We start from the raw sequence: 52,385 nt of genomic DNA, 5'->3' as shown, positions 1-52,385 counted from the left end.
TATCTCAAAGCCCATCGCATGGCGTCCAGCCTTGCGGCCAAAAAAGGGGACGTGGACGCCTGATTCACTGCCCGGCAGGCGCATCCGAAGGATGCTGCCGAGAGGGGTCGGACCAAGGGCGGCATGAACACGAAGCTACACGCTATCTGCGACAGCAAGGGACGCCCACTCAACTTGTTTGTGACGGCTGGGCAGGTCAGTGACTACATAGGCGCACGTGCGTTGATGAGCAGCCTGCCAGATGTCGACTGCAACGCAAGGCGACCGTGCAATATGACAAGCGCCGATACAAACGCCGCAACCGCATCGAAATTATGTTCGGAAGGCTCAAGGATTGGCAGCGTGTTGCAACCCGTTATGACAGTTGCCCAAAGGTCTTCCTCTCGGCAATCTCATTGGCTGCCCTCGTGATTTACTGGCTATGAGTCCTGAGCCTAGCATAAGCCCCAGAACAAAGTTCCTACTCGAACATGTCCGCAGAGATGGCAGAGTACCAACTTTCGGATTCTTCGTATGTTGTCTTTCGCAAAATAGCGGATTCACCAACCTGACTGATAAAGCCGTCAACGCGTGCTATTTTTTCTTCGGTCGCTTCATAAGTTGCCCCAACTTTGACGCCGTCATTCACGGCGATCAGTGACCAGCATGTGTTTGCGTATCTTGGCGGGAATATCCGGGATCCGGTCAGTGCTCCTCGGACGGCATTGGCGCAGACCTTGGCTTGCGAGTTGGCCGAGAACCCGGATTTTGGCATGTCACCCTGCTCACTGGCGTCGCCCAACACATAAACATCCGGGTCGGTTTTTGAGGACATGTCGATCGAGTTCACCGGGGCCCAGCGGCCATCCGTGACACCCGCAAGCTCTGCAATGCGCCCTGCTTTCATCGCGGGTATGACATTGCAGACATCGACGGCCATTTCTTCGCCTTCAATCGTAAGCGTCATTTTTTCCGGGTCTACAGAGACCTCCCCGCCTCCGAAATCTTCTCCGATCCAGTCGATCATGCCGGGATAGTGTGTGGCCCATCCGTCCTCGAATAGCGCCATCTTGGAGAATTTGGCCTTAGGGTCGGCGATGATGATTTTGGCGGTTGGATTGGTGGTTTTCAAAACGTGCGCCACCATTGAGATACGTTCATAGGGGCCGGGGGGACAGCGATAGGGGTTTGGCGGGGCGACCATCGCAAACACCCCGCCTTCAGGCATGTTTTCAATTTGCGCGCGCAGAATCTGAGACTGTGACCCGGCCTCGTACGCGTGCGGCATTCTCGACTGCGCCGACAAAGACCAGCCCGGAACAGACCCGTCCACGAAATCGATACCCGGTGCAAGGATCAGCTTGTCATACGGCAGGACCTGACCGCCCGCTAACGTTACGGTCTTGCCTGCACGGTCAACTGCAACGGCCCAGTCATGGATGACATTGATCCCATACTTTGTAGCAAGCGCACCATAAGTGTGTCCGATATCGTCGATTGATTTCAGTCCACCGATGTAGAGATTGGAGAAAAAACAGCTGAAATACACCTGCGATGGCTCGACAAGAGTCACATCAATTGCGCCTTCGCTATCCTTGGCGATGTATCTTGCGGCCGTGGCCCCACCTGCACCGCCGCCAATGGCAACGACCCGAGGGTTTCCACTGCCCTCTGCCAGAACCGCCGGGGCCGACAAGGCACCAGTGGCGGCACCCAGAAACTTGCGTCTGTTCCAACTCATCTACATCCCTCCCAGCAGCCCAGTTAGTTCAGCGTGGCAAAATAAGCCGCCAGCGCCGAGATTTCTTCTTCGTTCAGACGTCCGGCCATCATCTGCATGATCGGATGCTCACGCTGTTTGGTCTTGTAGGCCAGCATCGCTTCTACAAAGGCATCCGGATCAAGTCCGACGATCTGCGGAATACTTTCCGCCTGGGTATTTGCCTGATGGCAAGCCACGCATTCTGCAGACAGGTAAGCGCCCAGTTCGATATCTCCTTCCGCTGTGCCTGCCTGTGCCGAAGCAACATGCGCGAAACCGAAACAGGCACAAACGGCCAAAGACGTCCAACGTTTGCAAATTCCAAGCCCCACCAGAACCGCAACTTTCGTCGGCATCTTCATGCGACCTTGATCGCGCGACTGTCAGTATAGATCGCGCCGTCATCGTCAAACCAACTGAAGGTAAAAACACCCGGCCCCGGGACAACTGCCTGAAACTCGAAGAAAGGGTTTGTCGAAATGCCAGGGCCAATGTCTAGGTCGATGACCACCTCTCCTTCGAATTCACACAGGAAACGATGAATGATGGACCGGGGGATCCGATCACCTTCGGAATCAAGGCGCTGCCCGGATTCCATGCGGTGGGTGATCAACGTCTTGATCGTGATCACCTCGCCAACGCGGGCCTGTTTGGGCAGTTTGACGCGGGTTTTGACACCTGAGGCCATGTCAAAGATCCTCCATCACGCACACCCACTGACGACCACCGAAACAGCCCGTGTACCACGGTTGACACTGCCGTCCGGCAAACGTGCGAGGGCCAAAACCTCTTGAGACTGACCCAGACGCATGCGCGTTGCGATGGAGTGCGCACCAGCCAAAGGACCGAACCGAGCCCTGAGAACCGGCAGAACCGGGTTGCCCGGTGCGATCAACAGGACCTCCTGCGCCTTAGGCGCATCAACGGTCACCGGCACGCGATAGCCATCTTCAGCGATGTCATCCATGTCGATGGACACACCGGTGTCCTCAATCCGCGTATTTCCGGCAAAACCGGCGATCAATTCGTCCAGTGTTGCGACATTTGGCAAAGCGATCAAATCCTGCGCGCGCACGGGCGTGGCAAGTCAAATCAACGCCCAAAGGCTCACTTGCAATGCGTCGCGCCGATTTACGGACATTTCGGCCCTTTCCCGTTAAACTGACGCCGATGTTACGTGCGGCACCTTTGTTCGGATACATAACATATCCGTGAACCTTCACGTACTTAAGTCGCAGTCGGGTCCCGGACAGGAAGGTTGAGAAACGCGACCCGACATTGCAAGCTGCGAGAAAGCCCCACAGCTCGGGACGGAGGAAGAATGTCAGACGCGCGGTCCCAGACGGCAGCCAATACCGGTCTCGCCGTACGCGAGCTGAGCTTTCACTATGGGAAAAAAACAGCTTTAGATGCCGTGTCTTTCGAGGTTTCTGCGGGGACTTTCTGCGGACTGCTCGGCCCCAACGGGGCTGGAAAATCGACTTTGGTGTCCCTGCTGACGCGACTGCTTGTAGCGCCCGACGGTGACATCAGTGTTGCGGGTCACGACCTGCGCCAAGCCCCGCGCAAAGCGCTGGCAAAACTCGGCGTGGTCTTTCAGCAACCAACCCTGGATCTTGGTCTGACAGTGCGCCAGAACATGACTTATTTCGCCGCCTTGCACGGGTTGCCGCGGTCAGAGGTTCCTGCCCGGATCGACGCTGCATTGGATCGGTTGAACATGCGAGAGCGTGCCGGGGAACGGGTGCGCGATCTGAATGGAGGACATCGTCGCCGCATGGAGTTGGCGCGTGCTTTGCTGCACGACCCCTCGGTGCTGCTGTTGGATGAGCCAACCGTCGGGCTTGATGCTGCCGCGCGGCAAGCGATCACCGACCATGTTCACGAACTGGCGGTACAGGGATTGTGCGTTTTGTGGGCCACTCACCTCACCGACGAAATTCGCGACGATGACCAGTTGCTGGTGCTGCATCGCGGACAAATACTCGCCCGTGGGCAGGCAGGCGACCTGCGCGGAGATCAAGCACTGTCTGATTGGTTCCTGGCCCAGACCGAGGTCCCAGCATGAACAGGTTCTGGGGGGTTGCAAGGGCCATAATCGGGCGCGAGTTCCTGCGGTTCATCCACCAACGCGAACGGTTTCTTGCCGCTTTGGTCCGGCCAATGGTGTGGCTTTTGATCTTCGCGGCAGGGTTTCGCGCCGCCCTCGGCCTGTCAATCATCCCGCCCTATCAGACCTACATTACATATGAGATCTACATCGTACCCGGCCTGTGCGCGATGGTCCTGCTGTTCAACGGAATGCAAAGCTCGCTGAGCCTGGTCTATGACCGCGAGATGGGATCGATGCGCCTATTGCTTACCAGTTCGTTCCCGCGCTGGTGGCTATTATTCTGCCGCCTGCTGGGATCGACAGCCATTTCCATCCTTCAGGTTTATACATTTCTGGCGCTCGCGGCGCTGTTCGGAATTGTCCTGCCTGTTCCTGGCTATTTCGCTGTGCTGCCGGGTTTGGTTCTGGGCGGCTTGATGCTGGGCGCGCTGGGATTGGTGCTATCCAGTTTCATCAAACAACTTGAGAATTTCGCTGGGGTCATGAATTTCGTCATCTTCCCGATGTTCTTCCTGTCCTCGGCCCTCTATCCCTTGTGGAAAATGGCGGAAAGCTCACCCTTGCTGCGAGACATATGCGCGTTCAACCCATTCACGCATGTTGTCGAGTTGATCCGATTCCTGCTGTACATGCAGATCAATTGGGGGGCCTTAGCCTGGGTTCTGGGGTCTACCGCCGTTTTGTGCACAATTGCCGTTTGGGGATACGATCCGGCCCGTGGGTTGATGAAGCGAAAGTCATGACGAGCCAGCCCCAAGCCACGAAACGCAGCCTACTTCTGAAAACCCGTCTTGGGCTTGGTGCAATTGTGCTTGGATCAGGCTCCTTGTTGACGTCGGTTATCCTCTAGTTCGGGATGCAAACCGTCGCCGACCGTCTGGAGACCGCACTGGCCTCGGAGACCCGGATGGCGCGCTATGCTGCCTTGTCGACCCAGGCCGCGACGTTTCTTGTGATCGCCACCGAGTCGATCCAGACCGGTCAATCCGTCGAAACCCGACTGGATCGCCTCTCCCCGATCCGGGACCAGATCGGGACAACCTTTCTGCAACTTCGATCCGATGTGGAAGACGCAGTCAGCGCTGTTCAGTCCCTCGGTCTGGACGAGCAATCCCGATACGGAACCCAATCCCTGGGCCTGGCCAGGATGGAAGCGCTTCTGGCCAATACGCTGGAGGGGCTTGCGGATACCGAGGCCGATCAGGCAAGGTTGCGCGCTTATATCGTCTCGTTTGCGTCAGCATTTGATCCCTTGCTCAGTCAGGCCGTGAATACAGAGGTTCTGTTTCGAAACGCGATACTGACCGGAATCGAAAGGACCCGCCTGATGCTGACGTGGGTCGCCTTGGCGCTTGCGCTCTTTGCTTTGCTCAGCACGGCATGGTTTTACTTTGGTCTGGTACGGCCGCAGTTCTCTCGTCTGGACCGTCTGCGGAACGCAGCAGTTCAGGTTGGCAAATCAGAGTTCGCGGTTTCCCTGCCGGAAACCCGCAACGATGAGATCGGTCAACTGTATGGCGAAACCAATCGAATGGCGGCGGCATTAAAGCAGCGTCAGGATGAGGTTGATGCAGAATGGGCCCGATTGAATGAAACGATTGCTCAGCGGACACGGGAACTCAGCGCTGCGAATGAAACGCTGTCCCGAATTGACGAAAACCGTCGCCGTTTTTTTGCGGATATCAGCCACGAATTACGCACACCGCTGACAGTCATCATGATGGAGTCGCAGATTGGCCAACGGGACAGCCAGACCGCGCCAGAGGCTTTGGCGACGATCGAAACCAGTGCGGCAAAACTGAATCAGCGAATTGACGATTTGCTGCGTGTTGCAAGGTCTGAAACCGGTGAACTGGCTCTGGACCCGCGTGATGTTGCGCTGCGCGCGATGATGCAAACCGTTATCCGTGACATTCAACCGGAAATCGACAGCGCTAATATGCAGTTTAAGGTCGGAGAATTCCCGGATTGTGAGTTGAATTGCGATCCGAACTGGTTGCGTCAGGTCCTGCTTAGCCTTTTGCGCAATGCGATCCGGCACGCGCGTGAGGGCATAGCATTGTCACTTTTGGGTCGAACAGCAGGTGGAATTGTTCAGATTCAGATAACCGATAACGGTCCGGGCATTCCCGAAAGCGCGCAAAGTCAGATATTTGAACGGTTTGTTCAGGGCGGTGCCGCGAACAGTCAGGGATTTGGCGTCGGACTGGCCCTGGCCAGATGGGTCGTCGAGGCCCACGAAGGATCGATCTCGATCACCAGCCCGGTTCCGCGTGACTGCGCCTTGGGAGCAAATGCCGGTACAAATGTCTGCATTCGATTGCCACTGGCTAAGGCGTAGAGTGACCCCATGGCTTCGAAGCTTTTGATCATAGACGACGACCCGAAAATAACCTCGGCCCTTGTCCGGGGCCTGTCACTGCACGGCTACTCAGCCGAAGCGGAGAACCGTGCCGATCAAGGGCTGGAGCGGTTGAAAAGCGGCGCTTTCTCGGGCGCAATTGTTGATGTCATGCTGGGCGCAGACAGTGGTATCGAGCTGGTCCAGGCTGCGCGCACGGCTGGTGTTGCGATTCCTATTCTGATGTTGTCGGCCCTCTCGGACGTCGATCATCGCGCTGCCGGGCTTGAAGCAGGGGCTGATGACTATGTGGTAAAGCCTTTCAGCTTTGATGAACTTGTGGCCCGATTGCAGGTGCAGGAACACCGGGTGCTGTCACAGCGACCCGACCCGGCGCGTTTTTCAGCCAAGAACAGAACCCTCACCGTCCGGGACATACATGTTGCATTGACCGAGCGTGAGTTCGATCTGCTCATGTTGCTCACCAGCAAAGCCGGATCACCTGTCCCGCGAGGTGAGCTGTTTGACACGCTCTGGTCGCAGGACGGGTCCAGTAACGAAAATGTGGTCGATGTCTATATCGGGTATCTGAGAAAGAAACTGGGGTCCGACGATTTCGGATTTGAAATCAAAACCATACGCAACCAAGGCTTCTGCATTCAAGGGCTTGCTCCGATACCGGATGACGACTGACTACCGACGAAAGTCTAACGCTCTCTTATGAATTAAGAGTGGCCCGTTCGCATGACACCTGCCACATTGTGTGAAAGCAAATGTTAGGAGGAGGACCCAGATATGGCTTGGAATAAACCTGTTATCCGCGAAATCGAGTGCGGCATGGAAATCAACATGTACGGCCCCGATCATGATGATGAGCGCGGTGGCGGCCTGATCTGATCAGCCGCAAGCGCCAACACCCAATGACGTTGCGCGCAATAATACTTGGGGCCGCTGCTGGCGGCGGCCTTCCGCAATGGAACTGCGGGTGCGAGAACTGTAATCTTGCACGTCGCGGAGAGATTCCTGCGCAAACGCAGTCCTCTCTCGCCGTGTCCCCCGATGGTCAGAACTGGGCCATTTTGAACGCATCGCCCGATATTCGCGTGCAACTGGCTGAGACGCCCCTTTTGTTTCCCACAGGGTTGCGGGATATGCTGGTTCAGTCGGTTCTGGTGACAAACGGGGATATCGACCATGTGGCGGGCTTGCTTACGTTGCGCGAGATGCAACCCTTTACCCTGTTTGCGACCAACAGCATCCACGACGTTATTGGGGCAAACCCGATCTTTGATGCCTTGAACGCCTCTGTCGTGCGGCGCGCACCTATTTCGTTGAATGAGCCCTTCGAACTGGTTCCAAACCTGACGGCGACCCTGTTTCCCGTGCCCGGCAAAGTCCCCCTGTATCTGGAAGGGGAGAATGTCCAAACCGATCTGGTCGGCGAACAAACGGTCGGGGTGGCGCTGAACACACAGGGAAAGACGGCCTACTACATCCCAGGCTGCGCAGCACTGACCCCTGAGTTGCGCGCCCGTCTTGAAGGGGCCGACCTTTTGTTTTTCGACGGCACGCTTTGGCAGGATGACGAAATGGTGCGCGCGGGACTGGGTCAGAAAACGGGCAAACGCATGGGCCATATGTCGATGGACGGGCCTGATGGTTCGATCGCCAGTTTTGCCGACATGCACATCGGACAGAAAATCTTTGTCCACATGAACAACACCAATCCGGTTTTGCGGCCCGACAGCACCGAAAATGCTCTGGCCCAAGCCAAAGGCTGGACGATAGGTCAGGATGGAATGGAGATCACGCTATGACCCAAAGCCCTGAAGAATTCGAGGCCCGGCTGCGCCAGATCGGGGCCGAACGCTATCATGATCTGCATCCCTTTCACCATCGCCTGCATGGCGGTCAATGCACTCCTGACGAAGTCCGCGCCTGGGTGATAAACCGGTATTATTACCAGCATTCCATCCCGATGAAGGACGCGGCCTTCATGTCCCGGGTTGAAGACCCGGCCTTGCGGCGTGCCTGGCGGTCGCGGATCGAAGATCATGACGGCACGAATGAGAACGAAGGTGGCATCCGACGCTGGTTAAGGCTGGCCGAGGCAGTTGGGCTTGATCCGGACTACGTCTCCACATGCGACGGCGTGTTGCCCGCCACCAAATTCGCGGTGGACGCCTATGTTCGATTTGTCCGCGAAAAGACGCTGCTTGAAGCGGTTGCGGCTTCGCTTACGGAACTCTTCGCACCCCAAATTCACGCCAACAGGATCGAAGGCCTGCTCCAACACTACGATTTTGCGGATGACAGCTCATTGTCCTATTTCCGCAATCGGCTGAAAGAGGCCCCTAAAGATGTGGCCTTTGGTTTGGCGTGGGTGCTGGATCACGCCGACACCGCTGAAAAGCAGGATGCGGCGGCGCAAGCGCTCATTTTCAAGACAGATGTTCTTTGGTCGCAGTTGGATGCCCTGTGGGGAGCCTATGTCGAGCCAGCGCGCATTCCTCCGGGCGCATGGAAACCGGAGGTCGGCTTGCTAATGCGGCAGGCATCATGATGTTGGCGCAGGAAATTCCCACGCTTCCGCGCGGTGTGCGCATCCATTTCGATTCCGTGCGGGATAAATGGGTTCTATTGGCGCCGGAACGAGCCGTTACGCTGGATCAGATCGGGCATGCAATTTTGACCGAAGTTGACGGCCAGCGCAGCTTTGGTCAGATCACGGCTATATTGTCCGAAAAATACAACGCTCCGAAAGAACAGATTGCCGAAGACAGTTCAGGCTTTCTGGACGCCCTGAGGGCCCGGCGCTTTTTGGACGTGATGTGATGCAGACAAAGGCCCCACCCCCAATTGCCATGCTGGCCGAGTTGACCCATCGTTGCCCGCTATCCTGTCCCTATTGCTCCAACCCGGTCGAAATGGCGAAGCTCGACAGCGAGTTGGATACCGAGACCTGGGCACGCGTTTTCCAGGAGGCCGCCGCCCTTGGCGTCTTGCAACTGCACCTGTCGGGCGGCGAACCCGCATCGCGTCGTGATCTGGTTTCTTTGGTCAAGTCCGCGCGCGAGGCAGGGCTGTATACGAACCTGATCACATCAGCGATAGGCTTGTCTGAGCGTCGTCTGAATGAGTTGGATGAGGCCGGTCTGGACCATATCCAGCTGTCCCTTCAAGGCACCGACGCAGGGATGGCAGATAAGGTGGGTGGCTATCGGGGCGGGTTCGACCGCAAGATGAAGACCGTCGAATGGATCAAACAGATCGGATTCCCGTTGACCCTGAACTTTGTTCTGCACCGTCACAACGCGCACCAACTGCCACGCGCGCTGGAATTGGCACAAGAGATGGGTGCGCGGCGGATCGAGGTTGCAACGGTGCAATTCCATGGCTGGGCCCTGAAGAACCGGGACGCTTTGATGCCGACACGCGAACAGGCGCAGCAGGTGACGCAACAGGTGACTAAGGCGCGGAAAGACCTGAAAGGGCAATTGGTCATCGACTATGTCCCGGCGGACTATCACGATGATTATCCTAAGCGATGTATGGGGGGATGGGGTACGACCGGGCTGAACGTGGCACCGGATGGTCAGGTCCTGCCCTGTCACGCGGCGCAATCCATTCCGCATCTGTCTTTTGATCGGGTACAGGACAAACCGCTTGCGGATATCTGGTACGATAGCTCGGCATTCAATGCATATCGCGGTACGGACTGGATGGCAGACCCTTGCAAGTCTTGCGACCGAAAAACCATCGATTTTGGAGGCTGCCGCTGTCAGGCCATGGCCGTTATCGGAGATGCAAGCGCCACCGATCCGGTGTGCATCAAATCCCCCCATCATCAGGCTTTGCAGGATCAGGCAAACGAACATGCAGCCCAAGCAGACGCGCCTTTTGTCTATCGCGTCACACCCGGAAAAGCGACAAAGCCTGCGGAATAAACCCTATCCTAAAACGGCCCCGTTTGGTCCGGATTTCAGGTTCAGTATCCGGTCGTGTGAAAACCGGCCACCACGGCAAAGAAGCCGGAGGCGCTAATGTTTGCTTTTTATCTGAGGGTTCCTGTGGCGTAACCGTACCATACGCGATGCGTTGAGGAGAGATCACAACCTCTCGGGCTTCGCGCGCAAAAGTGTCGAAATAACTGAAGTGCAACGGCCTGACCCGCAGACTCTCGTTATGAATGAGGGAGCCTCGGAGGGCAGGTCATGTTCCTCCTTCTCGCCCAAAGCAGTGGCCTAACTTTGGGGGACAAAGACACATTCCGGCGCCTGCGCAATCAGACTCAATAAGACCACAAACACGGCTTGCACGATCTTGACCCACGGATCGCTGCCGCGAAAGCATTCGCTAAAGTGCTCGTTCGTGAAATTCTCTATCCTTAGAGTAACGCTCTAAGAGCGCGCTCCAATACGGAGCAGATTCTGGGAAAGCACAATTCGGTTTCGTTAGTTCCGAATAATTGAGCACTGGTCTATTGAGAAATGGTGTGTCGGCGAATTTTTCATCTAAATAAGAGAAAACGTCGTCCAAATTTTCGTAAGCCCACACTCGGCAGTTAGGTAGCTGGTCCAACCAAGTGACTAGTGTTTGCGGAGCCCAATGGTGATTAAGAGTGCGCAAATCGCTCTCAGCACAAAACCAGAGAAAATCATAAAAACTAGGGTGAACGTCACCGTTAGGTTGATAGTGCCTGCTGTCATCTGGCCGACGGGCGTCACACCAATCCGCTATGTTTCGTCTCTGACGTGCGAAACCTGCGGCGCTCGGTTCGGAGGTAGTGCGCGCTATCTTGTCTTTGTAAGCCGAGCGCAACCTATCAAATGGATCTCGAAACACGATCAAAGCTTCTACATTTGGCCTTGCCGCCCAACGAAAGAACTTATCATACCCCATGTCACGAGGGCAGTTTAGTTTCTCATTCGCAAATTGGTGGATGGATTGATCAGCTTTGTCATAGCTAAAACTCAAAGCGTTCAGAAAATATGATTTGATTGATGTACAAGCAACCTTTGGTGTTTCGACGAAAAAAAGCTTTTGCTCTTCGAACACTTTTATTCCGTGATTAAAGCGCGCTTCAAGACCTGGCTTGCTTTCAATCTCGCGAATGAACTCTATGTGCTTTCGATTCTTCTTACGCCAGAAGTTCATTGAACAGCCCATCCAGTTCTATAGGTGCAAAGTAGTTAGGAGACATATACGATGAGTATTTAACATATGTGGCATAAAACAGCTCTTCGAGGCTCCTTGTATCGCCCAAGTAGTTGCTGCGCCGCGGAAACGGAAGCTCGTCTTTCGTCAAACCCCAACCAGCATAGAATGGCCCGCCAAACGTATGCACATCGCATCCATGTATCAGAGCTTCCATCCCCGCACCTGACGTCATTGTACATACTATAGGTTTGTAACTCAGAGCTTGGGTGATTGTCCCGTCTTCCGGGAGCAACGTGATATCGGCAATTTCCGAGGGCTGAGTGAGGTGCGTATCCGCAATAGCCTCTCGAAACATGACCTCTGGGTGTGGTTTGTAAACCACGACCCGCTCCGGATAGGCCTTCCGCACCGCAGACACCAGTTGAGCATTTGTTTTGATTTGCGGACTACCGAACTGAATACTCTGATCCAATTCTAGTTGTCCAACAACCAAACAAAAGTCGCCAATGCCATCAAGCTTTGAGATTTTTCTGTTTGGATCATCCCGCCCATATTTAGTTACGCCTTCTAGTCTCATCTTTTCGATAAGCTCTTTCGCCCTTTTGAATTCGCCTGAATCAGATTGCAGACGGGTTTCCAAAATGATTTTTTCCAAAACACTTGCCTTCGAATAATCAAAGTACAAGGCGTCTTCATCCGTGACGAGAGAATACCCTTGTTGGGAAACCTGATGCGGGCCAATAGATCTAACAAAGCCATCTTCGTGTCTGGAAACTTTGACAAAGTTGAACTGAGATGCAAGACGGGTCAACATTCCAGCGTCCCGATAACCCCAGGTCATCAGCGTTATAGGTTTACAATTTGGATCAAAACTCTTTCTAGAGATCACCTCTTCAATATCCTTCAAAATCGCTATGAGGTGTTTTTCTAGAACTTCGTCGTGCTGGGGCTTCAGATACGACATGAAGTGTATCCAGTCATTTGTATTCGTTGCAGAAATCAGCTTCTGCTCATGCTGCCAAAGCTTGAAGCCAATTCTGACTTTTTCATTTTTTGACAAAGCCAACATAAGCGATGCTTTAAGCTCATCACATTCTTGCTCTAAGCGTTTGGCATCCCTTTTCTCCATGCGCAGTGTCCGAAAGTCCACGGCGCGCAACGGTATGACATTTGGGTCATTGCGTGGCGGGATTGTCGAATAGGAGGTGTCGAGAATTGGATTGGGACCACCATATCTGATATCAGGAAGTGCTTTATTTGCGATGATACGCATAAAGTGCGGGTCTTTGGACCAATCTTTTGGCCAAGCCTTTATGATTGAGGCTAATGGTTTTACCCATTTAAAGTGAAGAATTCTCGGCGGCTGTATCGTGTTTCGATCAGTGTTCTTGTTCAACAAATCAGCGCCGGGTTTTACCCCGCCCGGCTGGTTCGTGAACATCTCACACTTTGCACCATTAACGTAACGCGTATGCTCAGTTACACGGAAATGACGGACTTCGAGTCCGGTCAAAGGTGCAGTAGCTAGGTACATTGAGCCAGAACCTGTCATCTCATAAGCTTGTTCAATTACTACATCGTACCCGTCGAGGTCGTTTTTAAGTGACCCAAACCGCGGGAGAGCAACCATATCCCCATCCCACTTTGAAACCCATTGGTAACGCGTGTGTGCGAGACACCAGTTGTAAAAGTAAGTCCTGCTGTTAGGGTCATTTGGGTTTTGCTTGTCATACCCGTCACCGTTTGGCCAGCTTCTATGGGGATAAAAGATGATGCGCAGGTGAGGTAGATTTAACCTCTGCAGGCGCTCGATGGTATCATCCAGTGTTGGCTGAACAAAACAATCAATCTCGTCATATACACCTGCCACTGATAGAATACTGTCTTCTATCCAATCGGCTTCGTCTTGCAGCCGGACCATTGCGCTAATACCAGGCCGTCTAGAAGAAATATCAGTTTTTGGAATCGAAGTGGGAAACCGTAAAATTGTCATTATTTTCAACCTATTGTGCGGGCGCTCTGTCGATCGGAGTGTGAGATATCACATTCATTACTACAAACCACGAAAAAATGTTTATTATGCTCGGGACCAGGGCGCCAGAGGTTTCCGCTGTGCGGTAAAGCGAATAACAGGAATAGACGCTCCCTTTCCACAATTATTGAAAGGACAGAGGCGAGGTGGTTCGGTCTGTCTGAACGGCGCTGTCAGACGAATTCGAACCAGTTTCAGTTTGCTGCCGAAACCGCGAACCTATCCGGAACTAAAGTTGACGCCATTCGCTAAGAGCGGCGGTGCGTGTCAGCTTGAAGGTGTCCCGGTTGATGAGCGATCTTTCTTGGTTGAATCGGTTGTAGACCGAAGAATGGAAGGAGGCGAACTTCTGCAAACTTCGCATGCACCTGAAAGGCTGCATCGCGCGATCACCTCGTCGAAATGGCAGGTGCGAGTTCTCGACTCGGTTGTTGAACCACTTGCCTGTTTGCTGTTTTTCGAATGCTCCCAATTCTCTGAGCGCGGCTCTGTATTAGGCGAAACAATCGGTGACGACGGTTTCCGCTTTGCCGCGTCACTTCATCAATTTCTTGAGGAATTTCAGTACTGCAGCTTTGTTTCGGCGTTTGGAGACAGCGGCGTCCACCACCTCGCCTTCATGATCTACGGCCCGCCAGAGGTAGTGCCGCTCGCCATTCACCTTCACGAAAACTTCATCCACTTGCCATTTCCATTTGGAGAACGCGCGCAGCTACTGAACACGCTTCCGTTTGATCTCAGCAGCAATCATCGGGCCAAACCTGTTCCCCCAATATCGGACAGTTTCGTGGCTTACGTCGATACCTCGCCCGTGCAGCAGATCTTCAACGTTCCGAAGCGAGGGCGTGACCTGAGCCCCAAGTTTCCTCTAGCCTTCGGAGAGTCCTTGGGTTTGGTTTGATGACCTTACGCGGCCAGTTTGTCCATGTTCATTCTCTCTGCAAATTCCATCGGCGTCAGGTTGCTCAACGCCGAATGTGGTCTTTGATAGTTGTAGTCCACCTGCAATTCTTCCAGCGTTTCACGGGCCTCGACCAGTGAGTTGAAGAGTGTTGCATTGAAGCATTCGTCGCGCAGCTTGCCGTTGAAGCTTTCGATGAACGCGTTCTGTGTTGGTTTTCCTGGCGCGATGCAATGCCAGTCGATACGGGTGTCCTGAAAACGCGGTCATTGAAGTCATCGTCAGACATCTGCAAGACGCCGCCGCGCACCAGGTACTGGCGCAGCCGGAGGCCGGGTCGGCGGAGGCGGTTCAGACTTCGGTTGCGGATTTAGTAACCCGGCTTCAACGCCAAGGCGCTCGAGTCGGCGCTGATATTCTGGCCAGTGGCGGAATCGCACCAGGTCAGATCGACCTCGAATTGAACCCCAAAACTCTGGCAAGCGCATTTGGCATTGCTGCGGACCATCTGCACCCGGATCTCACCCACATCACCGCATCTTTCGATCTGCGCCGCCGCGGTGTCGAGGCAAAAGTCGTCGCCGGCGACATGGCACCGCAACCCGATCCTCACCTCCGCTCCATGCTGATCCGCGCCCATGGCTGGGCCCGCGATCTGAAAGCCGGGGTTCAACTGATGGAGATTGCGCGGCGGGACCCCCCCCCCGGCGCCTTCATTCGCACCCGCGCTCAGCTCGCCTTTCTCTCCCGGAAGATTCAGGCCGCGATTCTCGATGGCACCCAGCCGCCCGAACTCACACTCAAGCGTCTGGTCAGCGTGACCCACCCATTTGACTGGATCAAACAGGAGCGTCTGTTCGGCTTTTGATAGCTTCAGATCCTGCGTCCCTGATACAGGGTTCGTCCTCCCTTATCCGGCGGAACAATTCCCTGTTCCCGCAAGAAAATTCTCTGTTCCACCTTTTAGGGAATTTGCAACATAAACCTCTGAAAAACATACAGTTCTAGCATGAGAAACGCCTGCATCTGAACTCGTGTCACTAAAATTCCCTGTAAATTGCCGGGTATCAGGGAAATACCGCCCAAAGCGACCCCGCCAAAATGCGGCGCTGATGCTGCGACCGGAATTGCGCTCTGAGTGTACGATCTGCTCCGTCTCTGATTGAAAGCGCATGCGCCAACGCGCGGGATTTGCGGAACAATTCCGGGTCAGAAAACGCAACTGAAGTGAGACAGGTATGGGTGGCCGGGAGACAGGGATTCGAACCAGTCTCAGTTTGCCACGGCAACCGCGAACCTATCCGGAGCAAAGCTGACGCCACTCGCTAAGAGCGGCGGCGCGGGTCAGCTTGAAGGTGTCTCGGCTGGTGAGCGATCTTTCCTGGTTGAAGCGGTTGTATACGGAGGAATGGACAGAGCCGAATTTATGCAAACTTCGCATGCGCCTGAAACGCTGCATCGCGCGTTCACGCCGTCGAAACGGCAAGTGCGAATTCTCAACCCGGTTATTGAGCCACCTGCCCGTCTGTTGTTTTTCGGTAGCGCCGAGCTCTCTGAGCGCGGCTCTGTTTGAGGTGAAGCGATCCGTGACGACGGTTTCCGCTTTATCGTGCCGCTTCACCAATTTCTTGAGGAATTTCAGTGCCGCCTGCTTGTTTCGGCGTTTGGCAACGTTTGTTTCCAACACTTCGCCCTCATGACCGATGGCCCGCCAGAGGTAGTGTCTCTTGCCATTCACCTTCACGAAAACCTCGTCCACGTGCCACTTCCATTTGGAAAATGCTCTCAATTGCTGAACACGCTTTCTTCGGATCTCAGCAGCAAACATTGGGCCGAACCTGTTCCACCAGTATCGGACAGTTTCGTGGCTCACGTCGATGCCTCGCTCATGCCGCAGATCTTCGACATTCCAAAGCGAGAGCGGGAAGCGGATGTACAGCATCACTGCAAGGCGAATGATCTCGGGGCTGGTTTTGATGTATTTGAAGGACGCAGGATTGGTCATGGGCAAAAGCTACGAAAGCCCCCTGCCCGCCTCAACCCAAGTTCTTCTGACACGACCGAAGTGGCGATTGCTGCTGTCAGAAAGTCCATTTTCTGGCTTAGCCGAGACCTGATCACGGTATCTCCGCGATCCAGGCCAAGTTTTCTTGCTTCTCTGACCAGAACCTCTTCACGAATTAGAGGTTCGTTCAGAATCTTCGTAAGGGCTCCTGCAAAACCCGAGCTTGCGCTCTCATTTCAATTGTTTTTTGCAAAGGATCCCACACCACGCAATCTTCACACCTATAGTGACTGCCCCGAGGTGAGTTCACCGTCTCGCTGTCCAAGTCCATGCCAAAATCATGTTACTCTGCGGGGGTGTACCAAATCGGGGAGGAATACGCGCGCTCCTGATGCGTTAGAACAGCATCTTGGGGCAACTCTGCGCCGAACCTCAGCTTGTCATAAAGAACCCAACGAGGAGTTGGGATTTCGATTGCCCGAACGTAGTAAAACGCCCTTGCGTTGGGGTCGAAATCCGGATCGGACCAAACCTTCACCAACTCGGCGGTGCCGATTGTGTTGGTCCAACTTGCCGTCTCCAGGTCCACGGTGTTTCCAACCGCGGGAACCTTGCCGTTTTCATCAGCCACGCGATCATCTGACCACGCGACATCGTAAACTTTTTCCCGCAAACCACCGTCCGGGTCGAGCCATCCCTTCACAACCTGAACGCGGTCGAGATTTGCACCAACCGGGTCGCGCAAGGCAGCAATCAGGAAGGACGGTGCCCCTTCACCTTCGCGAGGGCGCAAATCCGACCCCATGGGAACACCTTTGGTATAGCCAACATCTGCAAGGAACCGGGTCTCTACGTCTGTATCGCTAAAGTCCCAGCCGCCAAAGAATCTCAACCCGATCCGAGGTCCGGTCGTCGCGTAGGTTTCGCGCCGCTTGAATGCATCGAAGATCGCCGCGCGCGTGTTCTCGGTCGCCCAAACGGCTGTGTACCCTGACGCGACCAGAAGATCGCCGGGTATTTCACCAAGATCGTTGGCGATGAATGGGTGCTTGATACGAGAGGCCGATGGCTCAACGCTGACCGACTTGCCAAAAAAGTTGTCCTCTTCGGCCGTCGCCAGTGAAGTATGGCTGTCCGTAGCACCGCCCATGCCGAATTTGTAGGGGTTCACGCCGAACTTTTCTTCCAGCATCAAACCGCGCTTCAGCGCTTCTCGGGCATATTCTCCGGCCAACATATCCTCTGTCTTAAGCTCGGTGATATCGAGATTGCCGACGTCCCAGTTTTCATAGTCTGCAAACTCATCATCCGGGCTCAGGAACGGGTGCGCTTCGCCGTCACCCTTGATCTGCGTGACTTCATAATGCGGCTCCCATTTCGCACGAGCAGCCACGTATTCTTCGTCGACCTTACCGCCGTGGTATGTGTCTTCGGTCGGAAACATCCATCCATTTGACAAGTTTCCGTTATGGGCAAAGGCAACAGCACGACCCCCGGTCTTCTCCTGATATTCTTCCAGCCAGGCATAGAGCGCTTTTGGATCTGTGTCGCCGTATGGCGGTTGCGTGACCGGGGGGACCATCTGGAGCGCTCTGATCGGCCCGTCCCGCAACATAACGTTCCGGTGTAGGTTGAACCCCTTCGGGACAGAGGTCCACTCGAACCCTATAAAGGCCGTAAAACTCCCAGGGTCGTTGTGCCGCTCTGCCGCGAGCACAATGTGTTCCCAGGTAAACGCAAAGGCGTCGGCACCAGGGCTGTAAGACTCAAGCAGGATTTCCGGCAGGGTCATTTGAGAGAAATTTGTAATGATATCAAAGGCGGTCTTTCCGGCTTCTTCACCGCCAGCTTTATACCCTTCGTACCACTCCAGACCTTTAGGGTCGGAAATGACGCCCGGCTTGCCGGCTTGCAGATCCGGAGCGAACCCCATCAGATCAGTGTGATCCGTCAAGACCATCCAGTCCAATGGTCGCCCCAGTCTGACGGGTTGGCCTGTCGAGGAGATGACCTGTTCACCCTTTGCAAAGCGCCATGCATCGTCCGGCAGCAACGTGTTTCCAAAAGCGCCGGCGTCCAGAGAAAGCCCCGTGTGAAGATGGGTATCACCCCATAACGGCCGCTCTGGGAAACTGCGTTGTGCATATGGGGAGTAGGGTTGTTCCAGGAACAAGCCTTCAGCTGCCTCTTCGCTTGGCACGGCATCTGAAAAAGCAGAAGCTGGCGCAATCACCAGCGAGAAAATAAGGGGGGAAACCCGGTACATATTGACCTCCCACATCAACAATACGGTTCGAAACAGGGCTCTTGTTGGCTCATTAATATTCGATTTTCTTTATATCATAATGCGTCGACTTCAGTAAAAAGTTTTTTCCGACGATGTTCATTAAACCATCGGGTGCTGCCAGACGAATTCCAACCAATCTCCACAAGGACAGGATGGCCGCCCCTTACGCCTCGCAGAGGCCACGCCACTCAGTGACAGCAGCAGCACGGTTCATCTTGAAGTCGGATCTGGAGGAGAGGCTGCGCTCCGAAGTAAAAAGGTTGTAGATCGAGGCTTGAACTGCGGCGAATTTCTGTAAACTTCGCATGCGCCTGAACCGTTGCATCGCGCGTTCGCGTCGTCGGAAAGGCAGGTGCGAATTCTCGACACGGTTGTTGAGCCACCTGCCCGTCCTTTGGTTTTCGAGAGCACCCATTTCTCTGAGCGCAGCCTTGTAGGATGCGAAGCGATCTGTGACGATCTCTTCGGCGTAACCGTGCCGCTTCAAAAATTTCTTGAGTATTTTAGTGATTTAGCTTTGTTTCTGCGTTTGATGACAACGGCCTCAAGCACTTCACCTTCGTGATCAACAGCCCGCCAGAGATAGTGGCGTTTACCATTCACCTTCACGAAAACCTCTTCAACGGGCCACCTCGATTTTGAAAAGGCTCAGAGTTGCTGAACCCGTTTTCTTCGGATCTCTGATGCAAACATCGGGCCAAACCTGTTCCGCCAGCATCGGACAGCTTCATGGCTCCCGTCGACGCCGCGCTCGTGCAGCAGGTCTTCGACATTCCGAAGCGAGAGCGGGAAACGGATGTAAAGCATCACCGCAAAGTGGATGATCGCGGGGCTGGTTTGAAGTATTTGAAAGAGGCGGGACTGGTCATTCCCAGACGCTACGAAACCGCCCTGCCCCGCTCAAGCAAAGTTCTTCTGAAAAGACCCGCCGGTAAGCTCAGGTATCCTTCAAAACCATTCTTTAACTACCGTGAAGGATCTCGGCAATTCTCTTCACCTTACCTGATGCGGCTGGTTTAAGTTCCTGCTATCTTTTTACTTTGCATGCGATCCTTTCATGTGCCGCTTGCCATCAGACTCTCGCCTTTTCGAACGCAGCCCATGCGGTCTCAAAGGTTTCGAAATCAAACCCGGATTGGCGTGCAGCATCCAGAACGATACGCTCTGTCACCAGCAGCTTTCGGATTGCCGCTTCCAGATGTACGATGGCATCCTCTGGTATTACCAGTGCTCCATGACGGTCAGCGTGTACCAAATCACCTGGGCTTACAGTTAGGCCAAACACGGAAACCCGTGTATCAATCTCGCGTATGTGGACGAAACCATGGCTCGGTCCTATGGAACCGGCGACCACCGGAAACCCATCGGGTAAGTCGCCAAGATCGCGCATCACGCCATTGGTTACGACCCCCGACATCCCGAACCCTTTGTGGACCGACGTGTTGATTTCGCCCCAATAGGCGCCGATACAGTCCGGGTAGTCTACATCCTCAATTACAGCGACAGATGGCTCCGGGGCCTCAGCCATATATTTGTAATAGGCCATGCGGCGCGCCCGGATCACATCTGCTGGCTCGGTTGGTGGGTTAAGGGCGGCGATTTTACCGGTGCGCGCATAGCCAACAATTGCTGGCTCATCAGGGGCAGAGCATTGCATGGTTCCCCGGGTGAACTGATCAAAGCCTCGTTTGCCCTGCGCCACTTCGATGGCGTTGCAGACGGTGGGGGTGTCGACCTTGCGAAGCAGTGACAGAAGCGATGGGGTCATGTGTCCTCCAGCCAGCGGATCAGCGCCGCCGTGGTTTCTTGTGGTTGTTCCAGCGTGGGCAGGTGTCCTGCGTCTTCAATGACGGTCAGCACGCTGTCTGGCAGAAGCTTGTGCATAAGCTGGTGGCGTTCGACGGGGCAAAGACCGTCGGCACGCCCGCACAGAACCAGCGCTTTTCCAGTATAGGCCGACAGGGTCGATTGTTGGTCGGGACGATCCATCAGGGCTTGCGACTGGCGCAGAAAGACGTCTGGCCCCAGATCCGTGGCCATAGCCATGCACAGGTCCAGAATAGCGCCCTGTCGCGGACCATCTGCCAGATAGTTGGGTTTCATCTCATCACGCATCACCTGCCGCAAGCGCCCGTTGCGCACGGCGGCCATCTGCGGCACACGGCGCGCTTTGACCTCAGACGCTTCTGCCAGTGGGTTGGTATCCAGCAAAGCAAGCCGTTCCACTCGATCCGAGGCCTGACGCAGCACTTCCATCGCAACAATCCCACCCATCGACAGCCCCGCCAAAGCGAAGCGCGGAGGGGCGTTGTTCAAAATCTCGGCGGCCATGGCCCCGACGCTGTCCTGCCGACTTAGCGGAAAGCTCATCAACGGCACCCTGTTTGAGAATGCGTCGATCTGCGGACCAAAAAGGCGCGCATCGCACATCATACCGGGCAACAAGATTAAAGGCGTCATGACGCGGCCAGCTTTGCCCCGGCCGACAGCGCCGCCAACTTGGCGTAGGCGATCTGCGGATCGACCGTCCCGAAGCCCGCGAAGGTGCCGAAACCGCAATCGCTGCCTGCAATTACCCGATCCGCCCCAACGATCCCCGAGAACCGGTCGATGCGCTGCGCCACAAGCTCGGGGTGTTCGATGAAGTTGGTGGTGGTGTCAACAACGCCGGGCACCAGCACCGTGTCATCGGGTATCTCATTTTTCCGGTCGCGGAACACAGTCCATTCATGAGCGTGTCGCGGGTTCGAGGTTTCAAATAGCACATAGCGCGACTTGGTCGCCATCAGGGTCGAAAACACCTTGTCCATCGCAATGTCACAACAATGCGGACCCTCGTAATTGCCCCAACAGATATGCACGCGCACACGGTCTTGCGGGACGTTCTGCAACGCATGATTCAGGGCCTCGACATGCATATTGGCAATCTTCACGAACGCGTCATCCGACAGATCGGTGAACAGCATATGCCGTGACAGGGCCAGATCGGGGCAATCCAGTTGCAGGTCCAGACCTGCGGCCACGATTGTTTCGTATTCCTCTTTCATGGCATCAGCCAGCGCGGCCAGATACGCCTCGCGCGTTGGGTAGTGGTCATTCTGCAGAAACAGTGAAATCACGCCCGGCGACGCGGCATTCATGAAGCCTCGGTCGATCCCGTGCTGGGACATCGCCGCCTTGAGGTTGGCGATGTCCTTCTGCAACTCGCCCTGTCCTTTCGAACGCACCTCGCCCGTGCACATGGGCCTTGCATATTGCGGGGTACCGCCATCATCGGCCAGTCGTTGCAAAAAGCTGGGAAACATCTTCAGATCCGCAGGTGCATTGCGCGGGCTGTCGCCGGAAAAGCCCGTGTAGCGATCCTTGACATAAGTCGCGTAGGAAATCTTCGAGGTCTCGCCGTCGCTGACGATATCCACCCCGGCTTCGACCTGCTTGCGCACCGTCTCGGACACCGCTTCGGTCATGCAGGCATCAAAGGCTGCGGCATCGTAGGGCTTGCCGTTTTCACGGGCGAAAATGTAGTCCACCACGTCCTGCGAGCGGGGCAGAGATCCAACATGCGTGGTCTTTACGGTCATCGGGACCTCCTTAGATTTTGCGAGCCATCAGGATTGTGTGGCTTTGGGTTTCAGGGTCTTCGGCAAGAAACCCGGTCAATTGCAGCCCGTTCTGTTCAAGGCAAACAGCATAACCTGCCGGAGACAGCGACGCGTGATAGACACGTTCCGATCCAACCGTGCCACTGTCCTCTCCTGCGCGGGGACCGACGGTCAGCATCAGCATTCCACCGGGTCGCAAATGACGGGACATGCGGGCGATGCAATCCCTTTGTTCATCCGCTGTCAGATGGAAAAAGCTGTTCCAGGCAATGATGCCGTCGAAGGTCTGATCCAGTTCGAAAGCGCGCATATCGCCATGACGCCAATCCCCATCGGGCCATCGGGTTCGGGCAATGGCCAGCATCGCCTCGGAGAAATCAACACCTGTGACGTCAAACTCTTCGGCCTTGAACCACCGAGCAATGGGATCACCCGTGCCGCAGCCCAGATCCAAAACGTGATCGCCGGGCTTCAGGCTGGCGGTGAAGCGCGCCAGCCAGCGCGCTTCGAACAAGGCCTTTGAACGGCGCTTGTCATAGTCGGTCGCCTGCCGTTCATAAATGGCATGGGTGTCGTTAGGGTCTGCGGTCATCCTGTCCAGGTCGCTCCGGCCGGGTCATCGGTTGCGGTAATCCGGTACAGACCCGCCTGCCCGGTCATCGAGGGTTCAACGCTATAGCGTTCCCCCGGCAGAACCAAAGCGGTATCGCCGGCGGACAGGGTGGTTTCAAACCCGTCGACCGAGACGCGCCAATGCCCGCTGGCCGGCATCAGGACGACCGGTTTTTTGGCCAACAGCGGGTCCGTCACGCAAGAGCCGCGCCCAAGGAAATCAACATCGAACCCCGGCTTGTCTTTGATCAGCGCATCCTCTCCGATCACCTTCGCCGGTTTGTGGGCCGACAGCGCCATCAAATCCCAGTAGCGGGCAACGTATTTGCCCACCACATCTTCGACCGGAACCTCGGGATAGGCTTTCAACTCGTCCTCGGTCAGCAGGGGCATCGGGCGCACGTTATGGGGCAGTTCCTGACCCTTCTTGCTGTCGTAAAGCACACCATTGTCGCCCAGCATCAACCCATGCGCCTGCGCGTCTTCGATGACCTGCGGCGCCCATGTGACCCCACCCCCGGCATCGTCTCCGCCCAGGATCGACATGATCATGCCGTAGTCCTGACCGACATTCTCGAACCCGCGGAAGATACCGGTGGGAATGTTGAAGATATCGCCTTCCTCGGCAATGAACTCACCTGCAGTGCCATAGCGACCCCAGAAGAACCGCCAGCGGCCCTTGGCGACAAAGAACACCTCGGCCGTGGTGTGGCTGTGCAGAGAGTTCCGGCATTTCGGCGGCTGGCCCGCAGCGCCGATGTTAAAGCCGATCTTGTCGGTGATGTGGACGTGTTGGTCGGGCGACTCCGAGACGCCGCCGCCGATGATGGTGAAGTTTTCCTTCTGATCGCTGCCCGGCGTATGGGCGTCGATAAAGGCGGTTTTGCAGGGCTGCAGCTCGCCGTAGCGGACGATGCGTTGTTGATTTGTGCTCATGATGGTCTCCTTGAAAATGGGGGTGATGGGATCAATCCCGTCCCCCGGGAGGTCGGTTGTTCAAACGCCGCGCGCGCAGCGAGGCGCGATGCGTGTGAAAGCGCCGCGCCGCCTGACTGGCGTTCAGGGAGAGGCCCATCGCAGCCACTCAGCCCTCCTGTTCCTTTAGCAGGATCTGTTTCCAGACCGAGGTCTCGTCGAAAAGGGTGTATTCCCGACGCAGCTGCGGCTGGCCGGTGATCAACTCGCCGAACTCGCCGTGGCTGATGCCCAGAACATAGACCTGCGCACCGGTTGGCGCGCCAAAGACACCCCAGCCATCATGCTCGCCCCAAAGGCACCAGCGGATCGCGGCGCGAGGGGGCATATTCGGATCGTCGCGGCCAATCTGGTGTTCGATCTTGAATTCGGCGTTTGGGAAGCTGGCGCGCAGTCCCATCCAGAACCGATCCACTGAGTCCCAGCCATGGCCGGTGACCCCGCCTACATACTCGGACTGAACAGCGCGATCATATTCGGTTTCGATTGCGCCCATATCGGCATTCATGATCCGGGTCAGGATATCGGCGTAACGCTGCCCCCATTCATTGTCGTTGCCGGTGCCCGTGTAGGGGCCGGGCTGGTCGATCTCGGGCGTCAGCGGTTTGACGCAGTTCTCAGGTCCACCTTCGCGCGCGATCAGATCGGCGGCGTATTCTTTGGGGTCCCAACCCATCTGACGCACGATCGCGCCCTGATCGCGGATCAGCCATTCGTCGTTGATCTGATTGTCGATGGCGTGGCAGTCGGCGAGAATCCGATAGCGTAATTTGGTTCCGGTCGCTTTACCATAAACACCCTCGGCCAAATGTGTCGCGGTCGAGATGATCCGATGAGAGCTTAGCATTCCTTCTTCCGGCGTACCGGACCAGATTACATCCTCGCCCAGCAATTGGCGGTCGGGAAATTCGGCCAGCGTCGCCATGGTCGCGCCGATAACATTCTGGTTGCCCAGCACCACAGACCCGGGCGAGCGCACGACGATATCCTTGCCGTAATACTCGTGCAGGTTCGCAATGCCGCGATCTTCCCAGATTTCTTTGGTGATCCCGATGATGTAGTCCGGGAAATCCCGGAATTTCGGATCAAAGCCCTTCATGTCTCAGTCCTTTGCGGTTTCCACCCCTTCGGCAGCCGCGCCGAGGTGCGCACGATCAGCGGCCCGTCAATGGCCACTTTGCGCGGTTCGGCCGTGGCCGGGTTGTCGATATGGTCAAGCAATGCAGTGACGGTTTCAGCCACCATCAGGTTCGCGCGCTGGCGGATTGTCGTCAGGTTATAGGCAGGCCACCCGGCGGGCGGCACATCGTCATAGCCGATGACCGAGACATCCTCGGGCACACGCAGGCCAAGTTCGAAACGGATCACGTCCATCACGGCCAAAGCCATGTGATCATTAGCCACGAATACCGCGTCGGGCCGTTTGCCGGGCGCCACATCAAACATCCGGCGGGCGGCGGTGCGGGCGTTCTCGGTGTGGAAATCTCCGACCTCATGGGCGAACACATCCTGCCCGCCTTCGGCCAGTACCGCGCGGAAGCCTGCCTCGCGGTCGCGCTGCGTCGAGGCACCCTGCCAACCCGCGATATAGGCGATGCGCTTATGCCCTCCGGCCAGTAGAAACTCGGCCACTTTGCGCCCGCCCGCATAGTTGTCCGAGGCCACCGTGGTGATCCCGTCAAGATCCTGCGTACGGTTGAACAATACCACCGGAACGCCGGCCTGCTGGCAGCGCGTTGCGATATCCGACGACATCGGAACCGAAGCCAGAATGACCCCATCGACCTGATAATCCAGAATCTCGTCCATCACGTCGTCAATATTCCCGGCCGAGCGGGAGGCCATGAAAATCAGCACGTGATAGCCTTGTTCTTGCAGCGCATTGGAAAGCTTCTCCAACGCCTCAGGGTAGAAGTAATTCTCGAGATACCCCACCACCAGACCGATGATCCTGCTTTTGCCCGACACCATAGCGCGGGCCAGAACATTGGGTCTGTACCCCAGTTCGGCGGCGGCTTTGCGCACTTTGTCTTCGGTCTTTTTACTGACCGAGGCACCGGGCGTGAACACCCGGCTGACCGCCGACTGGCTGACACCGGCCAGTTGCGCAACCTGCAAGGATGTGACTTTTTCAGCCATCAGTCCGCCGTCCATCCGCCGTCAATCAGCATAGAAGTGCCCGTCACCAGCGCCGAGGCGTCCGAGGCCAGATAGGTGACGACCCCCATGATGTCTTCGACCTCGCCCACGCGGTCGAGCTTGATCTTGTCCATGATCCATGCGGCGCGTTCTGGGTTTTCGAAGGTGGCCTGCGTCAGCGGCGTGCGGATGAACGTCGGGCAGACCGTGTTGATGCGGATGCGCTGTTTGCCCCATTCGATCGCCATCGCTTTGACCATGCCCTCGAGCCCGTGTTTCGTTGCGCAATAGAGCGCCCGGTCCACACCGCCCACATGGCCCATTTGGCTTGAGATATGGATAATCGACCCCGGCCGCCCTGCCGCCAGCAGCGCCTTGGCCGCATAAGACGACAGGAAATAGGCCGACCGCAGATTGATATCGGTCACCGCGTCGAAATCTTCGGGCGTGGTGTCGATTGCCGGGCCGTGGCGGGCGGTTCCGGCAGAATTGACCACCACGTCAAAAGCACGGACGTCGAACAGCTGTTTCAGCGCCTGCAAGTCACCCTGATCCACCACCACAGCCTCGGCCGACCAGCCCTGCGCCTGCAGCGCGGCGACGGTCTCAGCCAGTCTATCCGCCCCGCGCGCAGCACAAACCACATGCGCTCCGGCTTCGGCCAGCGCAACGGCGCAACCCTGACCGATACCCGACGAGGCACCGGTAACCAGCGCGGTTTTGCCGCGTAGCGAAAACGAGGGGGTGCGGGGCAGGTCAGTCATCAGCTCATTCCATCCGGTATTTCAATTCGGCCCATATTCCGGGCCTTGTTGAATTCCCGCAGACGGGCGAACACGTCAACTCCCAGTTGGCGATACGCGTCCAGAAGATCGACCAGAACCCAGTTTTCGCGAATGAGACCATTCTCGAGCCGCCAGAAATCCAGGCTGCGCATCGTGATCCGCTGGCCCGAGTGCGCAATCCCCATCCAGCCGTCATGGGTTACGGTCTGGATCATGTTCGGCCAGCCGGTGACGGCGGCATAATCACCGTCGCCGAAGAAGTGATAGGTGATGTCATCCACATACTTCCCGCGATCCGGCATCCCGTTCAGAAACGGAATCTGGTGCCAGTTGCGAAACCCAGCAAAGCCGCGCCCGGTTCCAATCCCGGCGGGGCCGTACCAGTTCATGCGGGGATGCCAGAACTTCTCCATCTCCATCACCTCTGGCCCGCCTTCCGAGGGGTGTTTCTTGAGGTGATCCAGCATGTCGATGATGTGTTGGCGTGTCTCTTGGCCTTTGGCGGCATCATATGGCCCCGGAACCAGACCATCCTGCGTCGCGGGGCCCGGCACATGCCATTCGTGGCCAAGGCTGGGGACCATGGGCCAGGCATTGGCCTGCATCATCACTTCGGGGATGTCCCACAGCGCCTGCATCTCGACGATCTTGCCGTCGCGGAAGCGATAGAATTCATGGAACCGCATCGTCACCTGATGGCCGGTCGGCGGGATATCCAGCCACGGCCCGGTGAAGGTGCCGGTATAATAGCCGCCGCAACCGACCCAATCCGCACCGTGCCCATCCGGCCCGGCCATCACGATATAGTCGCGCCGCTCCAAGTCAGGCCATGCGTCCAGCAGGCCCTTGTAAGCGGTATCGTAAAAGGCATCGCTGCCGGTGCTGTCGCCAAACGGGTGGCACAAACGAAACGTGGTATCCGGCGCGCTGGCAGCATCCAATGCCTTACGAACCCCGTCCTCGGAAAAGTCATACATCGCACACCGCATCGGTGCGATCAGCATCTTGTGATGGCTATGACGATCCGTTTTCATCTTTTCCCAAATACTCTGGGGGAGGCTGAAAGCCGGGGGCAAAGCCCCCTACTCTGCGACGTCCCGATAGGGGGCGGCCTCGCCATAGGGGACGTTGATCCCGCCATAACGGCGGACGCGGACATTACATTGCTCGGCATGGCCCACGAAGCCTTCCAGCATACACAGGCGCGAGCCGTATTCGCCAACCAGCGTCGCCGCCTCATCGGTCAGAACTTTCTGATAGCTGTGTGTTTTCAGGTACTTACCCACCCAAAGACCGCCGGTATAGCGCCCGGCCTTTTTGGTCGGCAGTGTGTGGTTGGTGCCAATCACCTTGTCCCCGTTCGACACATTGGTGCGCGGGCCAAGGAACAACGCGCCGTAGCAAGTCATGTTCTCAAGGAACCAGTCATCGCGGTCGGTCATCACCTGCACATGCTCGGAGGCGATGTCGTCGGCGACTTTCAGCATCTCGTCATAGGTGTCACAGACAACCACCTCGCCATACTCGGCCCAAGACACTTTCGCAGTATCGGCGGTTGGCAGGATGCCCAGCAGGCGGTCGACCTCGGTCAGAGTATCTTCGGCCAGTTTGCGCGAATTGGTCAACAACACGCAGGGGCTGTTATAGCCATGCTCGGCCTGCCCCAGCAGGTCGGTGGCGCAAAGCTCCGCATCTGCTGCGGTCTCATCGGCGATCACCATGGTCTCGGTCGGGCCAGCAAACAGGTCGATGCCCACACGGCCAAAGAGCTGGCGTTTGGCTTCGGCCACAAACGCGTTGCCGGGGCCAACCAGCATGTGGACGGGATCAATGGTTTCGGTCCCCAGCGCCATCGCGCCGATGGCCTGAATGCCGCCCATCACATAGATCTCATGCGCGCCGCCCAGATGCATGGCGGCGATCACCGCCGGGTTCGGTTTGCCCTGAAACGGAGGTGTGCAGGCGATGATACGCGGAACGCCAGCCACGCTGGCCGTCGCCACCGACATATGAGCCGAGGCCACCATGGGAAACTTTCCGCCGGGCACATAACAGCCCACAGATTGCACGGGGATGTTCTTGTGGCCCAGAATGACTCCGGGCAGGGTTTCAACCTCGATATCCAGCATCGAGTCCCGCTGCGCCTGCGCAAAGTTGCGCACCTGTTCCTGCGCGAATTTGATATCGTCCAGTTCCCGATCAGTCAGTTGCCCGATCAATTCGTCAATCTGCTCCTGTGACAGGCGGAACGAGACGGGCGAATAGTTGTCGAACTTCTCGCTCAGCTCGCGCACGGCGGCGTCACCGCGGGTTTCGATGTCTTTCAGCGTGGCTTCGACCACGGCGCGGGTCTTGGCGTCGTCCTCAGCCCGGTCAGCGTCGGACTTGCCGCGTTTGAGATACTCGATTGCCATCATCCTGATCCTTACTTGTCGGGGCGGGGCGCGGTTTTCTCACCCCGGTCATAGGCTTCCCAGCCCTCACCGTTGAACAGATCGACCCCCAGCTGCGCGGCCACATGGGCGAAATCCACGTTCACCCAGTTGTCGACGATCTTGCCATCGACCACTTTCCAGAAATCCATATAACGGATTTCAACCCGTTTGCCGGTGGGGGCGATGCCCAGAAACTCGCCGGAATGGGTGGTCTCTTGCCGGCCAAAGGCGGCGGCCCATTCGCCCATGTAAAGACGCGCCTCATCAATGCAGGTTTTGTCCGAAAACGCCGCCTGAAACGGGCGCTGCCAGTTGTCCTGAAACTCTTTCAGGCCGGTTTTGGTGCCGCAACCCTGATTGCCCATCCAGCGGAAACCCTTTGAGAAGAACTCGCCGATATCGTCAATACGGTGGTCGTTCAGACCGTCCACCATGGTTTCGATCACGCGGCGGGTTTCATCCGTTTTGGACATATCCGTATCGCGTGTCAGAACGGCTTGTTCCGGGCGAGAACCCTTCATTTCTTTATCCTTTTACTGCGCCAGCGGTCAGACCGCTTACGATTTGGCGTTGGAAGATCATCACAAGGAAGAACAGCGGGGCGATGATCGACACCGCAGCGGCCACGGCGACCACCTGATCGGTCGTCGTTGTCTCGCGGTTGAACATGCCCGCAATGGCGGGGACCATCGTCTGGTTCTGCGCATCAAGCAGCAGTGAGGTCACAAGAAAGTCGTTATAAGCCAGCAGGAAGCTGAACAGCCCGGTCGTGATCACCCCCGGCCACATCACCGGCATGATCACGCGGCGGAAGGCCTGAAAGTGGTTACAGCCATCGACCCGTGCGGCCTCGTCCAGTTCGGCCGGGATGTTCTGGAAGAACGAGCGCAGCATCCAGATCGTGAACGGCTGATTGATCGCCACCAATACCGCGATCACGGCGAAAGGCTTGCCATAAAGCGTCGGCGCGTTCTCACCCAGAATTGGTGCCAGCCATTCGGCTGAGTTGATGAAGACCGGCAGATAGCCCGCCACCAGAACCGAATGGGGCAGCGCGCGGAAGATAAGCGCGATCAGCAAGATCCAGAAGGCCAGTGTCGAGCCCGACCGCGCCAGTCCATAACCCGCCAGAGTTCCCACTGTCAGCGACACGGTCACAACCCCGGCGGTCACGATCAGCGAGTTTTTGAAATTGTTTGAAAAACCCCGGTCAACCCAGACGGTCTTGTAATGCTCGGTCGTCATGCCCAACACATCGCGACCCAAGGGGCCGAAGAGCGGGTTCAACACATTCAGAACCGCCGGCAAGACCACAAAGAACACCAGAAGGAAGGCGATCAGCGCGACCAGTACTCCGACCACCCAGCCGAACCATGCCTGACCCGGCGCGGTGTATTCCTTGATCTTCGCGGGCAGTACTTTGGTCACGAGCATCGCCGCGCCCCAGATCACCGCGATGCCTAGGATGATATCCAGAATCGAAAGCCCATTCCCTGTGGCCAGCGTTGCCGGGCCAAAGATCACGTTCAAGGCGTTGCTGTCATAGGCGTCCACCGGGGATTTGACGCTCATGATTGCGATCCAGACGATCGGGAAAGCGGCAACAAGGCACCAAAACGCCAGGAAGATGTTCGAGGTCAGCCGTAGGCTGAGAGGTTGGCGAAGCGCGCGCGAGGACATATCAGTGGCCTCCTTTATGGTCGCGCCAGGTGCGGCGCAGCGGCAGGATCAACAGAAGCACGATCCCGATCATGGTCAGCATCGCGCTGGCCGAAGCCCGGCTGATCGACCGGTTGCCCGCCTGATCCGGCACGAGGAAGTCGAAGGTCAGCCATTGCAACGAGATGACGTAAGCTTGGCTCGAGAAACCGACGATCTCTTCGAAGACCCTGTAGGCGTCCATCAGGTGGATCATCGAGACAAAAATGATCAGCGGCATCAGATGCGGAATGACGATGTATTTCATGCGCTGCCAGCGGGTCGCCCCGTCGATCACGGCACTTTCCAGACTGTCCTGATTGACGGTCTGGAGCCCGGCATAGAACACCACGGCCGCAAACGGGGCCACATGCCAGACGCGGTAGAACATCATCAGCACTTCAATCGTCCACGCCTGCGCAAACAGTGCGATGTCGCGGTTCAGCCACCATTCCAGCAGCGCCGTCAGGATGCCGTCCCCACGGAACAGCCAGTTGATCGACAGCGCGCCGATCACCGGCGTAATGATGAAGGGCAGCAGCGAGATAAAGATCACCGGCCCGCGGATTGACCGCGCGGCGTTGTTGATCAGAACTGCGATGCCCAGCCCGAACCCGATGACCAGAGGCAGCGTGATCAGCGTGAATGTCAGCGTGAACCGCAGCGCCTTCCAGAAGTTGATCGTGGACAGGACCGACCAATTGCCCTCGGTGATCGCACGCCACGCCCGCTCGGGCTCCAGCACGTTGCGATAGCTTTGCAGGCCGACATATTCGGTCTGGGTGATCACCTCGCCATGCTCATCCAGCTTGGGTTGCGATTTTTCTTCGGTGACGCAAGTCTGGGTCAGGAAGCCGGGGGTGCAGGTCTCGACCTCGACCGTCTCGTAGACGGGTTGGGTGATGTAAAAGCTTTGCTTGAACACGCTCACCAGTGGGAACGCGATAAAGAGAAGCATCATAAAGACAGAGGGGCCAACAAAGGCGGCAAATGTCCGGAAATTCATGGCTCTGCCTTTCTCATGGTTCTCGGGTGGGGAGTTAGGGAGGGCGCGGGGCCCTCCCCAGAGAGGATCAGTTGCTGATCAGACCAGCCTCTTTCGCGGCGGTGATATAGTCCGCCTCGATATCGGCCAGTGCGGTCTGCGCGTCCTTGGCCCCGGTCAGGTAATCGGCCAGACCATTGCCCAACGCGCTGTGCAGCACACCCATTGCAGCGCTGGCCGGGTAGGCCCCCGCACCGTTTTCCGCCGAGGCAGCGGCGCCAGCGGCCAGTTCGCCGGGTTGGTAAGCAGCGTTCAGCCAGACGGCAGTGTCATTGTTGGCGCTGACCATGTCACCGTCGATCCCTTCCATGACCAGACGGAAGGCGGCGTCGGCCTCCTCGTCGCTCATGTTCGAGGCCAGAACGATGCCGTCCCACCAGATCGTGGTCGAGGGGCGTTCGGATCCCATCGGGGCCGAGGCCATTGTGACCTTGCCGACCACCTGGCTTTCGGCCTCGTCATTCATGGCAGCGGCGCGGCTGGCCCACAGGTTCGCCATGGCGATCTTGCCCTGCTGGAACTGCTGCTGAACATAGGTTGAATCGGACACGAGGTATTCGGGATCCATGAACTCGGTCATGGCCTTCATCGTCTCAAGCGCTTTGACGCCCTTTTCATTGTTGATCGCAGGCATGTTGCCTTCGCCGATGAACGTGCCGCCTTCGCCCATATACATGTTGACGAATTCCTGGGCGAGGTTCCAACCGGTTTTGAAGGTGCCGCCGATGGGGTATTCCATCACGCCGGCCTCCTTGATCTTGGCGGCGGCGGCCAGAACGTCATCATAGGTTTTGGGCTCTTCAATGCCCAGCTCGGCCAGAACGTCCGAACGGTACATCAGGTGCTGCGCGTTCACCATCATGGCGATCGCCATTACCTGACCGTCCACCTTGATCAGCTGGTTGGGCAGCAGGTCTTGCCCGTATTTCGCAACCAGATCATCCAGCGGACGGATCGTGCCCGCGTTCAGCAGCGGGATCATGGTTTCGTTCGCAACGCCCCCGATCTGGTAGAGCGACGGGTTGGCAGCGAATGCTTCGGGCTGCTTCTCGCGGAATTCCTGGTCCAGCGAGGCACTGAAATTGCCGCATTCGGCCATTGCATCCGTTACCGCTTTCCATGCCTCGAACCCCGCCGATAGCGATTTCAGCGGCACTTCGTTTTCATAGGAACAGGCTGCTGATGCACCGCTTGCTGCGATGGCCATGGCGCCTGCCATTAGGATTGTCTTGAGTTTCATGCGTTTCTCCCTGTCAGGATGGGTCCGTCGTCGACGCCCGGACCGCTGTTGTGCCCCTATGGGCTGTCGTTGGGGGTTACTCCCCGATCCGCGCACCGCTTCCAGCTTCGAAGAGGTGACAGATTTCTGTTGGCACCGAGAACGAGACATCATCTCCGATCTCGGCGCGGAAGGCTTTGTCAGCCTTGACCGAGACCAATGCCCCGCCGACCCGGACCGATATCATGGTGGCATCCCCCAGCAGTTCCAGCGTGTAGATCGGTGCGGTGATCTGGCCTGCGCCTTCGGCAAGGCTGGCATCTTCGGCCCTGAAGCCCAGCGTCATCGGGCCGTTCGGCGCATCGACCGGAATTTCGACATGCTCGGCGCGGAACACACCACCCGACACCTCACCGTCCATCAGGTTCATGGCGGGCGAGCCGATAAAGCTGGCCACAAACGTGTTCGCCGGACGGTCATAGATCTCGGTCGGGCTGCCGACCTGCTGAACCACGCCCTGTTTCATAACGACCACGCGGTCGGCCAGCGTCATCGCCTCGATCTGATCGTGGGTCACATAGATCGTCGTTACTGCCAGTTCGTGGCTCAGGTTCTTGATCTGCGCCCGGGTCGAGACGCGCAGCTTGGCGTCGAGGTTCGACAGAGGCTCGTCCATCAGGAACACGTTCGGCTCACGCACGATAGCGCGGGCCAGCGCCACGCGCTGCCGCTGCCCGCCAGACAGTTCAGCGGGTTTGCGATGCAGGAAATCGTCCAGCTCGACCATGGCGCTCGCGCGGCGGACCTTGTCGTCATGGGTCGCCGGGTCGATGCCACGCACTTTGAGCGGGAAGCGGATGTTTTCATAGACGTTCATGTTGGGATAGAGCGCATAGCTTTGGAACACCATCGCCACATCGCGGTCCTTGGGTTCCAGATCGTTGACAACGTTGCCGTCGATCAGAATGTCGCCCTCGGTCACATCCTCCAGCCCTGCAATCATCCGCATGGTGGTGGTCTTGCCGCAACCCGATGGCCCAAGCAGCACCAGAAACTCGCGATCCGCGATTGTCAGGTCGAAATTATGCACCCCAACAAACGCACCCCATCGCTTGCCGACGTTCCGCAACTGAATTTCCGCCATGGTGCCCCCAACAAGGATTCGGTTTTGCATACGTTTGCAAAACTGTAATTCGCATGTATCAAATCAGGCAAGACTTTTTTGCATACGTATGCAATTATACGCTAGCTGCTCGATTCACCCCCGCGGCACCACACTCGTAATACCCTGACAAAAATTGGAAATACCGTGACCTTCCAGAAAGAGAAAAAAGTTGTCTCCGACTTTCACGCGGCCTTAGAGTCAGCGTCAGTCCAAGACGTTTCCGGTGTGATCAGCCGTTTCTGTGCACCAGATATAGTGTGGCGCGGCTTTCACCCGTTCAACCTGATCCAAGGCCCCGACATGGTTGCACAGCAATTCTGGACACCCCTGAAATCCAGCCTGACCCAATTGCAGAACCGGGTCGATATCCTGTTCGCCGGGCAGAATTCGCTGCGGGATGAGGCGGATGTTTGGGTCGTCACCATGGGGCATTTGATGGGGCTTTTCGACCATCCCTGGCTGGGCATTCGCCCGACCGGAAAGCTGGCCTTTCTGCGCTATTGCACATTCTACAAGGTCGCCGGCGGCCAGATCACGGAAACGGCGATGTATTTCGACATACCACATCTCATGGTGCAAGCCGGACAGAACCCGTTTCCTCCGCAAACAGCGGCGCATCTGGTGCAACCCGGCCCAAGGCCACATGACGGTCTGCTGTTGGCAGAACAACCCGTTGCGGACGGGGAAAAAACACTGGCCGTGATCAACGCGATGATTTCGGATCTCGGCCAGTGGGGAAGCGGGTTACCGCTGGAAGAGGAATTGGCCCGAACCTGGCACCACGACATGATCTGGTGGGGGCCCGAGGGGATCGGCGCGACCTACACGATCGAACGCTATGCCAAGCAACATTCGGGACCGTTCCGCGCCGCTTTCAAAGACCGCTCAAAGACCAATCATATCTGCCGCCTGGCCGAGGGGCATTATGGCGGCTTCTTTGGCTGGCCCAACTTCACTGCCACACCCTCAGGGGGGTTCATGGGTATGCCGGCCACGGGCAAACCCGGCGAGTTCAGGGTGATCGATATCTATCGCCGCGCGCAGGACAAGCTGGCCGAAAACTGGATATTCATAGACCTGTTGCATTTCTGGAAACAGCAGGGTGTCGACATTCTGGGTCGGACAACCGGGATTGAGGCACCATGAAGATAGACGCACATCATCATCTGTGGGACCTGAACGCGGTGGAGTATCCTTGGTTGATGGAAAAGGGCGCCGTTCGGTTCTTTGGCGACCCCACGCCGATCCAGCGGGATTACTTGTTGCCAGAGTATCGCGCGGATGCGTCAGCGCAGGGTTTCTCTGCGTCGGTCCATATCCAGGTCGGTGCCGCGGATCCCTGGGCCGAGGCGCAGTGGGTGCAATCCGTGGCCGACCGATATCCGGACTGGCCGCTGGTTCAGGTCGTGTTTTGCGATCTGACGGCCAATGATCTGGAGTACCAACTCGACCGCTTTCAATCGTTACCCTCGGTCCGCGGTGTTCGTCAGATCGTAGGGCGCGCGCCCGGTGAGGATGCCAAAACCGGCACAAATACTCTGCTTGGAAACCCGGCTTTCAAGACCGGTCTGACAGCCTTGGGTGAGCGTGGCCTGTCCTTTGATCTGCAATTACTCCCCGAACTGATGGAACAGACTGCCGAAGTGCTTTCTCAGGCACCGCATACGTCTGTAGCGCTTTGTCACGCGGGCTCACCATATGACCGCAATGCCGAGGGACTAAGTCACTGGCAAGAGGCGCTCAGTTCCTTATCCGAACTGCCTCACGTTTATTGCAAGCTCTCCGGTCTCGGTATGTTTGATCACAACTGGAGCGTGGAAAGCGTCGCACCAATCGTTTCAACCTGCTTGTCGCAATTCGGCGCCCATCGCTGCATGTTCGGCTCGAACTTTCCGGTCGACAGTCTCTCTTCAACCTTCAATGAACTGGTGTCGCGTCTTCAAGAACTGATCCCTGATGCGCATCAGAACTGCGTGTTCCATGACATTGCAAAAAGGTTCTACCGTTTTGAGTAAGCTTTAAAACTGTACTCGAATCTGCTCTGTTTGTTTCGAAGCATTGAAACTAACGGTGCCGGGCGCTTCGCTTCCAAGCTCGGCCCATACCCGACATTCAGCCACCAATCGAGATGCTGCGACCGCAGCCCGCTATCTGGACATTCGCCGCAACCGCAAAATCAAAGACTGCGTGAACTCACGGTTCGCGGGACAAAGACGCCACTAAGGCCAACGAACTGAATGGCTACTTCCTCGAACCTCAAACGGATACAAGAATTTCCGCACCGTAGAGCAGCGGATTTTCAATGCGCGCCATGGCGATCTAAGTTGCGCATTTCGTTGGACCACAACGAAACTGTGCTGGGCCTGGGCATCGACACGCACACGACGCTTGGCCCACCACATTTACGTTGCCTCGGTATCACAAGGTCACTCCGTCAGCGGATGGCACGCGCTAGCTCAACAAAGCTATCCACTTCGAAATCGTACGTGCCGATTTGAGGGAGCTCCGGTTGGTCCTCTGGAGCGTCGCCCCATTCTTCGGGTCTTCGCACGAGAGCTGTTCTGAACCCCACCGCTCGTGCAGCATCAAGATCGAAGGGATGGCAGGCTACCATGAGGCATTCTTCCGGCTCGAACTGGAGCATGCTGGCTGCCGATCGATACGCCTCGGGCAACATCTTATAAACTCCGAGGCCTTCGCAGGAGAGGATCGCATCCCAGTCCAATTCATTGGCGCGGGAGCTATCTATGACCAAACGATAGGAGAGGAGAGTGAAGCTCACGACGAGATACCGTTTGAGGAGCTCTTTCAGGCCTTGCCGAACATCAGACCACGCTTTGAAACTGTGCGGAGCGTCCCAGGCAGTCGCTTTATGGTCGACCGCGTCGAACGCCTCAAGGCCCTCGGCGGTCAGCAGGGCATCAAGACAGAACCTGTGCGCGTCATCAAAGTTGTCGCTTGGTGGGCCGTTTTTGCCGAGATCAACCATCTCTTCCAAGCTTCGGCGGCGCAGTTCATTTGCCAACGTCGACCAATCACGACTGATGCCACGTTTTAGGCCGTTTGAAAGGCCTCGTGGAACCCAGTATGCCAATCGAGCACCGTTCCCCCGTGTCGAAGGTGAGTGCTTTTATCCCTGCAAGACCACTCATGGGACCAGGACAGTCGCACCAAGCGTGGTTCCGCTTTCGATTGCCTCATGAGCTTTGACGGCATCCTTGAGCGGGTATTCATAGTTAATGTTGGCATCCAGAATGCCGTCGCCGATGGCCTTGAACAAATCGCGGGCTGTCCATTCAAGATCCGATCGTTTGGCTACATAGTGCATGATCGCGGGACGGGTGATGAACAATGATCCTCGCCGTCCGAGATCTTGAATGATATCGACTGGATCGGGGGGGCCAGAGACGTGGCCGTAAGCAGCGCAGACCCCCATCAGACGTAGACAATCCAGCGAGTCCTGCAATGTGTCTTTGCCGATCGCCTCGTAGACCACGGCGCATCCTTCACCATCTGTGACCTCACGTACGACATCGACAAAGCTCTGCTCCGACCGAACGACCGGGTGGTCGCACCCTGCGGCCCGCGCCACCTCAGCCTTTTCCGGCGTTGAAACGGTGCCGACGACAGTGGCCCCCAATGCTCGGGCCCATTGGCACAGGATCAACCCCATGCCACCTGCTGCGGCGTGGACGAGAATCGTATCCCCGGGTAGCACAGCGTAGGTCCGATGCAGAAGGTAATGCGCGGTCATGCCTTTCATCAAAAGGGCCGCCACTTGCTTGTCGTCTAGCCCATCCGGCAAGTGCAGCAGCTTATCCGCAGGGTAATTGCGTACCTCGGAATAGCTGCCCAATGGCGGGATGCCGTAGGCCACCCGGTCCCCGGTTTGGAAGCCGGTCACACCGTCCCCAACACCTTCGACAATCCCAACACCTTCGAACCCGATCACGACCGGCTCATCCGGCACTGGCCATGGATGAGAAATGCCTCCGCGATGATAGGTGTCAGCAAAGTTCACACCAACAGCGGTGTGCTTCAGCCGAACCTCTCCTGGGGCGGGATCAGGGACAGGCCAATCTTCCCACACCATGCAACTGGGCGGACCCTTCTTGTGGATCACCTGTGCTTTGCTCATCATCATACCTCCCCTGGACGTGTGCGTTTGGCAGACCTAAGCGGCCTCTGTTTGCGTGAGATGTCGCAGAATTCGGGCATAATTGTCCTCGCCTTGCGCCCCACTGACGAGATGCTGGCGTTGAAAGATCATTGCGGGAACGCCCGTGACGCCGCGGGACGTCCAGAACTGCTCTTTCTGTCGCACAATGTTGGCCCTCTCGCCAGACGACAGCATTTCTATCGCCGGGTCACCATCCAACCAGATGCTTTGCGCCACCTCGGCCAAGACACTTGGGTCATTCAGGTTCTTGCGCCATGTGAAAAAAGCTTCAAACAGCGCAAGCTTCGCCTCATACGCAAGGCCCTGATCCCCGGCCCATTCAATCAGTTGGTGAGCGCGGTAGGTATTCACCATCCGCATGTCGTCCGCGTAGTTGAAGGTCAACCCCAAGGCTTTGCCCAATTCCGTGAGACGCGCACGAGCCTTCTTTGAGCCTTCCGGTGTGGTTCCATACTTAACTGCAAGATGCTCGCGCAAATTCTCACCCTCTTCGGCCATCTGCGGATTGAGCTCGAAGGGATGCCAATGAACCTCGATCCCGATACCGGTCTCATCCGCTGACTTGGCCAATTGGTAATACCCGATGGCACACCATGGGCAGACCACGTCCGAAACGATATCTAAGCGAATGGGTGGGGTCATCTCAGGCCTCCTTGAACCGTGCGGCATTTGCTTTGGCGGCTGCATCAATATCCCCTTTGCCAAAGGCCGATGGCCTCGGTTCTGGCAATTGCAACGCCTCTTGGACCTTTGGCATCGCATCCAAGCGGTCGAACCAGGCTTGTAGATGAGGCAGCCCCTCCACGCTGACTGTGGCCCAGAAATAGCTTCTCGCCCAAGGGTAAGTTGCGATGTCTGCAATCGACATTGCGTCGCCCACAAGCCAGTCCCGCCCTTCCAGCTTCGTGTCCAGCACTTCCAACAGGCGCCTGCTTTCATCCACGTATCGCTTGATGGCATAAGGCACGTCATCACCATTGGGCTTGGCAATTCGTTGAAAGAACATGGCTTGTCCCATTATTGGGCCAATACCGCCCATCTGGAACATCAACCATTGCAAGGTCTCTGAACGTTCCTTCGGATCATGGCTGAGGAAGCGATCGTATTTCTCCGCCAGGTACCAAAGGATGGCTCCGGACTCGAAGACCGCAAAGTCGCCATTTCCACGGTCCACGATCGTGGGAATGCGCCCATTGGGGTTGAGCTTCATGTAGGCCGGCGCTTTCTGCTCTTTCTTGGAAAAGCTGATCGGTACCATGTCGTAGTCAATCTCTGCCTCGTGCAGAAAGATTAGCGGCTTCCAACCGTTCATAGTGTTCGCGGTATAAAGAAGAATGTCGGGCTTGGGCATATCTGGATCCAGTGATGTCTATTGGTGCTTGACAGCGTGTGTGTGTTGCCGAAATCTTTGAGCAATGCGCACAAATTGCAACCAGTATACTTTTGGTAACCTAATCGGGATCGAAATGAGGGCACGGGTCAAACAAGACGAACTGGGGCGGCGACATGCGGTCGAAGCCTGTGTCGAGCCCTGCGCCATTGAGCGCGGCATGCGAATTATTGGCGGCAAGTGGACCGGTTCAATCCTGTGGCATCTCAAGGACGGCCCGGTCCGGTTCAACGATCTTGCCCGAATGATTGGCGGGGCGAGCAAGAAGATGATTGTCGAGCGACTGAGGCAACTCGAGACGCAAGGATTGGTGCGACGCGAGGTTGTGGATTCCGCTCCCGTTTCGGTCCAGTATGAGATCACGGACTTCGGCCGAACCGCGTTGACGTTCCTCGATGAACTCAGAAGATGGAGCGAGGGATTGCCGCAAGAGACGACAGCGGATGCCTGAACTAAGCCGACAGAAGCCTGATCCGATCCCAACCATCCAGCCTGTCCCGGAATATGCAGCTGATGCGGCGCTAGCAGACGTTTACGAACGCACCAAACGCGGTCTTGGTGTGCCATGGATGGGTGTCGTCGCGATGGCCTTCGCTCACTACCGAAATTTTTACGACTGTCTGTGGCGAGCGATGGAGCCTGCCGTGGCGACCCAAGCGTTCGCAGATGCTTGTCGGGAACTGCGGGCGGTCGCGGAGCAAGAAGCAGCATCCCTTGGTCCTGCTGCCATTCGCCCAAAACTCACCACATTGGGCTACGATGATCGAGAGATCGAAGAAATCAAAAACTGCAACGAGATCTTTTCGTCCGGCAACATGCCGTACGTGCTCATGGCGACCTTGGCGCGTCTATTGCTGGAAGGTAATGCCTGGGACGGCAACGGTCCTACGCAACCGCACGATGCACGGGGCACTACAGCTATGAAGCCCGTGCTGATCGAGCCGCATCATGCGGACCCGGTTATTGCAGCGCTTTATGCAGATATCCGGCAAACGCTTGGTTTGCCCTTTGTGAACACGGACTACCGCGCCTTTGCACGGTGGCCAAGCTACTTCGATCCCGCATGGACCGATCTGCGATCAATTGTTCTATCGGGAGAACATGAACATGCTGTCAGGCATGTGCACGAGGCGGCCGTGTCACTGGCCTTCGGACTGCCCAATATGTCCAAAATCGCGCCACTGCAGCTCATGTGCTGTGCCGAACGCGATGCACAACTAAGCGAAGTTCTGTCAGTGGTGAGATTATTTCAATGGCTTCTGCCCGGGCTGGCGGTGAACGTCGCAGTATTGCGGCATCAACTTCTGAAATAGGAACGACATCCTCACTATCTTAGGCCAGGCGGCGCTTTTAGGGCTCAAGTCTCTCGCGGAAGATTTGCTCGGATTTTTCAAGCAAGTTACTGATAGTTTGCCGAGTAAGGCCTAGGCCGGGATGTTGTTTTCTTGAGTTCGCGTCGGCATTGAGTAAGTAAAGTCGCTTATGCCGCCAGGCAGGGCCGCGCTATCGCGATGGATCTGATCGGCCTGGGCAAATCGGATAAGCCGGATATTCCCAATCGCTTTGTCGACCACGTTCCCTACGTTGACGGCTTCATCAAGGCGCTGGGGCTGAAGGACATGACGCTGGTCATCCATGACTGGGGCTCGGCATTGGGGTTCCACTATGCGCACCGGCATCCTGAAAACACCCGCGGCATCGCGTTCATGGAGGGCGTCATTCGCTTGATGAGCTGGGGCGGGTTCCCGCCCGACTTCCGCGCCGGGTTTCGCATGATGCGGACGCCCGGGCTGGGGTGTATGATGATCTCGGGTCTAAATATGTTCGTCGAGAAAATCCTGCCAAGCGCCGTTGTGCGCGACCTGACACCGCAGGAAATGGAGCGCTATCGAGCGCCATTCCCCACCGCGCGCAGTCGCAAGCCGGTTCGGGTGTGGCCTTGTGAAATACCGATCGACGGCACACCTTCGGACGTTCACGACATTGTCGACGCCTACAGCCGTTGGCTGAGAGAAACTCAGATCCCGATGCTGATGTTCCATGCGAAACCCGGAGGCATCATCGGGCCAAAAGAGGTCGCTTGGTGCCGCCAAACCATCCAGAATCTCGACGTGGTGGATATCGGCGAAGGCATTCATTTCCTGCAGGAAGATAACCCCCATCTGATCGGAAAAAAGCTGGAGGACTGGCTGGCGCGGCTGCCCGCATGACCCTGTCCTGCCATCTGCGGTGACTGAACCGTATACATAAATCGGATTTCCTGATTTTATGCTTTGACGATCGCCCAATGCGTTCAAAGGCCAAGCACCGGAGGGAAGCCTTGTTGAATCTGACGATCCCCTTACCTTTGATCCTGGCGGCTGTCCTGCCCGCCTTTCTGGACCGGTGCTCTGGGTCCGATACCGGCGTCGCTTTGGGCGTATTGGCGCGCGACCGGGTGGCTTTGACCGCGACGGCCAGCGAAATCGTTGTCGATTTGCCGATTGCCGAAGGTGCTGTGGTGAAGGCTGGCGACACGCTGGTTCAGCTTGACCCCACCCTGCAAAGCGCAAAGCTGGCACTGGCACTGGCTGAACTGGAAAGGACGCAGGCCACGCTTCTGAAACTGCAGGTGGGCCCGCGCGAGGAAGAGATTGCGGTTGCCGAGGCCAAGGTTGCAGGCGCTGTTGCGCGCCTTGCCGATGCCGAGGCCATCTATGACCGAAACGCCAGACTGGTCGAAAACTCGGTCGTGACCGAGGCGCAGGTGGCAAATGATCTGGCCCTGCGCGATTCCGCGCGGGCTGAACTGGCCAGCGCTCAGGAGTCCCTGAAAGAGCTACAAAACGGCACCCGCCCTGAAGACCTTGCAGTTGCCGAGGCCAATGTGCGGGCGGCAGAAGCCTCAGTCGCCGCCGAACAGACCGTGTTGGACGATTTGACGGTCACTGCCACCCGCGACGGCGTGTTGGATTCCCTTCCGTGGAATTTGGGCGAACGTGTAACCTCCGGCAGTCCGGTTGCCGTGATGGTCACGGGCCAGACGCCGTACGCGCGCGTCTATGTGCCAGAGCCGCATCGCGTCAATCTGAAACCCGGCGACAGGCTGGACGTGCGCGTTGACGGGCTGGCCGATCCGCTGGACGGGGTGATTCGCTGGATCAGCGACGATGCGTCGTTCACGCCCTATTACGGTTTGAACCAGGATGACCGGACCCGGCTTGTTTATCTGGCCGAAATTGACCTGCCCACTGCTTCCCCGGACCTGCCCGCTGGAGTGCCCGTGCAGGTCCCCATGCCATGAGCGATGTGGTCGTCTCGACGCGGGGACTGACCCGCCGGTTTGGGGACAACACCGCCGTCAACAATCTGGACCTCGAGATCCGAACCGGCCAGATCTACGGCTTTCTCGGCCCCAATGGCTGCGGCAAGACCACGACTATGCGCATGCTGACGGGACTGCTGACCCCCAGCAGCGGGGCGATCTCGGTTCTGGGTCAATCGATGCCCGAGGCGGCCGAGCCGCTGAAGAACGAGATCGGGTATATGACCCAGATATTCTCGTATTACCGTGACCTGACCGTTCTGGAGAACCTCAGGTTTGCGGCCGAGATTTACGGTATTCCCGTGAAGTCGGCCAAGGATCGGATTGATGAGTTGCTGCAGACCTACGATCTGACGACGAATGTCCATCAACTCAGCGGTAGCATGAGCGGTGGGCAACGACAGAAACTCGCCCTTGCCGCAACCGTCATGCACCGCCCGAAATTGCTGTTTCTGGACGAGCCGACCTCGGCGGTTGATCCCGAAACCCGCCGTACCTTCTGGGAGCAGTTGTTCGATCTGGTCGATCAGGGCGCGACGATGATCGTGTCGACCCATTTCATGGACGAGGCCGAGCGCTGTCACCGGCTGGCCATCCTGCAGCACGGGGTGAAAAAAGCCGATGGCTCTCCGCGTCAGTTGATGGACGATCTGCAGGCTGATGTTGTCGAAGTTGAAGGCCCGGACCTGCGCAAGGTCAAACACGCGTTGGACGGTCAGCCCAAGATTCTGTCGACCGCCCAAGTCGGTTCGCGGCTGCGTGTGCTGGTGGACAAATCCGAGCCTCAGCCGGTGGATATGCTACGCAGCCAGCTTGCTGCGTTTGCCAACCTGTCGCTGACTCCGCAGCGGCCAAATCTGGAAGACGTGTTCGTCAGCGCTACACGGGGCCCGGAACAGTGATCTCTCCTCGTCGCATCGCCGCTGTACTGAAGAAAGAGCTGCTGCAACTGCGGCGAGACCGGGTGACGTTCGCCATGGTGATCATGATCCCGCTTATCCAACTACTGCTGTTTGGCTATGCGATCAACACCAACCTGCGCCATGTGCCCGTCGCGGTGGTGGATCAGTCCGGAACCGAACTGTCCCGCACACTGGCGCAGATCGTTCAGGCCACGCAGGTCGTGACCATCACCGAACAGCTGACCACCCCGCACGAGGCCGAACGCGCGATCACTGAATCCCGCGTGCGCGCCGCGCTGATCATCCCGCCGGATGTCAGCCAGCGCCTTGCCCGCAGCCCATCGGTCGGGCTGGGCTTACCCGACGCAACCGACCAGACCAGCAGCCGGCCTGTTGCCCATTGGATCGTCGATGGTTCGGACACGATGGTGGCCAGCGCGATCAAATCCCTGCGCACGATGCCTTTGACCGAATTGCTGAAACAGCCGCCAAACCGGCAGGTGCCCACGTTCGAGGTGACGCTTTATTTCAACCCCGAGCAGCGGTCGGCGGTCAATATCGTGCCGGGTCTTGTCGGTGTGATCCTGACCATGACGATGATCCTTTTCACTTCAGCCGCCATCGTCCGCGAACGCGAGCGGGGCAATATGGAGATGCTGATCAACACCCCGATCAAATCGATCGAACTGATGATCGGCAAGATCATCCCCTATATCTTTCTGGGCCTGATACAGGTCGCAATCATCCTCGGCCTCGGGCACGTCCTGTTCGATGTCCCGATCAATGGCGGGCTGAGTGTGCTGTTGGTGGTCACGTTGCTGTTCATCGTCGCCAGCCTGTCGCTGGGACTGGTGATTTCCACGCTTGCGCAGAACCAGCTTCAGTCGATGCAGATGACCATCTTTGTCCTGTTGCCCTCGATCCTGATGTCCGGCTTCATGTTCCCCTTCGACGGAATGCCACAACCCGTCCAGATGATTGCTCAGGTCCTGCCGGCAACACACTTTATGGAAATGATCCGCGGTGTGGTCCTGCGGGATGCGTCGCTATACGACTTGCGCTGGGGAATTCTCTGGATGATCGGATTTGCGGCATTCGGGCTGCTAGCGGCAACTCTGAGGTTCAAGAAGCGGTTGGGTTGACGATGGCCCATATTAGACGTTGAGCGAGGCCTTCAGATGCTGCAGCAGAGCCCGCCTTCCGAACTTTCGTCGCGATTACAAAAGACAGAGGCAACAAACTCACAGTCTGCGGGACAAAGTTGCCGTAGGCTCTTTCGTTTCGGATGACCGGTATCAGCATGTTGGATCATGGGGAGCCCTGAGTGCATTCCTTCGTCACTTGTCGAGCTGACTGATCTTTGTCCCCTGAAGACTGGTTCCGGCCATCAACCCTTCTTGGCCGAACACTATCGGTACGATGTCGCCCTGAAGGTCATTTGTTCCCATAGACGCAGACCAGCCCTGGTCTCCGCCAACCAGTGTTGGTCCAGTACCGGCTTCCCAGCCTCGGTTGTCACGGAAATATTCCAGCGCGGATGTGTTCATAAAGAACATCGCGTATGAGAACTGCTGCACGCCTGCCTGAAACCCGTATGACGCGCCAGCGATGCTGTAGTAACCGGTCGTGGCATCGTTTTCGCGCATGGCTCCCTCGCCGAACTGGCCACCAACCCCGAAGCCCCCTTTTGTAATCTTCGGGAACACCAATATGGCTACCGCTTGTTCGGACAGGTCTCTGGCTTCGGATGAGCTTTGGTACAATTGATCGAGCGCAACGGTGACCTCGCTGTCGATCTCGGTTGGGGTAGAAACACTGGTCGCGTCCAAAACAGTTTCGCCCGCAGATTCTGCGACGTCCCCGGCCTTTTTCGCAACACCTGCTACGCCTTTCATCGCTTTGTCCAGAAGGTTTTGCGCATCTGCGGGTGAGCCGGCGAGGCTGTATGCAGCACCAAGTATGAAAGCGCCAAGGAAGGATTTGGTGAGTGACATCTTATCCTCATATGTAGTTGAGCTTCTTGGTGATCCAGAACAGTATCTCGGCAAGTACGGAAATGGCTCCGGCCTCTTGGGTGATCACAAGTGCTGTCCCGGATGCGCCCAGTTTGGTTACATCTGCGTTCAGATCGTCGGGGATGTTGGCGATGACGGTGTATTCGGAAGACCCGGCCAGTTCACGCAAGGACGGAAGGCCAGACCTTAAATCCAGCGCGCCTTCGCTCGTGGCGGGGGGAATGTCTCGAATGGTTGTTTCGAACTCTCGTCCGGGTGCGCCTCTAAGTGCAATCCGAATTTTGTCGCCTGCATGAACGTTCTGAAGGCTGCTCAGGGGCAGGGTTGCGATCAGAACCCGATCCTCGGGTACTACGAAATTGATCGCGCCTTGCAATGTTGTGACCCGATTGCCTGGACGCAGGGACAACCCGGTCACCACGCCATCAGAAGGGGCGCGGACCACGGTTTGCTCCAACGTCCATTGGGCCTGCGCCAGCAGGTTTTCGACTTCAACCACCCCGACGTCGACGCCGTCGACCTGCGCGGCGATACGGCGTTCAAGGCCGGCTTTGCGCGCTTTGGCAGCGCGCAGGCCAGCCTCAAGCTGGTCAATGGCGGACATGGCTTCCTGTAGTTTGAATTCCGACGACGCCCCACGATCAGCAAGACGGATAATGTCATCGCGACGCGCCACGCCAAAGGTCAGTTGCGCCTCAAGAGACGCTATATCTGCGTCGGCGGCATCAAGATCATGCCTTAGTTGATCGGCCTCGGCTTGAGCCGAAGCCAGCGACGCCTCCAGTCGCGCAACCTCTGCCGCCTGTTCTGTGTCATCGATGCGGAACAGGACGTCGCCTGCTTTGACCGGCTGATTGGCTTTGACCGCAACTTCAACTACCGGCCCCGACACGTTTGGTGCGATATTGATGACAGCACCTTGAACGGACGCGGTGCCGGACGGGGTCGTGTGATTCAACGCACCGATCACCACAAGTGCAATGATCACGCCGCCGCTGTAGATGACTGTTTTGGATACAGCGTTCCATGGCAGAAGCCTGAGTTTGGAAAACACAAGCCACGCGATACCAAAATACAGCCCGAGGACTATCAGCATGTTTTAGCGCCTTATCCTAGCGTGTCTTGGTCGCAAGTGTTTGGTTGTGCCGAACAAAATCACGGTCGAATTGGATCATTCCAGGTAACGATTGCGCAGCTTTTCCAAGTCGTCATCCGTCAAGCCGAGACCTTCATGCAGGTAGTTATCCACCGAACCATAGGTTTCGTTCACGCTTTTGTAGAAGTTGTCCAAATACCCCATTCGAACACCCAACGAGGGCCACACGGCCTCGGGCGGCATACTGGTGCCGTGTTCAGCGTTAACCTGCTCTGCGATCTTCACAGACGCGTTGTCGGCATCCTTGAGAACGTTGCTCATCATGAAATCCGCCTCAATCTCGTCTCGCGTGACCCCCAAGGCGCTCAGGACCAGGGCAGTGGTGACACCGGTTCTGTCTTTCCCACCCGAACAATGGTAGAGCACGGCTTCACCTTCGGGCTGGTTGATCAGCACGTCAAACACGTCCCTTAGTTCTTCCGTATAGTCAGTCGGGATATATCCGAAGGCATCGAAAAAAAAGCGTATCCGTTTCTTCTTCGGTTGCGGTCCCGGACTTGATGCTTGCGCGCATGTCTTCGATCATCTGAGCTTCTTTTTCCATCACCGCAAAATTGTAGCGCGCGGGTCCTTGTCCATCGGGCCAGAGAACTGGATCGGCGGTCGCTTCCAACGTGGTTCTAAGATCGACAATGGACGTCACGCCGAGGTCTTCGACGAGGGTCATCCCTGCCGTCCCCATGTCATCGATTTCACCGGAACGGATAAGCTGTCCCTTTCGAACTGTGCGGCCGTCTTTGGTTTTAAGACCACCAAGGTCTCTGGTGTTGGCCACGCCTTCGATTGGGATGGCGCGGTCCTCGTTGGCTTGCGCTTGATCTGTAACTGCCAAAGCGCAAAGGGCGACAGCTACGATTGTTGCTCGTGCGATTCTCATTTGCTTACTCCTCTAGAGTGACTTGGAAGCGGCGTTCGACGCTCCTGGCCGCACAATTTAAGAACTTCAAAACGGCATCTCGTGATGGCTTCAGAAATCGAACCGTGCGCCGACGAAGGGACCGTCAAAGGTCAGATCCGAAATCGCCTGTGAATTTCCGATGTTCCAATCCAGATACCGGTAGCCCGCCACCAGATCCCAGTTGTTGATCTTGTAATTGGCCGCCAGACTTAGCTGTGTTGTCAGGTCGCTTTCTCCGGCGCCGATATCTGCGTAGTACGACATACCCCAACGGTCGCTGAACTGACGCGTTCCACGTATGCCAACAACAGCGTCCCAGTTGTTGATCGAACCGGAAACACGTTGCGAGCCGCCGACGACGGCAAGGTCAACAGTATTGTCCAGATTAAGGCTTCTGACCCCGCCTAAAACAATGAAACGGGCATCTGTTGCGTCGATCAAGTCATACCCAACCGACCCCGTAAACACCGTCCCTTCAACATCAACGTCTGCCGAGACTGGAATCCCTGGACCAACCGCACTGTCCTGATCGTTGCTCATGTTGAGGTACAACGCGTCAACAAATACCGAGACTTTACCGCGTCGCGCTTCGAGAGCGCCCATCAACCCGAATTCCAGATTGTCCAGAATGTCGCTGAAACTGATGTCGATACTGTTTCCTGTTGTTGTTTCACCGCTTAAAGCAGGCATCCAGAGATACAGGTAGCCGGTGAAGTCCCAGGTCGGATTTTCCGCACGTGCGGATGGCGCAACCCCGATGCAAAGCGCGCAAGCAAGCACAGGTAACCGCCATTTATTTCCGGCGAAAAAGGTATTTTTCATTTCCGGGGCCTTTATGACATTTCAAGTTTGAATGCGGGCGCAGAGTTGAAGCCTCCGCGCCCGGCCGAATGGCTTATTGCCAGCTCATGAACACGTCGCGCGTTTCTTCGCTTTCGGGACGCAGGTTCTCGATACCGCCATAAGGAATGTCCTTGCCGATTTCCGAGTTTGGATACTTGGCCATCATTTTCTGATGGCGCTTGACCATGTCCTGAAACGAGGCTCCGGCCCAAAGAGAATACCCAACCAACGGGTGTTCTTCGCGCGGATCCCGATAGACATTATAGGTTGGCGCGGCAGCACCCGGCGCGCCCGGCGCAGGCAGATGCATCTTGAATTCCTGCTTGACGATAGACCGCAGAACAGGACCTTCGTAGACATACACGTAGTCGCGTCGCCCGTTGCCCTCACCCTCTAGCAGCAATGCTGTTTGGTCGATGCCATCAATCACCCGGTCACGCGGGATGAAATCTGTCGCCCCAGCAATACGCGCAATCGTCGTGTAGATGTCTGAGACGTGAAAGATGTCGCCAGCGGCACTATCGGCTTCAATCACACCTGGCCAGCGAATAAATGCATCCGTACGAACGCCGCCTTCCAGATGCTGGGTCTTGCCACCGCGATAGATGAGCTGGTTCAGACCCGATGTTCCTTCGAACTGGTACATCAGGCCGTTGTCGGCCATGATCATAACGATGGTATTGTCGGCCTCACCCGTCTCTTCCAGTTTGGCCAGTACCTCTCCGATCCATCCATCCAAAAGCTGGAGCTTGTCCGCGTGGAAACCTCCGTTACGCGAAAGGGCCTGATCAGGATATACAAAGTTCAACGGATAGAGAGGCCAGTATTGCAGAAAGAACGGCTCGTCAAACGCGGCAACACGCTCTAGCTGTTCCAGTGTTTGTGCCTGATAGCGTTCATTCATCTCTTCGTATTTGGCTTGGGTCCACTCTTCGCCCGGAGCCATTTTAACCTCGCGCGCGAGTCCACCTGCTTCGGCCTCAACCCCAGTCACCAAACCGTAAGGTTTGAAGCGTTCATCCAGCAAAAACTGGTTGTTCTGACCCGAGGCGTGGTATCCTAGCATATTGTTCGCCTGCATAGCCTCGCGGGTCATCAGACTTAGCTGCACCTGTTGGTGCAGGGGAAAAGCCGCATAGTCGAACCCCTGATTGTGAGGATACGCTTCTTCGATATCGCCCTGATGCCATTTGCCGACATGAGAGGTATTGTACCCTGCCTGCTTGAGGATTTCTGGCAATGTAACTTCGCTTGCTGGTAGGCCTTCGCCGACCAGGGCCACCTTGACCTCTTCGACGCCCGCGCGGATCGGATGGCGCCCAGTCAACATGGCGGTACGTGTCGGCGTACACGAGGGTTCGGTATACATGCGCATAAACGACATGCCTTCCCGGGCAAAATCGTTGATGTTGGGTGTCTCGATCCCCATCACATAGTTCATCTTTCGCTCACCCATCTGACCAAAGCTGATGTCGTCGATCAGAATGTACAAAAAGTTTGGGGGCTTGCCGCCGTTGGCGGTGCGAATCTCAGCAAGTTTAGAGTCGATCTCGACATCTTGCGCATCCCATTGCTCGCCAAATTGAGCACGCAGGAAGTCAAACTCGCCGTCATGAACAATTGGTTCACTCTGCGCGGAAACATGCGCGGCTGATAACAACACAAGCATGGCAGCAGCTGACGCCATGTAAGATAATTTAGTCTTCACTGCGCGTTCTCCTGTTGGTAGCCACTTCTTGCAACGCCTCGGCAAGAAGGTCGTGGCATTGGGCCGATAGTGATTGTTCGGATTGATCTGCTAATTCTGTAAGACGCTGGTATTCGGGCGGAGTAACAAAGGTCACAACCCTCTCGGAGCGGGCGTCGGCATCGGGCAGACGAGGCCTGCCCATGCGCGGGTTCGAAGCTTGGCGCGACACTTGACTTGGCCCCCCTCCAGTTTGTTTTCTTTACCGGTAAAGTGTCAGGATGCTGAAATGGACCACATCAAAAATCGGCCAAACTTGCATGAAAACGATGCTGGCACCCGTCATGCCGCTTCTCCTGCGCTCAGGTTCGATTTGATGCATCCCAATGATCTTGCGGCGATGACACCATGGGAGATGGATTTTCGTCAGTTGGACCCTGGACACTTGTCGACACAGATCACTGTTCGTTCCAGCCAGAACGCTTCTGTGCTGAACATCTCGCTCAGTGGTGCCGTCCATCAACGCGGTGTCTCACCTGACGGCTGGAGCACATTCGGTATCTCACGTCAGGGCACCTTGAACTCCTGGCAGGGGTGCGACATGGAGTACGACGCTTTCCTTAGCTTCGGTAACAATGATGGGTTCGATGGTGTATCGACGGATCGCTTCTTTGGCAATGTTGTGTCGTTTAACACTCGGCGTTTAGAGAGCCTTGCGCAGTCTTGTGGATACTTTCTGGAAATTGACAACCCGGCGGTGAGGTTGGAGATATCCGAGAACAATGCTCACAGGATGGACCGGTTGGAACGCAGGATGGGAACGTTGTTGAACAGCACGAAGGAGCTGTGGTCAGAGGATGTTGATGAGGACTTGATGGTTGAAGTGCTGACCATTCTGACAAGCAGCTCCGTCCACAGGGATAAAAGTTCAGCCCAAACCAGGCGTCGCGCGCTCAACCGGGCGTTAGAGTTGATGAACGGCAATTTGCACAACCCTGTTTCAATCGAAGAGCTATGTACAGCAAGTGGCGCTTCACTGCGTACTTTGAACCGGGCATTTAAAGAACGGTTTGGACATGGTCCAAAGACCTACTACATCCGTTTGCGGCTGGATGGCGTCCGTGAAGACTTGCTCAAGGAAACTTCTTCAGAAACAATTGCTGACATTGCTAACAAGCACGGGTTTTGGCACATGGGTCAATTCGCACGGGACTATCGCTTGTTTTTTGGTGAATTGCCATCAAAGACGCTGATGAAGCGCGGTGCTTGATCGAACCTAAATCGCATCCAGTAAGCAGTTAAAGTGTTCGACTTGTGGTCCGTATCCAAAATTGTAGCGGTCACAGCAGTGACGAGAGCGAAATGATATGTGGTTATAAATCGCGGATTCGAAGGGGATCAGGTTGTCGCACTTCTACGAAGCGCGTCCAACCACTTGGGCCGGTCAGGTTACGGACTTTGGCCGTGAAGGCTCTGCAATCACCTCCACCGGCAGAAACTTGACCTCATCCTCGGCGGCCTGAATGTCCGGCACAAACTTCGGGTCTTTCAACCAGTTGAAAACCTGGTTGGCGTTCAAATCGTAGCGCCGCGCCACCTGAGCAACCGAAACACCAGGAACAACGGTCTGCGCACAAATCATGCGCTTCTCGTCATCGCTCCACTTCCTGCGCTTGCGCCGCTTCGCCATCCCGGCCCCTTAAGTGTCCACTTAGCTAAGTGGACACTATCCGACATTAGCGCTCCTCTGGCAGG

General features: G+C 56.6%; 52 protein-coding genes and 5 pseudogenes. 20 read left to right on the top strand and 37 right to left on the bottom strand.

Annotation, left to right across the window (positions count from 1 at the left end):
* Positions 1-425 (top strand): annotated as a pseudogene (locus ACR0K4_RS18865) (transposase family protein); the annotation flags it as partial.
* A gap of 35 nt (positions 426-460) precedes the next feature.
* On the opposite strand, the gene ACR0K4_RS18860 reads toward ACR0K4_RS18865, so the two are convergent.
* Genes ACR0K4_RS18860 through ACR0K4_RS18845 form a run of 4 tightly spaced genes read right to left on the bottom strand, consistent with a single transcriptional unit; the run spans position 461 to position 2,792 of the window.
* Positions 461-1,720, bottom strand: a complete 1,260-nt coding sequence (locus ACR0K4_RS18860; protein ID WP_480855204.1) for an FCSD flavin-binding domain-containing protein — start codon at positions 1,718-1,720, stop codon at positions 461-463.
* Between the two features lie 23 nt (positions 1,721-1,743).
* Positions 1,744-2,097, bottom strand: a complete 354-nt coding sequence (locus ACR0K4_RS18855; RefSeq protein WP_480515945.1) for a c-type cytochrome — start codon at positions 2,095-2,097, stop codon at positions 1,744-1,746.
* Between the two features lie 2 nt (positions 2,098-2,099).
* A complete protein-coding gene (gene soxZ / locus ACR0K4_RS18850) occupies positions 2,100-2,429 on the bottom strand; it encodes a thiosulfate oxidation carrier complex protein SoxZ (protein WP_480515944.1) in 330 nt (109 codons plus the stop codon).
* A gap of 15 nt (positions 2,430-2,444) precedes the next feature.
* Positions 2,445-2,792: a thiosulfate oxidation carrier protein SoxY gene (locus ACR0K4_RS18845; protein ID WP_480855203.1), complete on the bottom strand. Its 348-nt coding sequence runs from the start codon at positions 2,790-2,792 to the stop codon at positions 2,445-2,447.
* A gap of 270 nt (positions 2,793-3,062) precedes the next feature.
* Here ACR0K4_RS18845 and ACR0K4_RS18840 point away from each other — a divergent pair, with 270 nt between their 5' ends.
* The 9 genes from ACR0K4_RS18840 (at position 3,063) to pqqE (ending at position 10,142) form a co-directional block, all read left to right on the top strand.
* A complete protein-coding gene (locus ACR0K4_RS18840) occupies positions 3,063-3,809 on the top strand; it encodes an ABC transporter ATP-binding protein (protein WP_480855202.1) in 747 nt (248 codons plus the stop codon).
* On the top strand, positions 3,806-4,597 hold the full coding sequence (locus tag ACR0K4_RS18835; RefSeq protein ID WP_480855201.1) for an ABC transporter permease: 792 nt from the start codon (positions 3,806-3,808) through the stop codon (positions 4,595-4,597). The genes ACR0K4_RS18840 and ACR0K4_RS18835 overlap by 4 nt, the downstream gene beginning before the upstream one ends.
* 164 nt (positions 4,598-4,761) lie before the next feature.
* Positions 4,762-6,195, top strand: a complete 1,434-nt coding sequence (locus ACR0K4_RS18830) for a HAMP domain-containing sensor histidine kinase (RefSeq protein WP_480855200.1) — start codon at positions 4,762-4,764, stop codon at positions 6,193-6,195.
* A gap of 9 nt (positions 6,196-6,204) precedes the next feature.
* Positions 6,205-6,888: a response regulator transcription factor gene (locus tag ACR0K4_RS18825; protein WP_480855199.1), complete on the top strand. Its 684-nt coding sequence runs from the start codon at positions 6,205-6,207 to the stop codon at positions 6,886-6,888.
* A gap of 102 nt (positions 6,889-6,990) precedes the next feature.
* Entirely contained in the window at positions 6,991-7,092 is a 102-nt protein-coding gene (pqqA, locus tag ACR0K4_RS18820) for a pyrroloquinoline quinone precursor peptide PqqA (protein ID WP_120634970.1), read from the top strand.
* 23 nt (positions 7,093-7,115) lie between these two features.
* Positions 7,116-8,012: a pyrroloquinoline quinone biosynthesis protein PqqB gene (gene pqqB / locus ACR0K4_RS18815; RefSeq protein ID WP_480855198.1), complete on the top strand. Its 897-nt coding sequence runs from the start codon at positions 7,116-7,118 to the stop codon at positions 8,010-8,012.
* A complete protein-coding gene (gene pqqC, locus ACR0K4_RS18810; RefSeq protein WP_480855197.1) occupies positions 8,009-8,758 on the top strand; it encodes a pyrroloquinoline-quinone synthase PqqC in 750 nt (249 codons plus the stop codon). Before pqqB ends, pqqC begins: the two co-directional genes overlap by 4 nt.
* Entirely contained in the window at positions 8,755-9,030 is a 276-nt protein-coding gene (gene pqqD, locus ACR0K4_RS18805) for a pyrroloquinoline quinone biosynthesis peptide chaperone PqqD (RefSeq protein ID WP_480515936.1), read from the top strand. The genes pqqC and pqqD overlap by 4 nt, the downstream gene beginning before the upstream one ends.
* Positions 9,030-10,142 carry a pyrroloquinoline quinone biosynthesis protein PqqE gene (pqqE, locus tag ACR0K4_RS18800; RefSeq protein WP_480855195.1) on the top strand — a complete coding sequence of 371 codons (1,113 nt, stop codon included), beginning with the start codon at positions 9,030-9,032 and terminating at the stop codon, positions 10,140-10,142. Before pqqD ends, pqqE begins: the two co-directional genes overlap by 1 nt.
* Positions 10,143-10,551: 409 nt before the next feature.
* On the opposite strand, the gene ACR0K4_RS18795 is transcribed toward pqqE, so the two are convergent.
* From ACR0K4_RS18795 to ACR0K4_RS18780, 4 genes and pseudogenes are all read right to left on the bottom strand, one after another.
* Positions 10,552-11,352, bottom strand: a complete 801-nt coding sequence (locus ACR0K4_RS18795; protein ID WP_480855194.1) for a sulfotransferase family 2 domain-containing protein — start codon at positions 11,350-11,352, stop codon at positions 10,552-10,554.
* On the bottom strand, positions 11,336-13,348 hold the full coding sequence (locus tag ACR0K4_RS18790; RefSeq protein ID WP_480855193.1) for a capsular polysaccharide export protein, LipB/KpsS family: 2,013 nt from the start codon (positions 13,346-13,348) through the stop codon (positions 11,336-11,338). The genes ACR0K4_RS18795 and ACR0K4_RS18790 overlap by 17 nt, the downstream gene beginning before the upstream one ends.
* Before the next feature lie 268 nt (positions 13,349-13,616).
* Positions 13,617-14,228, bottom strand: a pseudogene (locus tag ACR0K4_RS18785) (IS6 family transposase); the annotation flags it as partial.
* Positions 14,229-14,314: 86 nt separating this feature from the next.
* Positions 14,315-14,539: pseudogene (locus ACR0K4_RS18780) on the bottom strand (integrase core domain-containing protein); the annotation flags it as partial.
* Between ACR0K4_RS18780 and ACR0K4_RS18775 the strand changes: the two are divergent.
* Positions 14,497-15,156: a hypothetical protein gene (locus tag ACR0K4_RS18775; RefSeq protein WP_480855192.1), complete on the top strand. Its 660-nt coding sequence runs from the start codon at positions 14,497-14,499 to the stop codon at positions 15,154-15,156. The pseudogene ACR0K4_RS18780 and the gene ACR0K4_RS18775 sit on opposite strands and share 43 nt — an antisense overlap.
* Before the next feature lie 429 nt (positions 15,157-15,585).
* Here the strand turns inward: ACR0K4_RS18775 and ACR0K4_RS18770 are convergent, their stop codons facing one another.
* The 18 genes and pseudogenes from ACR0K4_RS18770 to ACR0K4_RS18685 form a co-directional block, all read right to left on the bottom strand.
* Positions 15,586-16,293 (bottom strand): IS6 family transposase, encoded by a 708-nt coding sequence (locus ACR0K4_RS18770; protein WP_480855190.1) that lies wholly within the window; start codon positions 16,291-16,293, stop codon positions 15,586-15,588.
* 343 nt (positions 16,294-16,636) lie between these two features.
* Positions 16,637-18,559, bottom strand: a complete 1,923-nt coding sequence (locus tag ACR0K4_RS18765; RefSeq protein ID WP_480855189.1) for a DUF3604 domain-containing protein — start codon at positions 18,557-18,559, stop codon at positions 16,637-16,639.
* Positions 18,560-18,743: 184 nt separating this feature from the next.
* A pseudogene (locus ACR0K4_RS18760) lies at positions 18,744-19,449 on the bottom strand (IS6 family transposase).
* 203 nt (positions 19,450-19,652) lie between these two features.
* A complete protein-coding gene (locus ACR0K4_RS18755; protein WP_480855187.1) occupies positions 19,653-20,348 on the bottom strand; it encodes an RraA family protein in 696 nt (231 codons plus the stop codon).
* Complete coding sequence (locus ACR0K4_RS18750) at positions 20,345-21,040, bottom strand: alpha/beta fold hydrolase (RefSeq protein ID WP_480855186.1); 696 nt, start codon at positions 21,038-21,040, stop codon at positions 20,345-20,347. The genes ACR0K4_RS18755 and ACR0K4_RS18750 overlap by 4 nt, the downstream gene beginning before the upstream one ends.
* Positions 21,037-22,161 carry a cobalamin-independent methionine synthase II family protein gene (locus ACR0K4_RS18745; protein WP_480855185.1) on the bottom strand — a complete coding sequence of 375 codons (1,125 nt, stop codon included), beginning with the start codon at positions 22,159-22,161 and terminating at the stop codon, positions 21,037-21,039. Before ACR0K4_RS18745 ends, ACR0K4_RS18750 begins: the two co-directional genes overlap by 4 nt.
* Before the next feature lie 10 nt (positions 22,162-22,171).
* Positions 22,172-22,774 (bottom strand): class I SAM-dependent DNA methyltransferase, encoded by a 603-nt coding sequence (locus ACR0K4_RS18740; RefSeq protein ID WP_480855184.1) that lies wholly within the window; start codon positions 22,772-22,774, stop codon positions 22,172-22,174.
* Complete coding sequence (locus tag ACR0K4_RS18735) at positions 22,771-23,730, bottom strand: cupin domain-containing protein (protein ID WP_480855183.1); 960 nt, start codon at positions 23,728-23,730, stop codon at positions 22,771-22,773. Before ACR0K4_RS18735 ends, ACR0K4_RS18740 begins: the two co-directional genes overlap by 4 nt.
* Positions 23,731-23,878: 148 nt before the next feature.
* The gene (locus ACR0K4_RS18730) at positions 23,879-24,868 is read right to left on the bottom strand and encodes a nuclear transport factor 2 family protein (protein ID WP_480855182.1); all 990 of its coding nucleotides are present in this window, start codon (positions 24,866-24,868) and stop codon (positions 23,879-23,881) included.
* Positions 24,865-25,908, bottom strand: a complete 1,044-nt coding sequence (locus ACR0K4_RS18725) for a LacI family DNA-binding transcriptional regulator (protein WP_480855181.1) — start codon at positions 25,906-25,908, stop codon at positions 24,865-24,867. The genes ACR0K4_RS18730 and ACR0K4_RS18725 overlap by 4 nt, the downstream gene beginning before the upstream one ends.
* Positions 25,908-26,672 carry an SDR family NAD(P)-dependent oxidoreductase gene (locus ACR0K4_RS18720; RefSeq protein WP_480855179.1) on the bottom strand — a complete coding sequence of 255 codons (765 nt, stop codon included), beginning with the start codon at positions 26,670-26,672 and terminating at the stop codon, positions 25,908-25,910. Before ACR0K4_RS18720 ends, ACR0K4_RS18725 begins: the two co-directional genes overlap by 1 nt.
* Positions 26,672-27,727 carry an ester cyclase gene (locus tag ACR0K4_RS18715; protein WP_480855178.1) on the bottom strand — a complete coding sequence of 352 codons (1,056 nt, stop codon included), beginning with the start codon at positions 27,725-27,727 and terminating at the stop codon, positions 26,672-26,674. The genes ACR0K4_RS18720 and ACR0K4_RS18715 overlap by 1 nt, the downstream gene beginning before the upstream one ends.
* Before the next feature lie 48 nt (positions 27,728-27,775).
* Entirely contained in the window at positions 27,776-29,107 is a 1,332-nt protein-coding gene (gene hisD / locus ACR0K4_RS18710) for a histidinol dehydrogenase (RefSeq protein ID WP_480855177.1), read from the bottom strand.
* Between the two features lie 11 nt (positions 29,108-29,118).
* Complete coding sequence (locus tag ACR0K4_RS18705) at positions 29,119-29,649, bottom strand: ester cyclase (protein ID WP_480855176.1); 531 nt, start codon at positions 29,647-29,649, stop codon at positions 29,119-29,121.
* Positions 29,650-29,653: 4 nt separating this feature from the next.
* On the bottom strand, positions 29,654-30,808 hold the full coding sequence (locus ACR0K4_RS18700; protein WP_480855175.1) for a carbohydrate ABC transporter permease: 1,155 nt from the start codon (positions 30,806-30,808) through the stop codon (positions 29,654-29,656).
* A gap of 1 nt (position 30,809) precedes the next feature.
* Positions 30,810-31,832 (bottom strand): carbohydrate ABC transporter permease, encoded by a 1,023-nt coding sequence (locus ACR0K4_RS18695; RefSeq protein WP_480855174.1) that lies wholly within the window; start codon positions 31,830-31,832, stop codon positions 30,810-30,812.
* A gap of 67 nt (positions 31,833-31,899) precedes the next feature.
* Positions 31,900-33,111 (bottom strand): ABC transporter substrate-binding protein, encoded by a 1,212-nt coding sequence (locus tag ACR0K4_RS18690; RefSeq protein ID WP_480855173.1) that lies wholly within the window; start codon positions 33,109-33,111, stop codon positions 31,900-31,902.
* A gap of 76 nt (positions 33,112-33,187) precedes the next feature.
* Entirely contained in the window at positions 33,188-34,234 is a 1,047-nt protein-coding gene (locus ACR0K4_RS18685) for an ABC transporter ATP-binding protein (protein ID WP_480516639.1), read from the bottom strand.
* Positions 34,235-34,399: 165 nt separating this feature from the next.
* On the opposite strand from ACR0K4_RS18685, the gene ACR0K4_RS18680 reads away from it, so the two are divergent.
* Together ACR0K4_RS18680 and ACR0K4_RS18675 are read left to right on the top strand one after the other, a co-directional pair.
* A complete protein-coding gene (locus tag ACR0K4_RS18680; RefSeq protein WP_480855171.1) occupies positions 34,400-35,401 on the top strand; it encodes a nuclear transport factor 2 family protein in 1,002 nt (333 codons plus the stop codon).
* Complete coding sequence (locus ACR0K4_RS18675) at positions 35,398-36,270, top strand: amidohydrolase family protein (RefSeq protein ID WP_480855170.1); 873 nt, start codon at positions 35,398-35,400, stop codon at positions 36,268-36,270. The genes ACR0K4_RS18680 and ACR0K4_RS18675 overlap by 4 nt, the downstream gene beginning before the upstream one ends.
* 419 nt (positions 36,271-36,689) lie before the next feature.
* Here the strand turns inward: ACR0K4_RS18675 and ACR0K4_RS18670 are convergent, their stop codons facing one another.
* The 4 genes from ACR0K4_RS18670 to ACR0K4_RS18655 all read right to left on the bottom strand — a co-directional run bounded on the left by ACR0K4_RS18670 (position 36,690) and on the right by ACR0K4_RS18655 (position 39,786).
* On the bottom strand, positions 36,690-37,280 hold the full coding sequence (locus tag ACR0K4_RS18670; protein WP_480855169.1) for an HAD family hydrolase: 591 nt from the start codon (positions 37,278-37,280) through the stop codon (positions 36,690-36,692).
* Positions 37,281-37,403: 123 nt separating this feature from the next.
* On the bottom strand, positions 37,404-38,393 hold the full coding sequence (locus tag ACR0K4_RS18665) for a quinone oxidoreductase family protein (RefSeq protein WP_480855168.1): 990 nt from the start codon (positions 38,391-38,393) through the stop codon (positions 37,404-37,406).
* Positions 38,394-38,429: 36 nt separating this feature from the next.
* Positions 38,430-39,077: a DsbA family oxidoreductase gene (locus ACR0K4_RS18660; RefSeq protein WP_480855167.1), complete on the bottom strand. Its 648-nt coding sequence runs from the start codon at positions 39,075-39,077 to the stop codon at positions 38,430-38,432.
* Position 39,078: 1 nt separating this feature from the next.
* Positions 39,079-39,786, bottom strand: coding sequence for a glutathione S-transferase family protein (locus tag ACR0K4_RS18655; protein ID WP_480855166.1), 708 nt, complete (start codon positions 39,784-39,786; stop codon positions 39,079-39,081).
* Positions 39,787-39,901: 115 nt separating this feature from the next.
* Between ACR0K4_RS18655 and ACR0K4_RS18650 the strand changes: the two genes are divergently transcribed.
* The 6 genes and pseudogenes from ACR0K4_RS18650 (at position 39,902) to ACR0K4_RS18625 (ending at position 45,173) form a co-directional block, all read left to right on the top strand.
* Positions 39,902-40,276 (top strand): winged helix-turn-helix transcriptional regulator, encoded by a 375-nt coding sequence (locus ACR0K4_RS18650; RefSeq protein ID WP_480855164.1) that lies wholly within the window; start codon positions 39,902-39,904, stop codon positions 40,274-40,276.
* The gene (locus ACR0K4_RS18645) at positions 40,269-41,138 is read left to right on the top strand and encodes a hypothetical protein (protein WP_480855163.1); all 870 of its coding nucleotides are present in this window, start codon (positions 40,269-40,271) and stop codon (positions 41,136-41,138) included. The genes ACR0K4_RS18650 and ACR0K4_RS18645 overlap by 8 nt, the downstream gene beginning before the upstream one ends.
* A 186-nt stretch (positions 41,139-41,324) precedes the next feature.
* Positions 41,325-42,035 (top strand): annotated as a pseudogene (locus ACR0K4_RS18640) (haloalkane dehalogenase); the annotation flags it as partial.
* A gap of 110 nt (positions 42,036-42,145) precedes the next feature.
* Positions 42,146-43,108: an HlyD family secretion protein gene (locus tag ACR0K4_RS18635; RefSeq protein ID WP_480516655.1), complete on the top strand. Its 963-nt coding sequence runs from the start codon at positions 42,146-42,148 to the stop codon at positions 43,106-43,108.
* Entirely contained in the window at positions 43,105-44,031 is a 927-nt protein-coding gene (locus ACR0K4_RS18630; RefSeq protein ID WP_480855162.1) for an ABC transporter ATP-binding protein, read from the top strand. Before ACR0K4_RS18635 ends, ACR0K4_RS18630 begins: the two co-directional genes overlap by 4 nt.
* Positions 44,028-45,173: an ABC transporter permease gene (locus tag ACR0K4_RS18625; RefSeq protein WP_480855160.1), complete on the top strand. Its 1,146-nt coding sequence runs from the start codon at positions 44,028-44,030 to the stop codon at positions 45,171-45,173. Before ACR0K4_RS18630 ends, ACR0K4_RS18625 begins: the two co-directional genes overlap by 4 nt.
* Before the next feature lie 195 nt (positions 45,174-45,368).
* Here ACR0K4_RS18625 and ACR0K4_RS18620 read toward each other — a convergent pair whose 3' ends face one another.
* From ACR0K4_RS18620 to ACR0K4_RS18595, 6 genes are all read right to left on the bottom strand, one after another.
* Positions 45,369-46,025, bottom strand: coding sequence for a lipid-binding SYLF domain-containing protein (locus ACR0K4_RS18620; RefSeq protein WP_480855159.1), 657 nt, complete (start codon positions 46,023-46,025; stop codon positions 45,369-45,371).
* 7 nt (positions 46,026-46,032) lie between these two features.
* Positions 46,033-47,142, bottom strand: coding sequence for an HlyD family secretion protein (locus tag ACR0K4_RS18615; protein WP_480516663.1), 1,110 nt, complete (start codon positions 47,140-47,142; stop codon positions 46,033-46,035).
* 75 nt (positions 47,143-47,217) lie between these two features.
* Positions 47,218-47,640 carry a tyrosine-protein phosphatase gene (locus ACR0K4_RS18610; protein WP_480855205.1) on the bottom strand — a complete coding sequence of 141 codons (423 nt, stop codon included), beginning with the start codon at positions 47,638-47,640 and terminating at the stop codon, positions 47,218-47,220.
* Positions 47,630-48,079: a tyrosine-protein phosphatase gene (locus ACR0K4_RS18605; RefSeq protein WP_480855158.1), complete on the bottom strand. Its 450-nt coding sequence runs from the start codon at positions 48,077-48,079 to the stop codon at positions 47,630-47,632. Before ACR0K4_RS18605 ends, ACR0K4_RS18610 begins: the two co-directional genes overlap by 11 nt.
* Positions 48,080-48,169: 90 nt before the next feature.
* Positions 48,170-48,922, bottom strand: coding sequence for a porin family protein (locus tag ACR0K4_RS18600; protein ID WP_480855157.1), 753 nt, complete (start codon positions 48,920-48,922; stop codon positions 48,170-48,172).
* Positions 48,923-48,995: 73 nt separating this feature from the next.
* Positions 48,996-50,651 carry a sulfatase-like hydrolase/transferase gene (locus ACR0K4_RS18595; RefSeq protein WP_480855156.1) on the bottom strand — a complete coding sequence of 552 codons (1,656 nt, stop codon included), beginning with the start codon at positions 50,649-50,651 and terminating at the stop codon, positions 48,996-48,998.
* Positions 50,652-50,919: 268 nt separating this feature from the next.
* Between ACR0K4_RS18595 and ACR0K4_RS18590 the strand changes: the two genes are divergently transcribed.
* On the top strand, positions 50,920-51,900 hold the full coding sequence (locus tag ACR0K4_RS18590; protein ID WP_480516671.1) for a helix-turn-helix domain-containing protein: 981 nt from the start codon (positions 50,920-50,922) through the stop codon (positions 51,898-51,900).
* 174 nt (positions 51,901-52,074) lie between these two features.
* Here ACR0K4_RS18590 and tnpA read toward each other — a convergent pair whose 3' ends face one another.
* On the bottom strand, positions 52,075-52,320 hold the full coding sequence (gene tnpA / locus ACR0K4_RS18585; RefSeq protein WP_480516673.1) for an IS66-like element accessory protein TnpA: 246 nt from the start codon (positions 52,318-52,320) through the stop codon (positions 52,075-52,077).
* Positions 52,321-52,385: the final 65 nt, after the last annotated feature.

This window comes from Ruegeria sp. K11 (assembly GCF_056531905.1).
Note: the sequence above shows the minus strand (reverse complement) of the source record. Positions and strands in the feature narration are given on the sequence as shown.

What these genes read in the sequence shown, in the direction of transcription:
- ACR0K4_RS18860 (WP_480855204.1), bottom strand. Translation starts at nt 1,720, where the DNA reads ATGAGTTGGAACAGACGCAAGTTTCTGGGTGCCGCCACTGGTGCCTTG.
- ACR0K4_RS18855 (WP_480515945.1), bottom strand. Translation starts at nt 2,097, where the DNA reads ATGCCGACGAAAGTTGCGGTTCTGGTGGGGCTTGGAATTTGCAAACGT.
- soxZ (WP_480515944.1), bottom strand. Translation starts at nt 2,429, where the DNA reads ATGGCCTCAGGTGTCAAAACCCGCGTCAAACTGCCCAAACAGGCCCGC.
- ACR0K4_RS18840 (WP_480855202.1), top strand. Translation starts at nt 3,063, where the DNA reads ATGTCAGACGCGCGGTCCCAGACGGCAGCCAATACCGGTCTCGCCGTA.
- ACR0K4_RS18835 (WP_480855201.1), top strand. Translation starts at nt 3,806, where the DNA reads ATGAACAGGTTCTGGGGGGTTGCAAGGGCCATAATCGGGCGCGAGTTC.
- ACR0K4_RS18830 (WP_480855200.1), top strand. Translation starts at nt 4,762, where the DNA reads ATGGCGCGCTATGCTGCCTTGTCGACCCAGGCCGCGACGTTTCTTGTG.
- ACR0K4_RS18825 (WP_480855199.1), top strand. Translation starts at nt 6,205, where the DNA reads ATGGCTTCGAAGCTTTTGATCATAGACGACGACCCGAAAATAACCTCG.
- pqqA (WP_120634970.1), top strand. Translation starts at nt 6,991, where the DNA reads ATGGCTTGGAATAAACCTGTTATCCGCGAAATCGAGTGCGGCATGGAA.
- pqqB (WP_480855198.1), top strand. Translation starts at nt 7,116, where the DNA reads ATGACGTTGCGCGCAATAATACTTGGGGCCGCTGCTGGCGGCGGCCTT.
- pqqC (WP_480855197.1), top strand. Translation starts at nt 8,009, where the DNA reads ATGACCCAAAGCCCTGAAGAATTCGAGGCCCGGCTGCGCCAGATCGGG.
- pqqD (WP_480515936.1), top strand. Translation starts at nt 8,755, where the DNA reads ATGATGTTGGCGCAGGAAATTCCCACGCTTCCGCGCGGTGTGCGCATC.
- pqqE (WP_480855195.1), top strand. Translation starts at nt 9,030, where the DNA reads ATGCAGACAAAGGCCCCACCCCCAATTGCCATGCTGGCCGAGTTGACC.
- ACR0K4_RS18795 (WP_480855194.1), bottom strand. Translation starts at nt 11,352, where the DNA reads ATGAACTTCTGGCGTAAGAAGAATCGAAAGCACATAGAGTTCATTCGC.
- ACR0K4_RS18790 (WP_480855193.1), bottom strand. Translation starts at nt 13,348, where the DNA reads ATGACAATTTTACGGTTTCCCACTTCGATTCCAAAAACTGATATTTCT.
- ACR0K4_RS18770 (WP_480855190.1), bottom strand. Translation starts at nt 16,293, where the DNA reads ATGACCAATCCTGCGTCCTTCAAATACATCAAAACCAGCCCCGAGATC.
- ACR0K4_RS18765 (WP_480855189.1), bottom strand. Translation starts at nt 18,559, where the DNA reads ATGTACCGGGTTTCCCCCCTTATTTTCTCGCTGGTGATTGCGCCAGCT.
- ACR0K4_RS18755 (WP_480855187.1), bottom strand. Translation starts at nt 20,348, where the DNA reads ATGACCCCATCGCTTCTGTCACTGCTTCGCAAGGTCGACACCCCCACC.
- ACR0K4_RS18750 (WP_480855186.1), bottom strand. Translation starts at nt 21,040, where the DNA reads ATGACGCCTTTAATCTTGTTGCCCGGTATGATGTGCGATGCGCGCCTT.
- ACR0K4_RS18745 (WP_480855185.1), bottom strand. Translation starts at nt 22,161, where the DNA reads ATGACCGTAAAGACCACGCATGTTGGATCTCTGCCCCGCTCGCAGGAC.
- ACR0K4_RS18740 (WP_480855184.1), bottom strand. Translation starts at nt 22,774, where the DNA reads ATGACCGCAGACCCTAACGACACCCATGCCATTTATGAACGGCAGGCG.
- ACR0K4_RS18735 (WP_480855183.1), bottom strand. Translation starts at nt 23,730, where the DNA reads ATGAGCACAAATCAACAACGCATCGTCCGCTACGGCGAGCTGCAGCCC.
- ACR0K4_RS18730 (WP_480855182.1), bottom strand. Translation starts at nt 24,868, where the DNA reads ATGAAGGGCTTTGATCCGAAATTCCGGGATTTCCCGGACTACATCATC.
- ACR0K4_RS18725 (WP_480855181.1), bottom strand. Translation starts at nt 25,908, where the DNA reads ATGGCTGAAAAAGTCACATCCTTGCAGGTTGCGCAACTGGCCGGTGTC.
- ACR0K4_RS18720 (WP_480855179.1), bottom strand. Translation starts at nt 26,672, where the DNA reads ATGACTGACCTGCCCCGCACCCCCTCGTTTTCGCTACGCGGCAAAACC.
- ACR0K4_RS18715 (WP_480855178.1), bottom strand. Translation starts at nt 27,727, where the DNA reads ATGAAAACGGATCGTCATAGCCATCACAAGATGCTGATCGCACCGATG.
- hisD (WP_480855177.1), bottom strand. Translation starts at nt 29,107, where the DNA reads ATGGCAATCGAGTATCTCAAACGCGGCAAGTCCGACGCTGACCGGGCT.
- ACR0K4_RS18705 (WP_480855176.1), bottom strand. Translation starts at nt 29,649, where the DNA reads ATGAAGGGTTCTCGCCCGGAACAAGCCGTTCTGACACGCGATACGGAT.
- ACR0K4_RS18700 (WP_480855175.1), bottom strand. Translation starts at nt 30,808, where the DNA reads ATGTCCTCGCGCGCGCTTCGCCAACCTCTCAGCCTACGGCTGACCTCG.
- ACR0K4_RS18695 (WP_480855174.1), bottom strand. Translation starts at nt 31,832, where the DNA reads ATGAATTTCCGGACATTTGCCGCCTTTGTTGGCCCCTCTGTCTTTATG.
- ACR0K4_RS18690 (WP_480855173.1), bottom strand. Translation starts at nt 33,111, where the DNA reads ATGAAACTCAAGACAATCCTAATGGCAGGCGCCATGGCCATCGCAGCA.
- ACR0K4_RS18685 (WP_480516639.1), bottom strand. Translation starts at nt 34,234, where the DNA reads ATGGCGGAAATTCAGTTGCGGAACGTCGGCAAGCGATGGGGTGCGTTT.
- ACR0K4_RS18675 (WP_480855170.1), top strand. Translation starts at nt 35,398, where the DNA reads ATGAAGATAGACGCACATCATCATCTGTGGGACCTGAACGCGGTGGAG.
- ACR0K4_RS18665 (WP_480855168.1), bottom strand. Translation starts at nt 38,393, where the DNA reads ATGAGCAAAGCACAGGTGATCCACAAGAAGGGTCCGCCCAGTTGCATG.
- ACR0K4_RS18660 (WP_480855167.1), bottom strand. Translation starts at nt 39,077, where the DNA reads ATGACCCCACCCATTCGCTTAGATATCGTTTCGGACGTGGTCTGCCCA.
- ACR0K4_RS18655 (WP_480855166.1), bottom strand. Translation starts at nt 39,786, where the DNA reads ATGCCCAAGCCCGACATTCTTCTTTATACCGCGAACACTATGAACGGT.
- ACR0K4_RS18650 (WP_480855164.1), top strand. Translation starts at nt 39,902, where the DNA reads ATGAGGGCACGGGTCAAACAAGACGAACTGGGGCGGCGACATGCGGTC.
- ACR0K4_RS18645 (WP_480855163.1), top strand. Translation starts at nt 40,269, where the DNA reads ATGCCTGAACTAAGCCGACAGAAGCCTGATCCGATCCCAACCATCCAG.
- ACR0K4_RS18630 (WP_480855162.1), top strand. Translation starts at nt 43,105, where the DNA reads ATGAGCGATGTGGTCGTCTCGACGCGGGGACTGACCCGCCGGTTTGGG.
- ACR0K4_RS18620 (WP_480855159.1), bottom strand. Translation starts at nt 46,025, where the DNA reads ATGTCACTCACCAAATCCTTCCTTGGCGCTTTCATACTTGGTGCTGCA.
- ACR0K4_RS18615 (WP_480516663.1), bottom strand. Translation starts at nt 47,142, where the DNA reads ATGCTGATAGTCCTCGGGCTGTATTTTGGTATCGCGTGGCTTGTGTTT.
- ACR0K4_RS18605 (WP_480855158.1), bottom strand. Translation starts at nt 48,079, where the DNA reads ATGAGAATCGCACGAGCAACAATCGTAGCTGTCGCCCTTTGCGCTTTG.
- ACR0K4_RS18600 (WP_480855157.1), bottom strand. Translation starts at nt 48,922, where the DNA reads ATGAAAAATACCTTTTTCGCCGGAAATAAATGGCGGTTACCTGTGCTT.
- ACR0K4_RS18590 (WP_480516671.1), top strand. Translation starts at nt 50,920, where the DNA reads ATGGACCACATCAAAAATCGGCCAAACTTGCATGAAAACGATGCTGGC.
- tnpA (WP_480516673.1), bottom strand. Translation starts at nt 52,320, where the DNA reads ATGGCGAAGCGGCGCAAGCGCAGGAAGTGGAGCGATGACGAGAAGCGC.